Genomic DNA, 54,377 nt, shown 5'->3' with positions numbered 1-54,377 from the left:
CGCACCCCCTCTCGCACAAGGCAAGGAAGCCCTCATGAGCGTCGATACGACCGCGCCGGCGTCTGCTGCTGAGCAGTTCGCGCTGCGTCGGCAGTCACCGATCCAGCGACTGCAGCACGTGCTGCACGCCCACCCCTCGATCAGCCCGCTGCTGGTGCTGATCGTCTCCTTCATCATCTTCACGATCTTGAACCCGCGGTTCGCCGCGCCGGGCACGATCGGCATCATCCTGCAGCAGACAGCTGTCATCGCCGCGCTGGCCATCGGCCAGACGCTGGTCATTCTGACCGCCGGCATCGACCTGTCCGTCGGCGCCGTGGCGATCCTGTCGTCGCTCGTGATGGCCACGCTGTCGGCCCAGAACGGTCTCCCCGGCTGGCTGGCGCTGGTGCTCGGCATCGGGGTCGGTGTCCTCGCGGGTGCCGTCAACGGTCTGCTGGTGACCCGGTTGAAGCTCCCGCCGTTCATCGTCACCCTGGGCACCCTGTCCATCTTCACCGCGATGGCGCTGCTCTACTCCGGTGGGCAGGAGATCGGCCGTCGCGATCTGCCGGCGATCATCAACTGGACGGGCACCCCGATCATCCTCGGCCCGTTCCGCATCACCACCGGGGTCCTGCTGGTGGCTGTCCTGGCCCTGATCGTCGCGTTCTGCCTGTCCCAGACCGCGTGGGGTCGCCACGTCTACGCCGTCGGCAACGACATCGACGCCGCCCGCCTGGTCGGCATCCGCGTCGACCGGGTCCTCCTGTCGGTCTACACCGTCGCCGGACTCCTCTACGGCATCACCGCCTGGATCCAGATCGGCCGGGCCGGCACCGCCTCGGCCAACGCCATCGTGGACGCCAACCTCGACTCCATCACCGCGGTGGTGATCGGCGGCACCAGCCTGTTCGGCGGACGCGGCGCCATCATCGGCACCATCCTCGGCGCGCTGATCGTCGGCTTCTTCCGGATCGGCCTCAGCCTGGCCGGGGTCGACGACCAGTGGCGGGTGCTGGCCACCGGTCTGCTCGTGATCATCGCCGTCTCCATCGACCAGTGGATCCGAAAGGTCAGGTCCTGAACATGAGTGCAACCCCCACCGAGGCCGTGACCGGCATCGGCAACCCGCCGGTGCTCGCCGATCCCTCCCAGACCGTCCTGTCCGCTCGTGCGCTGATCAAGACCTTCGGCAAGGTCATCGGTCTGGACGGAGTCGACCTCGACCTGTTCCCCGGCGAGGTGCTGTCGATCATCGGCGACAACGGCGCCGGCAAGTCCACGTTGATCAAGACCCTGACCGGAGCCCTGATCCCCGACTCCGGTCAGGTGTTCCTCGACGGTCGGCAGGTCAGCTTCAAGACCCCGCAGGACGCCCGGTCGTCGGGCATCGAGACCGTCTACCAGACCCTGGCCGTGGCCCCGGCTCTGGACATCGCGGCCAACATGTTCCTCGGACGGGAGCGTCGTCGGCCGGGCATCCTCGGCTCGGTGTTCCGGATGATGGACAAGGCCGGCATGAAGGACGACGCCGCCACGTCGATGGCCAACCTCGGCATCGCGACGGTGCAGAACATGTCGCAGGCCGTCGAGACCCTGTCCGGCGGCCAACGCCAAGCCGTCGCCGTGGCCCGGGCGGCCACGTTCGCCACCAAGTTCGTGGTGCTGGACGAGCCGACCGCCGCCCTGGGGGTGAAGGAGACCGGGCAGGTGCTGAACCTGATCCAGCAGATCAAGGCCAAGGGCCTGCCGGTGATCCTGATCAGCCACAACATGCCCAACGTGTTCGAGGTGTCCGATCGGATCCACATCGCTCGCCTCGGCGGCTGCGCGGGCGTCATCACCCCGAAGTCCCACACCCCGACCGAGGCGGTGGCGATCATGACCGGCGCCACCACCCTGGCCAGGGGCTGATCACGGTGACCGGTATCCGCAGCCACGTCCTGGTCGGCTACATCCCCACTCCGGAGGGGATCGCGGCCCTCGACTACGCCATCGCGTACGCCGAGCAGAACGAGGCGCGGCTGACAGTGGTCAACACCGCCAAGGACGGCGACTACGCCCACCCGCAGTTCGCCACCGCGGAGGACGTCGACACGATCGACGACCTCCTGGCCACCAGGAAGGTGGAGCACACCATCGTGCGCCCCACCGACGGCAAGCCCGCGGCCGAAGCCATCCTCGACACCGCCGCGGAGGTGGGGGCCGACACGATCGTGATCGGTGTCCGCCGCCGTTCGCCGGTCGGCAAGATGCTGACGGGCAGCACCGCCCAGGCGATCATCCTGCGAGCCGACTGCCCGGTGATCGCGGTCAAGCCGCAACCCTGACCGACCCGCACCCGGGCTCCTGTCGGAGAACCTGACCGCTCGTGGTCAGCCCGACAGGAGTCCGGGTCAGCGCACCGGGTAGTAGCGCCCGAGCGTCTCCGCCTTGAGGTCGGCGTACGAGCCGTCGGAGACGGCTGTCCTGATCCGGTCGACCAGGGCGACGACGAACCGCTCGTTGTGGATGGTGCACAGCGTCGCCGCCAGCATCTCCTTGGCCTTGAACAGGTGGTGCAGGTAGGCCCGCGTGTAGTGCGTGCAGGTGTAGCAGTCGCACTCGGCGTCGATCGGCTCGAAGCACCGTCGTGATCCCGCGGTGTTGACGTTGAAGCGTCCGTCGCGGGTGTAGACGGCCGCGTTCCTGGCCACCCTGGACGGCGACACGCAGTCGAAGGTGTCCGCGCCGTTCTCCACGCAGGTGAACAGGTCGTCGGGCTCGGAGATGCCGAGCATGTGCCGGGGCCTGTCCTCGGGCAGCTCGTCACTCACCCAGCCGGTGATGGTGCCCAGGTTCTGCTTCTCGAGGGCCCCTCCGATGCCGAAACCGTCGAAGGAGTGGCCGTCGATCTCCACGGCGGCCAGATCGCGGGCGGCCCGCCGCCGCAGGTCCTCGTACTGCGCGCCCTGGACCACCCCGAAGAGCGCCTGGTACGGCGCGGTCGCCCGCTCGGCGGTCAGCCGCCGGTGCTCGGCCAGGCAGCGCACCGCCCACGCGTGGGTGCGCTCGACCGAGCTCTCCTGGTAGCCGCGGGTGTTCATCAAGGTGGTCAGCTCGTCGAACGCGAAGATCACGTCCGCCCCGAGCCGGTGCTGCACCTGCATGGACACCTCGGGGGTGAAGCGGTGCCGGCTGCCGTCCAGGTGGGAGGTGAAGGTGACCCCGTCGTCGTCGACCGCAGCCAGCCGGTTCTTTCCGGCCGCCACCACGTCGTCGTCGGCCAGCCCGGCGGTGTCCATCGCCAGCACCTTCTTGAAGCCGACCCCGAGGCTCATCACCTGGAAGCCGCCGCTGTCGGTGTAGGTCGGACCTGGCCAGTTCATGAACCGCCCCAGTCCCCCACCGGCCTCCACGACGTCGGCCCCGGGCTGCAGGTAGAGGTGGTAGGCGTTCGCCAGCACGGCCTGGGCACCCAGCTCGGCCACGGTCTCGGGCAGCACCGTCTTCACCGTCGCCTTCGTCCCGACCACCACGAAAGCCGGTGTGGCGATGGTGCCGTGCGGCGTGGTGATGGTGCCGGTCCGGCCGGCTCCGCCGGCGAGGGTGTCGCCGACCTCGAAGCCGAAACCTGTCCCCGGGGCGGAGGGCGGCGCCGGTGACGGAGAAGCGCCGCTCACGAGGCCGCCGACGGCGTGTCGCCGGTGTGTCGCGGGCTCGAGGTGCGCCTTTCCGTCACGTCGCGCCGCATCAGCCCGTCCGCCCACGCAGCATCAGCCCCGCGCAGGCGACCACGCCGGCCGTCGAGGTCCGCAGGACGTGGGGCGTCAGCAGCGTCGGGCGACCGCCCACCGCCGTCAGGGCGGTCAGCTCGTCCGGCGCGAGGCCGCCTTCCGGTCCGACCACCAGCAGCACCTCGCCTGACTCCGGCAGGCTGACCGAGGCCACGGGTGCGGCGGCGTCCTCGTGCAGCAGCAGGGCGACGTCGGCGGCCGCGATCCGCGTGGCCAGCGTGCGGGTGTCGATCGGCTCGGCCACGGTGGGCACCCACAACCGGCGGGACTGCTTCGCGGCCTCCCGCGCCGAGCTCCGCCAGCGGGCCAGCCCCTTCGTGCCTCGCTCGCCCGACCAGCGCACGATGGACCGGGCGGCCTGCCAGGGCACGATCTCGGTCACGCCGACCTCCGTCAGCAGCTCGACCGCCAGCTCACCGCGGTCCCCCTTGGCCAGCGCCTGGACGACGACGAACCGGACCGCGGGGGCCGGTTCCTCCCGGTGCCCGAGCACCTCGACGGTGATGCTCTGCTTGCCGGTGGCCACCACCGGCCCGGTGACGGCGCGGCCGGCGCCGTCGGCGAGCACCACGGTCTCGCCGAGGCGGATCCGGCGCACGACAGCAGCGTGCCGGCCTTCGGGACCGTCCAGCAGCACGGTCTCCCCCAGCCGCGGCAGCGGGTCGGGCAGTGCGGCGTGGAAGAGCGGTTCGGAGCTCACTGGCCGGCGAACGCGTCCCGCAGCCGACCGAAGAAGCCCTGGTTGTGCTTCTGCACCGAGCCCTCGACCGAGGTCTCCTCGCGCAGCTCCGACAGCTGGCGCAGCAGCTCGCGCTGCTCCTTGTCCAGCTTCGTCGGGGTCTGCACCATCAGCGTCACGCCCATCTGACCCCGCCCGTGCGACCGCAGCCGCGGCACGCCCCGACCGTCGAGAGCGACCCGGGTCCCGGACTGGGTGCCCGGCTGCACGGTGATCGTGGTGACCTTGTCCTCGTCGTCGGCGTCCTCCAGATCGGCCTCGAGGGTCTGCACCCGGATCTCGGTGCCGAGAGCGGCTGCCGTCATCGGGATCCGCAGCACCATCTCCAGGTTGTCACCGTCGCGCTGGAACACCTCGTGCGGAGCGACCTCGAGCTCGACGTACAGGTCACCCGCGGGTCCGCCGCCGGGGCCGACCTCGCCGTGAGCAGCCAGGTGGATGCGGTTGCCCGTGCTCACCCCGGCCGGGATCTTCACGTTGATGGTGCGGTTGGAGCGGACGCGGCCGTCGCCGGAGCACTCCACGCACGGGTTGGGGATCACGGTGCCGTAGCCGCGGCAGGTCGGGCACGGGCTGGTGGTGCGGATGTCACCGATGAAGGAGCGCTGCACGTGGGTCACCTCGCCCTGGCCGTGGCAGGTGGCGCAGGTGACCGGCTTCGAGCCCTCCTGGGCACCGGAGCCGCTGCAGCGGGGACAGAGCATCGCGGTGTCGACGCGCAGCGGCTTGGTGGTGCCGAAGGCGGCCTCGGCCAGCTCCAGCTCCAGCCGGACCAGGGCGTCCTGGCCGCGACGCGTCCGGGACCGGGGACCACGGGCGGTCTGCTGACCGAACATCGCGTCGACCAGGTTGGTGAAGTCGAAGCCTCCGTTCGCGCCGGCGAAGCCACCGTTGAAGCCACCGCCCATCCCGCCACCGAGCGGGTCGCCGCCCCGGTCGTAGAGGTCGCGCTTCTTGGCGTCACCGAGCACCTCGTACGCCTCCGCGACCTTCTTGAACCGCTCACCGGCGTCCGCCTCGGTGGCCACGTCGGGGTGCAGCTTCATCGCCAGCTGGCGGTAGGCCTTCTTGATCTGCTCAGGGCTCGCTTCGCGCGGGACGCCGAGGATCTCGTAGTAGTTGGTGCTCATCGTGTCCAGATTCTTCGGAGGGTTGGATTCTGTGAGAGGTCGATGGGTCAGCCCTCGGCCAGGAAGCGACCGACGTACCGGGCTACCGCCCGTACCGACGCCATCGTCGAGGGGTAGTCCATCCGGGTCGGACCGACGACGCCGAGGGTGGCCCAGCTGTCCAGCGCGGTGCCGTAGCCACTGGCCACCAGCGACGTGGACTGCAGCTCCGCGTACGGGTTCTCGCGGCCGATCCGGACCGTCACGATGTCGGTGGACGTGGCCTCGCCCAGCAGCTTGAGGAGCACGACCTGCTCCTCCAGTGCCTCGAGCACCGGTCGTACGGTGGTCTCGAACTCGTCACCGAACCGGGTGAGGTTGGGCATCCCACCGACCACGACCCGGCTGGAGGCGTCGCTGCCGAGCATGTCCAGCAGGGTCGCGATGCAGCCGCGCCCGATCGAGGAGATCGCGACCGGCAGCTCCGCGAGCAGCTGACCCAGCCTGGCCGCCGCCTGGCTGGAGACCTGCCCCACCGCCGCCGCGTTGAGCAGGGAGCGCACCCGGGTGAGCTCGTCGTCGGTGTGCTCGATCTCGACCACCCGCTGCTCGATGCGTCCGGTGGAGGTGATCAGGATGACCAGCAGCCGCTGGCTGGAGAGGGAGACGAGCTCGACGTGCCGCACCTCGGCGTGGCTGAGCGTCGGGTACTGCACGATCGCCACCTGCTGGGTGACCTGGGCGAGCAGCCGGACCGTCCGGTGCAGGATGTCGTCGAGGTCGACGGCCCCGGACAGGAAGGTGTGGATCGCCCGCTGCTCGGCCGGCGACAGCGGCTTGACCGAGCCGAGCCGGTCGACGAACAGGCGATAGCCCTTGTCGGTCGGGATCCGCCCGGCACTGGTGTGGGGCTGGGTGATGTAGCCCTCCTCCTCCAGCGCCGCCATGTCGTTGCGGACGGTGGCCGGGGAGACGCCGAGGCTGTGCCGCTCGACGAGAGCCTTGGAGCCCACCGGCTCCTGGCTGGAGACGTAGTCGGTCACGATCGCCCGGAGCACCTGCAGCTTGCGGTCGTCCACACCCTCTCCTCTGCTCGTCGTCACTCGCTGCTCCGCCGCGCGCCGAGTGACTCTGCTCTCCCTCGCCGTCCGCGCACGCCGAGCGTGGTTGCTCTCTCGTGGTCCAGACCGAGCCGGGCGCTTCGCTACGCCGTCGCTCGCGACGGGATCTTTGGCACTCTGACAGAGCGAGTGCCAGTCTAGTCACATGACCCAGCGCCCCGGCCCCTTCACTGCCGTGGCCGACCACGTCTACGTCTCGGTCGTGCCCTTCCCCGACGACCAGGGCTCCGGAGCGGTGAACGTCGGCCTGGTGGTCGGGTCCGAGGCGGCACTGCTCGTCGACGCGGGGGCCACCCCGGAGCAGGGTCGGCAGCTCCGCGAGGAGGTCGCGGCCGTGACGGCGCTGCCGGTGACCGCGGTGGTGCTGACCCACGCGCACTTCGACCACGCCTTCGGCGCCGGCGGCATCGACGCGCCAGCCGTGATCGCGCACGAGACCGTCGGCCCCTGGTTGGCCGGACCGGAAGCGGCGGCCGAGGCGGAGCGGGTGGGCGTCGACCAGCTGTCGCTGCCCCGACCCCGTCGCGAGGTGGCAGTGGCGGCCGCCGTCGACCTGGGTGGCGGTGTCCGGGTCGAGGCTGTTCACCTGGGCCGCGGGCACACCGACGGCGACCTCGTCGTCGTGGTCGCCGGGGCGGACGTGGTCTTCGCCGGGGACCTGGTCGAGTCCAGCGGCCCCCCGTCGTACGGGCCCGACTCCTACGCCCACGAGTGGCCGGCGACCCTCGACGGACTGATCGGGCTGACCACCGAGCGGACCGTGATCCTGCCCGGTCACGGCGCGCCGCTGGACCGGGAGGCGGTCTTCGAGCAGCGCGGCCGGGTCGCGGCCGTCTCCGGCGAGATCAGCCGGCTGGCCGGTCTGGGGGTGCGACCCGAGGATGCCGAGGAGCGCGGCACCTGGGCGCTTCCCTTCTCCGCCGTCCGCGAGGGGCTGGCCGCCGGTCTCACCCAGGCGCGCGCCGCGGACCCGCAACGGCGGCTACCGCTCGCCTGATCGGGCACGATGACCCTATGAACGCCTGGATGATCCCGTGAGCGACTGGATGGTCCCGTGAGCGACTGGACGATCCGGTGAGGGACGCGGGGATGGCGCGCCCGGCGACCATCGCCGACGTGGCCGCCCGTGCCGGGGTCTCGCCCGCCACGGTGTCGCGGGTGATGAACGGCACCAGGGCTGTCGACCAGGAGATGACCGAACGCGTCCGGGCCGCCGCGGCGGCGCTCGACTACTCCCCCAGCCCGCTGGCCCGCAGCCTGGTGCTCGGCCGGACCAACACCGTCGCCGTGGTCGTGCCCGACCTCGGCAACCCCACCTTCCACGGCGTGCTCCGTGGCCTCAGTCACGCCGCGGCCCGGAACGGCTACCACGTGCTGGTGGCCGACTCGGCCGAGTCGGTGACCGCCGAGCTGGCCCTGGCGCAGCAGACCCGCCGCCGCTGCGACGGGCTGGTGCTGGTCGCCCCACGGATGCCGGAGACCGACCTGGCCCAGCTGCTGCGGACCCTGCAGCCGATGGTGGTGGTCAACCGGGAGCCGGTCGGCGAGCACGCGTCCCCGGTGGTCACGGCCGACTACCGGCTGGGACTGACGGAGCTGCTGGAGCTGCTGTACGCCGATGGCCACCGGTCGCTCGCGTACCTGGCCGGCGCGCCGCAGAGCGCGTCCAACACCCGCCGGCTGGCGGCACTGGAGGAGTTCGGGGCCACGCACCCGGACCTGGCGGTGGAGATCCGTCCGTGCGGGGTGAACTTCGTCGACGGTCACGACGCGGCCGGGCCGTTGGTCAGGTCGGGCGTCACGGGCGTGCTCGCGTTCAACGACCTGGTGGCCATGGGTCTGGTCAGCGCGCTGGGCGAGGCCGGTGTCGCCGTCCCGGCCGCGATGTCGGTGGTGGGTTTCGACGACATCCCGTTCGCCCGGTACGTCACACCACCGCTGACCACCGCCGCCGTACCGGTGACCGAGCTCGGGGAGCTGGCCTGGCAGGGCATGTGGGACCTGCTGTCCGGGGGGCCGCCCCGACGGACGGTGGTGCTGAGTCCGCAGGTCGTCCGGCGGGGCAGCACCGGACCGGCTGCCCGCTCCCGCCCGGAGACGGCAGACGGCCCCTGACCTGCGGGCGTGGTGCAGGTCAGGGGCCGTCTGGTTCGGGGCCGACTCAGTGACGAGTCGGGGGCCTACTTCCCACCGGTCGTGGCGATGCCCTTGACCAGGAACTTCTGGCCGAACAGGAACACCAGGAACAGCGGGATCAAGGTGATGATCGACATGGCGAACATGGCTCCCCAGTTGCTGCCGCTGGTCGCGTCCAGGAAGGACTTCAAGGCGACCGGGACGGTGTAGGAGTTCGGGTCCGTCAAGTAGATCAGCGGGGTGAAGAAGTCGCTCCAGGTCCAGATGAAGGTGAAGATCGCCGTCGTGGCCAGCGCCGGACCCATCAGCGGGATGAGCACCCGGGAGAAGATCCGCCAGTGACCGCACCCGTCGATCCGGGCCGCTTCGTCCAGCTCCTTCGGGATGCCCCGGATGAACTGGACCATCAAGAAGATGAAGAAGGCGTCCGTGGCCAGGAACTTGGGCAGGATCAGCGGGATGAACGTGTTCACCCAGCCCAGGTTGTTGAACAGGATGTACTGCGGCACGAGGACCACGTGGATCGGCAGCATCACCGTGACCAGCATGATCGAGAACCACAGCGTCTTGAACCGGAACTGCAGGCGGGCGAACGCGTACGCCGCCAGCGAGCAGGCGAACAGGTTGCCGGCCACCGCGCCGATCACCACGATCGCGGAGTTCACGATGTAGTGACCGAACGGCTGGGCGAGAGCGAACCAGCCCTCGGTGTAGTTCTCGATCACCAGGTTGTTCAGCCACAGCCCCGGCGTCCGGAAGATCACCTCGGTGGGGCGGAACGACGACACCAGCAGCCACAGCAGCGGGTAGATCATCACCACGCTGGCAGCGATCAGCAGCGCGTGCTTGACCAGAGACCGGGCCCGGGTGGCTCCGCTGACGGTGTTGGGTGGCGGGTCGGACGGCGGGCCGGCCACAGCGGCCGGCGCGGCCAGGGACTCTTTCAGCTCAGTCATCGTAGAACACCCAATACTTCGAGAGGAAGAAGTTGACCGCGGTCAGCGCTCCGACGATGACCACCAGCAACCACGCCATCGCGGCGGCGTAGCCCATCTGGAACTGTCCGAAGCCACGCTGGTAGAGGTACAGCGTGTAGAACAGCGTCGAGTCCGCCGGACCACCGGTCCCCGCCGAGACCACGAAGGCCTGGGTGAAGGACTGGAACGCCCCGATCAGCTGCAGCACCAGGTTGAAGAAGATGATCGGTGACAGCAGCGGCAGGGTGATCTTGGTGAACTTCGTCCAGGTCGTGGCCCCGTCGACCGAGGCAGCTTCGTAGTACATGCCCGGGATCTGGCGCAGGCCGGCGAGGAAGATCACCATCGGTGAGCCGAAGGTCCACACGTGCAGCAGGATGATCGTCCACAGCGCGTAGCTGGGATCGGAGATCCAGCCGATCTGCGCGTCGAAGCCCAGCAACCGCAGGATCTGGTTGACCAGTCCGTCGGTGCCGAACATCTGACGCCAGAGCAGCGCGATGGCCACCGAGCTGCCGAGCATCGACGGCAGGTAGAACACCGAGCGGTAGATCGGCAGGCCCCGCATGCCCTTGTCCAGCAGCAACGCGATCCCCAACGCGAAGACCAGCTGCAGCGGCACCCCGACGAACACGTAGATGAAGGTGACCTTGAGCGAGTGGTGCAGCCGGTCGTCACCCAGCATCCGGACGTAGTTGTCGATGCCGATCCACTTCGGGGCCTGGATCAGGCTGTACTGGGTGAACGACAGGTAGAGGCTGGCGATCATCGGGCCGATGGTGATCAGGAACAGCCCGATGAACCACGGGATCAAGAACAGGTAGGCCGCCTTGTTGTCCCGGCTCGCCTCCTTGCGACGCTGTGCCTTCTCCTCCGGCGTCTTGGCCTTGTTGACCTTCAGGTGAGAGAGCTCAGATATGGCGCTCATTCATCAGCCCTGCATGTTCGACTTCATCTCGTCCATGAACTTCTGCGCCGCCTCGGCGGTGCTCTGACGACCGAACAGGACCTCGGTCGCGAAGCGCAGCATGACGTCGCCGATCTTGCCGCCGCCGGGCGGCGGTGCGATCGGGGTGTCGGCCAGCTCGGGCTGGATGTCGTTCAGGAACGTCTGGACCGTCTGCTGCACCTTGGAGAGCTTGGGCTTGATGGCGGCCTGCATCTCGCTGTTGGCCGGCATCCCCCGCTCGGCGAGCAGGAGGTTCGCTGCCTCGGGCGAGTTGACCAGCCAGCTGATGAAGGCGACGGCCGCCTCGGGGTTCTTGGTCCGGGCCGAGGCCGACCACAGCATCGACGCCTTGTACCAGGCCTTGCGCTCGGCCGAGTTGCCGGCGATGGTCGGGTAGCGCAGCATCGACAGGTCGGTGCCCGCGGCGGCGGTGATGGCCTCGAGCTGGTTGGAGTTGGACAGCGCGAGGGCCGCGGTGCCGACCACGATCGCGCTCTGGTCGAGGGACTTGGCCGCCTCCTCGGTGATCTGGGAGGGGGTGCCGATGGCGCCGGCCTTCTGGGCCTTGACCAGGTAGTCGAACCAGCCCTGCACGTCGGCGGTCTCGACGCCCATGCCCTCGGGGGTGAACAGCGCCTTGCCCTGCTGGCGGATCCAGGCCTGGAACAGGTTGTCGCTGACCAGTGACTGGAAGCCGAAGGTCAGCTTGGTCTTCTTGGCGACCTCGGCGGAGACGTCGACCAGGGAGTCCCAGGTCCAGCTCTTGTCGTCGGGCACCGCCACGCCCGCCTTCTCGAAGACCTTGGGGTTGGCCAGGACGACGAGGCAGTTGATGCCGGCGTTGATGCCGTTCAGGGTGCCGTCGATCTTGCCCGAGTCGACGGTGCCCTCGATGAACTTCGAGGTGTCCACGCCGGAGAGGTCGAGCAGGGCGCCACGGTTGCCGTACTCGGAGATGTAGGCCATGTCCATCTGGATGATGTCGGGAGCGGTGTTGCCGGCGACCTGGGTGGCCAGTCGGTCCCAGTAGCTGGCCCATTCACCGGGCTGGGGAGAGATCTTCACACCGGGGTTCGCCTTGGTGTAGGCGTCGATCGCCGTGGTGGTGTTCTTGTTGCGGACGTCGTTGCCCCACCAGGTGAAGTTCAGCTCGGCCGAGGACGCATCGCCCCCGCCCCCGCCGCTGTTGCTGGAGCCGGGCGCGCAGCCCACCAGCCCCATCGTGGTTGCTGCGGCGGCCAAGCCCCCGAGCAGGAACTGCCTGCGGTTCACGCCCATTGTCTCTCCCTCATCATTGCGGTGGAAAACGGTTTCTCGCGAAGATACGAGTACCGCAGCTCGGGTGTCAATCCACTTGCCAGCAATTGTCGAGCTGTTGCCCGACGGTGTTCTGGACTGCTACCCGTGGTCCTGGAGACCTCGTGACACGAGACTCTAGGCGAACGAAAGCGATTGCGCAAGCGTTTCCGTAAGTCGTTTCGGCCTTGGTTTCCCCGGTCCGGAATCGGTTTCTCGAACCGGCTTCGACCCGCCGCCGACAGCGGGTCTGTACCGTTGTAGGTGACGGAAGAGGTGCGATGGGCCGAGTCACGGTGAAGACGATCGCGGGGGCGGTCGGGGTGTCGCCGTCGACGGTGTCCAACGCCTACAACCGACCGGACCAGCTGTCGACCGAGCTGCGGGAGAAGATCCTGGCGGTGGCCGCCGAGCTCGGGTACGCGGGCCCCGACGCGGCGGCCCGGATGCTGCGCAGCGGGCGGGCCGAGGCGGTCGGCGTGCTCCTCACCGAGCGCCTCTCCTACGCGTTCTCCGACCCGTACGCCATCGGCTTCCTGACGGCGGTGACCGAGGTGCTGGAGCAGTCCCAGACGTCGTTGGTCCTGATGCCCATCGGCTACGAGGCCCAGCTCGAGACGGGGACCCCGGACGTGACGGCCGTCCGGCAGGCCAACATCGACGCCATGACGGTGCTCTGCATCGGCAACCTGCACCCGGCGACCCAGCTGGCCAAGGCGCGGGGCATCCGGATCGTGGGCACCGACATCGATCCCGATCCGGACTCGACCTGGGTGGCCATCGACGACGTCGAGGCGGGAGCGACGCTCGGACGGCACCTGGCCGGTCTCGGTCACCACCGGGTCGGCGTGATCGCCGACACGGGCTACCCCGCAGGGACGGTCACCACCGGGCTGTCGATCGACGACATCACCTGCACCGACTGCCTCGCCCGGATCCGGGGGCTGGCGAGCACGCTGGACGAACTGGTGATCGTGTCCGGGGGACACAACGCACCGGTCTCCGGGATGGCCGCCGGCGGCGCCCTGCTCGATCTGCCGGACCGGCCGACCGCGATCGTCGGACTGAGCGACGTGGTGGCCCTCGGCGTGCTGGAGGCGATGCGGGACCGTGGCCTGGAGGCGCCCCGTGACGTCTCGGTGTCCGGTTTCGACGACATCGACGCCGCGGCGCAGGCCGGGCTGACGACGGTGCGGCAGCCGATCCTGGAGAAGGGTCGCCGGGTCGGGGAGCTGCTGCTGGATCCCGAGCGGGAGCCACGGCAGGTGCTGCTGCCGATCGAGCTGGTCATCCGGGACAGCACCGGGGCGCCGGCGTCCTGAGCCGTCGAGCTCGGGTCCGGCACGCGGGCGCGGGCGGGCAGGTGGACCTCAGGCGTCGTCGGGCCACGGCGCGCTGAGGTCGGCGGAGATGCCGTCGCACAGCTCGGTCAGACCGACCAGCAGCTCCTCGGCCGACGTGGCGGCGAGCAACCCCACCTGGTCGAGCGGCCCGAGGGGGGCGACGCCCGCCAGCTGCCAGGCGGTGGCCACCGGATCCCCCTGGATGCCGATGTCGGCCGGCCAGGTCAGCTCGGAGAACTCGCTCGAGACGGCCAGACTGCGGCGGACGGCCCGCTCGGCGTTGGCCAGCGGCGCCCGCCACTGCTCGTCCCAGGTCAGCTCCGGCACCGGCGAGACCTCGGCGCGGGGGTGCGGGTCGTCGTCCAACCACTCGTCGATCCGGATCCGCTGCCGCCCCTCGGCCAGCAGCCCGATGAAGCCGTCCTGCGTGCCGAGCGAGGTGATCTCGGCGACCGTACCGAGCCCGAATCGCTTCTCTCCCCCGCCGACCTCCTGCCCGCGCTCGATCAGCACCACCCCGAACTCGGCGGCATCGGACTGCAGCAGCGTGCTGAGCATGACCAGGTAGCGCTGCTCGAACACCCGCAGCCGCAGCGGCATGTGCGGGAACAGCACCGTGCCCAACGGGAACATCGGCAAGATCGCCATGCGCCCATGCAACCCGATCGGCCGGCGGAGCTCCAGCCGGGGTGGCGTCGGATCGACGGACAAGTCCGGGGCCCGCGCGTGCCGTACCGGGATCGAGGACGTCGCCGCGCCTAGTCTGCGACGGTGCCTCCGACCAACAGCACCCCCCAGCCGCCGACCGACCGCTACGCAAGGGACGTGCTGAACAAGGGCTGGCAGCAGCAGGCCAAGAAGGTCGTGCCCGATATCGTGCTCGAGCGCGGGATGGTGCTGGAGGACGCGAGCAGCGGGTTCTGCGGGGCTGTGACCCGCTGGGAGAACGGTCTGGTGGTCCTCGAGGGCCGCGGCGACAAGCGACGCAGCTTCCCGATCGGCCACGGGCTGCTGTTGGAGGGCCGGCCCGTGCTGGTCAAGGTGCCACCCCGCGCCCCGGCGGCGGCCCAGCGCACCCCGGGCCGGACCGCCTCCGGGTCGGTGGCCGGGCCCACCGAGCGGGCCAAGGTGGCGCTGCCGAGCCGCATCTACGTCGAGGGCCGTCACGACGCCGAGCTGGTCGAGAAGATCTGGGGCGACGACCTGCGGCACGTCGGGGTGGTGGTCGAGTTCATGGACGGCATCGACGACCTCTCCGACGTCGTGGCCGAGTTCCGTCCCGAGCGGGGCCGCCGACTCGGTGTGCTGGCCGACCACCTGGTGCCGGGCAGCAAGGAGTCCCGGATCGCGGCCGGGGTGGCCAAGGGTCCGTACGGCTCGTACGTGCTGGTGGCCGGGCACCCCTTCGTGGACGTCTGGCAGGCGGTCAAACCCGCCAAGCTGGGGCTGCAGTCGTGGCCCCACGTGCCGCGTGGCACCGACATCAAGCACGGCACCTGCGCGGCCCTCGGCTGGCCGCACCGGGACCAGGCCGACATCGCCCGCGCCTGGCAGCGGATCCTGGCCACCGTGACCAGCTGGACCGACCTGGAGCGGGGTCTGCTGACCCCGGTCGAGCAGCTGATCGACTTCGTGACCCAGGACCACCTCTCCTAGCCGGTGAGCCGCGACGGACCAGCGGTCAGGTCCTTGCCCATCACCTGGTCTGTCGGCGACTGCTTGCCCAGCCGTTGCCAGCCCCGGTTGGTGTACAGCCGAACGGCCGGTGCCCTGGGGTCATCCGTGGTGCCGAGCAGGGCCCGGCGGTGTGGGAGATCGGACAGCAGGGTGTCGTGCAGCCGCCCGCCGACCCCCTGGCCGCGGACCTCGGCGAGCGCGGCCAGCTCGACGAGCTCGAAGTGCCCGCCGACCCAGTCCGCCACCGTCAGGCCCAGCCGGTCGAGGACCAGATCGGACCAGTACTGACCCCGCTGGCCGGTGTAGCCCCAGCCGAAGCCGACCAGCCGGTCGTCGTCGTGGGCCGTGGCCAGGCGGAAGTCGGCGCGGGCGCGGTGCCGATCCCACACGTCCGTCCGCCAGGCCTCGGCATCGTCCGGCGGACCGAAGACCTCGTTCCACACCTGGAGAACCGCTTCGCGGTGCCGGGCTGCCCCGTCGCCGTCGTGGAGATCGATCCTGATCACGGCGTCATTGTGGAGGATCCGTGACGCGCTGGGAAGTGATCCGGCACCGGCTCAGGCCAGCCAGCGTCGGGCCTCGTCCCACCACCCCAGGCCGAGCATCGACCGGCCGATGATCACCGGCAGGCAGGCCTGCTCTGCCCCGGTCAACGGACGACGAGCCGTGTAGCCGTCCAGGAACGCCGCCTGGGCTTCCGGCGACAGGGGTTTCCAGTCGTGGTACCAGGTGCCGAGCAGGCACACAGCACGGGCCAGGTCGGCCACGGCAGTGTCCAGGCGCGCCTCCTCGAAGTCGAGGAGGCCGGTGATCGTGACGCCGTGGGTCAGGATGTTCGCGCCCCGGTAGTCGGCGTGCACCGGCTGGCGGGGTAGCTCGGGGAGGTCACGCGCCCGCTGCTCGAGCCGGGACCTCAGCTCGGCCGGCGCTCCCGGGACCCCTGGCCCACCGCCGGCCACCGGCCGCGCGTGCTCGAGCCGCGCGGCGTCGGGCCAGTCAGCCACGTGCTCGTGCAGCGACGCCAGCATCTCGCCGGCTGCACGGACCTGCTCGAGATCACCGCCGTCGAGCAGCTCCCCGGACAGCACCGGCTGGATCCCGAGGGATCGACCGTCACGCAGCAGCTGGTGATCGCCGGCGACCGTCGGCAGCGGCGGCGCGACGGGTAGCCCCCTTCCGGACAGCCAACGGACGAGAGCAGCTCGAGCAGCCAACGAGTCGTGCGCCGCAGCGAGCCGACAGACCTTGATCAGCAGCCGTCCGGCGTCGCGTGCCGTCACCCAGAACATCACGTTGTGGGCACTGATCACCATCCGGTCGAGGCTCTCCAGCCCGAGCTCGTAGTCCTCGGCGAGCACCCGAACCGCCCAGTCCGCGGCCGCATCGGCCGACGGGAAGCCGAACCTGCGCCCCAGCTCCACGGCAGCATCCGTGCGCTCCCAGAGCATCTCCGGGCGGGCGGTGATCATGATGCGGGGGCGTCGTGCCGGAACAGGACGGACACCCCGTCACGACGGTGGAGGATGTCTCCCGCTCCGCAGATGTCCACCAGGCCATTGAAGCCCTGAGCACCCTCTCCGTAGCTGTGCGACGCACCGAACGTGAGCCGGATCTTGCTTGTGTGGTTGGGAAATCGGACCTTCCGGTCTTGTTCTCGAACACCTGTTCGACTATGATGAGGGGTATAACTCCGCGGTCCTCTGGCGATCCTGCAGCACCTGTGCTGCAGGCTGCGGTGGACTCGCTCGACGTGGCCGTCGAGCACCTGATCAAGCTGGTCGACGACGGCGCGTTGATCGACCTCGGAGCGTTCGGACTGGTCGACATCCTGCAGGCGCTGGAGCGGGTGCGCAACAAGCTCCCCGTCGTGGACCGGGCGATGATCCAGTACGGCACCGAGCAGGGGGTGCCGGCCGTGCTGTGTGAGCGCACGATGACCCGGGTCCTCACCAACGGCCTCAAGATCTCGGTAGGGGAGGCCTCCCGGCGGGTCCGCGCAGCAGAGCACCTCGCCGACCGCACCAGCATGACCGGCGAGCCGCTGGAACCGGTCCGGCCCCACCTGGCGGCCGCCCAACGGGATGGGCGGGTGAACCCAGAGCAGGTCGCGTTGATCGATTCCGCCCTGCGCAAGGTGAAGCACTGTGAGGCAGCAGCGCTGGAGTCCGGTGAGATGCTGTTGGTCGAGCAGGCGACGCAGCTGGCTACAAGGATCTCGACCTGGTCACCGCGAAGCTGATCGACGCCATCGATCCGGACGGGGTCCTGCCGGCCGACGAGGCCGAGCACAGACTGCGCCGGTTCTTTCATCTCCAGCACCGCAGGGACGGATCTTGGGCCGGGGACTTCCGTCTGACCCCGGACGTTGGTCACAAGCTGGCCGCCCTGCTCGGGCCGCTGACCAAGCCACACAGCACCAGGTTCGAGACCCCAGCCGAGAACCACTCCCCCGACGCCGCCTCCTCGAGCACCACGCACCTCGTGGCGGACGACAGGACTCGTGGACAGCGTCAGCACGACGCCCTGGCGGGGGTGCTCGACGCCGCCCTGCGGGGCAACGACCTGCCCGCTGCCGGAGGCACCCCAACGACGTTGATCATCACCATGCCGTGGGAGGACTTCCTCAGCGACCGCGGCATGGGTGCGTACGACGACGGCTCCCCCGTCTCCGCAAGGACCGCACGACGACTGGCCGACCAGGCCGACATCGCGGTGTGCTTGAAGAACAGTCGCGGCGCCGTCCTCGATCTCTACCGGACTCGGCGGATCGCCTCCCTCGCCCAGACCCTGGCGCTGATCGCCCGCGACGCCGGCTGCAGCTTCCCCGGCTGCGACATGGCGCCCCAGTGGTGCGAGCGGCATCATGTGAACGCCTGGTACGACGGCGGGGACACCAACATCGGCAACCTGACCCTGGTCTGCTCCTACCACCATCACCAGTTCGCCCAGCGCGGCTGGCAGTGCGTGATCAACACCGACGGCCTCCCGGTCTGGATCCCGCCCCCGTGGATCGACCGCCAGCGGCGGCCGATCCTGAACGCCCGGATCACCCTCAACAACTGGGATCCGCAGGACCCGCTCGACGCCCATCCACCTCTGTTCGGTGATGCACCGGATGCCCCCTCACCAGCCGATGGAACAACTGGCTGACCAGGGTCGCAGTCACGTCGGCACCCCTCGCCCGCGACGTAGACCGCCGCAGGAGCCTGCACGGCAGAAGCCGCGCCGACCGCCGACGGCGACACACAGCACGACCACCCGCGAGTGCCACGGATTCCACGAACCGCCAGGCGTACGGCGTCCGGGGCTCGCTCGTGCGGTCAGCGCCGCCTGGGTCAGTCGACGAGCTCGCGCACCACGGCGTCGGCCAGCAGCCGACCGTCGAGCGTCAGTCGCAGCCGGTCCTCAGCCACCGTGAGCAGTGACCGTGCCGCCAGGTCACTCACCCGAGCGCGACCGCGCCCCGACAGCCGGTCCAACGACATGCCCTCGGCGAGACGGATCTCCAGCAGCACCTGCTCCAGCCGACGGTCCTCCGCGGTGAGGATCTCGCGGGCGTACGCCGGGGAGTCACCCGTGGCCAACCGGGCGGCGTACGCGGCGGGGTGCTTGACGTTCCACCAGCGCGTGCCACCGACGTGGCTGTGGGCGCCGGGACCGATCCCCCACCAGTCGTCCCCGCGCCAGTAGCCCAGGTTGTGCCGGCATGCCGCCTCGGGCCGACGAGCCCAGTTGGAGACCTCGTACGCCGAGTAGCCCGCGCTCGACAGCAGCTCCTCGGCCAGCAGGTACTTGTCGGCAAGGTCGTCGTCGTCGGGCAGCGGCAGCTCTCCTCGGCGCACCCGGCCCGCCATCTTCGTGCCGTCCTCGACCACGAGGGCGTACGCGCTGACGTGGTCCGGGCGTGCGCTGAGTGCCGCCTCCAGACTGGTGCGCCAGTCGTCCAGGGACTCCCCCGGCGTGCCGTAGATCAGATCCAGGCTGATCTGCTCGAAGCCGGCGGCGCGAGCCTCGGCCACCGCGGTCAGCGAGCGGCCGGGTGAGTGCACCCGGTCCAGCGTGGCGAGCACGTGCGGGACGGCCGACTGCATGCCGAAGGAGACGCGGGTGAACCCGCCTTCGCGCAGGGCGGCCAGAGACGCCGGCGACACCGACTCGGGGTTGGCCTCGGTGGTGACCTCGGCACCGGCCGTGAGGCCGAACGTGTCCTCGATCCGACCCATCAACCGGACCAGGTCGCCCGCGGCCAGCAGCGTCGGTGTCCCACCGCCGACGAACACCGTCGACACGGGCGGCGCGGCACGGCCGAGCACCCGTTCCGCCAGGTCGATCTCGGTCAGCGCTGCGTCGAGGTAGGCGTCGCCGGTCTCACCGAGATCCAGCGCCGCCGCGCCGGCGGCGCCTCGTAGGAGCTCGGCCGGGGTGTAGGTGTTGAAGTCGCAGTACCCGCAGCGGGTCCGGCAGAACGGCACGTGCACGTACATCCCTAGCGGACGTTCGCCGACCGCCGCCCGGGACGCCGGCGGCAGCGCGCCGTCGGCGGGCACGGGAAGACCGTCGGGCAGAGCAGAGGGCACGATCAGCCAGCGTACCGACCGTCGACGACCTCCCCGTCGGTCCGGCGGCTCAGGGAAGCGGGAACGGCAGCGTCAGCCCGTCGAGCACCCGGCGACAGGAGCACGTGGCGTCGTCGTCGGTCTCAGGGCCGGGCAGCGCCGCCACGGCGTCGGTGAGCAGGTCCTTGAGCCGCCCGATGTTGGCCGCGAACATCTCCAGCACAGCGGCGTGGGTCACCGGTTCGCCGTCGGTCGGGTCACCCGGCACCCCGGCGTCACGGTCGGTGACCAGGGTGACGCAGGTGAAGCAGAGCGCGAGCTCGCGGGCGATCGCCGCTTCCGGCTGCCCGGTCATGCCGACCACCGACCAGCCCTGGGCGGCGTGCCAGACCGACTCCGCCCGGCTGGAGAACCGGGGTCCGTTGATCACCACCAGGGTGCCGCCGTCGACCACGTCGGCACGCGCGCCGACCACCGCCCGGCGACCGCGCGGGCAGTACGGGTCTCCGAACGAGACGTGCACCACCGGTCCGGTCGCGTCGTAGACCGTGTGCGCTCGCCCAGAGGTCCGGTCCACCACCTGGTCCGGGACCACCACGGTCCCCGGACCCAGCTCGGGTCGCAACGAGCCCACCGCCGACGGCGCCAGGACCTGGCGCACCCCGACCGCACGGAGTGCCCACAGGTTGGCCCGGTAGTTCACCCGGTGCGGGGGGAACTGGTGCTCGGTGCCGTGCCGCGGCAGGAAGGCCACCCGCCGTCCGGCCAGCGTGCCGAGCGCCAGGGCGGCACTCGGCGAACCGAACGGGGTGTCCACGGTGACGAGCTCGGGGTCGGTGAGGAAGCGGTAGAAACCGGACCCACCGATGATGCCGATCTCTGCGTCGGCTGTCACCGACCCGACCCCACGACCCGCCGTCGCCGTGCTCATGCCGCTCATCTCAGGGGAGGAGGACGATCTTGCCGCGGGTGTGCCCGGACAGGATCGCCTCGTAACCCTCGGCCGCACGGTCCAGCGGGAACGTCTGGGTCTTGATCACCAGCTGGCTGCTCTCCAGCAGCCGAGCGGCCTCGGTCAGGGCGCCGACCTTGTCCCCGTCGCCGCCGGTGGTGAGCCTGGCCCCTGCCTCCGTCGCGGAGAAGTTGGCGATCGACACGACCTTGGCCGGGTCGTCGACCAGCGCCGTCAGCTCGGCGATCGGGGTCTTGCCGACCGCGTCGAAGACGCCGTCGAACGGTCCGACCCCGGTGGCGGCGACCCGCTCCGCCCACCCCTCGCCGTAGACGACCGGGGTGGCCCGGATCTCGCGCAGGTAGTCCTGGTTGGAGGGGCCGGCGGTCGCGACCACGGTCGCACCGCGCGCGACGGCGATCTGGACGGCCGCCGCCCCGACGCCACCGGAGCCGCCGTCGATCAGGACCGTGGAGCCGGCACCGACACCCAGCAGGTCCAGGGTCCGGATCGCGGTCTCCGACGCCACTCCGGCGGCACCGGCGACGGCCCAGTCCAAAGACGCCGGCTTGGCGACCCAGGCGGTCAGCACCGCGTGCTCGGCCTGGGTCTGCGAGCCGAGCCCGAAGACGTCGTCACCGAGCTGCACGCCGTCGACGCCGTCGCCGAGCTCGTCCACGACGCCCGAGGCGTCGAAGCCGAAGCCGATCGGCTCGGCGAGGGGTGCCCCGCCGGCCAGCGCACCGCCGAGGACCTTGCCGTCGAACGGGTTGATGCTGGCCGCGGAGACCCTGATCCGGATCTCCCCCGGCCCGGCGTGCGGCTCGGGCACGTCCTCGACCCGCAGCTGCTCCGGTCCGCCGTACGCGTGGATCCTGATGGCTCGCATTCCCTACCCCTGTCCTTCGGATGTCTGACGTTCAAACTAGCCTGCCGTCATGGACATTCCTCGTCGGCGGTTCCTCGGCTTGGCCGGGCTGGCCGCAGCCTCGGTCGCAGGGCTCAGCGCCTGCGGCAGCAACACCGGTCGACCCGACCCCGAGGCCTCGGCCTCGGGCGGTGGGACCAAGCCCCAGCTGAGCCAGTGGTACCACGAGTACGGCGAGGACGGCGTCGAGGACGCGGTCAAGCGCTACGCGGCGGCGTACGAGGCGGCCACGGTCACGGTGAAGTGGAACCCGGGCGACTACGACAAGCTCGTCTCCTCCGCCCTGCTGACCGCGAACGTGCCCGACATCTTCGAGTACGGCAACGGCCCCACCCTGGACATGATCAAGGCGGGTCAGGTCGTCGACCTCACCGAGCTGATCGGCGACGCCAAGTCCCAGTTCTCCGCACCCGTGCTGGCCGCCATGACCTGGGAGGACAAGATCTACTCGATCCCCCAGACCACCGACATGCAGATGCTCTACTACCGCAAGTCCGTGCTGGAGAAGGCGGGCGTGCAGCCGCCCACGACCATGGTGGCGCTGACCGACGCTGCCAGCAAGGTCGCCACCGACGACATGGGTGGCTTCTTCGCCGGCAACGACGGCGGCATCGGCGTGCTCAACCAGATGCTGATCTGGGCCGCCGGTCAGGAGCAGATCAACACCGACCAGACCGGCATCGGGTTCGACAACGACGCCGGCTACGGCGCCCTCGCCGCGTTCGCCCAGCTGTACGGGTCGGGTGGGCTGCTGAAGAGCGCGTCGGCCGACTGGTTCGCCGCCGACCCGTTCGTCAACTCCGAGACCGCCATGCAGTGGGGCGGGCTGTGGATGCTGCCCGACATCACCGCCAAGCTGGGGGACGACTTCGGGGTGCTGCCCTTCCCCGCCATCGGGTCGGCCGGGCGGCAGGCCGTGCCGTTCGGGTCGTACGGAGCCGCCGTCACCGCCAAGGGGCGCGATCCCGAGGCGGCGAAGGCCTTCGTGAAGTGGCTGTGGATCGACCAGGAGGAGTTCCAGGTGGACTTCTCGAACTCCTACGGCACCCACATCCCCGCCAAGCCGTCGCTGGTGGCCAAGGCCGACAAGATCGCCTCCGGTCCGGGGGCCGAGGCAGCGGGCTTCGTCGACAAGCTCGGCTTCGCTCCCAACAAGCTGTGGACCCAGGCCATCTCGCAGGCCATGGTCGCCGCGGTGACCAACGTGGCCACCAAGAAGGCCGATCCCGAGACCGAGGTCGGCAAGGTGGCGGCGGTGGCGACGAAGGAGATCGCACGGATCAAGTGAGCGACGAAGGAGATCGCACGGATCACGTGCGCGACGTGGACGTGGAGGCGGGTCACGTGGGCGATCGCCGATGAGCACCAGCGTCGTGCCCACGCGTCCCGTCGGTCACCGGTCGTTCTGGTACGCGATCTTCGTCGGGCCGTTCGTGCTCGGGCTGCTGGTCTTCGTCTACATCCCGGTGCTGTGGAGCGTCTACCTGTCGTTCTTCGACGCCCGCAACACGGTCACGCCGACGGAGTTCGTCGGCCTGGCCAACTACGCCTACCTGCTGCAGGACCAGGCCTTCCTCACCAGCATGGGCACCTTCGTGGTGTTCGCGATCTTCATCGTCCCGCTGACGTTCGCCCTGTCGCTGGCCCTGGCGCTGCTGGTCAACAAGGTCCGGGTGGCCAAGGCGTTCTTCCGGTCCGCCTTCTTCCTGCCCACCGCCTGCTCGTACGTGATCGCGTCGATGATCTGGCGGCTGTCGATCTTCAACGGGGCCCGGTTCGGGCTGGTCAACAACGTCCTCCGGCTGTTCGGCATCCCCCCGGTCAACTGGCTGGGCGGCGAGCACTACCTCTACTGGGTGGTGCTGGTCAGCCTGCGGCTCTGGCTCCAGGTGGGCTTCTACATGATCTTGTTCATCGCCGGGCTGAACCGGATCCCGGAGGACACCTACGCCGCGGCCGCCGTCGACGGGGCGACGGGGTGGCGGGTGCTCCGCTGGATCACCCTCCCCCAGCTCCGCGGCACCTCGGTGGCCGTGCTGCTGCTGCTCCTGATCGGCGCCTTCCAGGCCTTCGACGAGTTCTACAACACCTTGATCTCGGTCGGCACCTACCCGCCGTTCGCCCGACCGCCGCTGGTCTACCTCTATCTGATCTCGCTGGGCCAGGGGTCTCAGGACCTGGGGCTGGGCAGCGCCGGCACGGTCATCCTGACCGCGGTGGTCGCCGTCATCGGGCTGATCCAGATCCGCCTCTTCGGCTTCACGCCCAAGGACGAACGATGACCGGGGTGCCGGCGAAGCAGAAGCGACGGGCGATGAGGGAGGACGGGCGATGAACCGCGAACGACGCGGGGTGAGCGCGGCCCGTTACGTCGTGCTGACGCTGCTGGCGCTGCTGTTCCTGCTGCCCTTCTACGTGCTGCTGCGCAACGCGTTCGCCACCTCTCCCGAGCTGGCCGCCGCACGCTGGGTGTGGGTGCCGGCCGACCCCTCCCTCGACAGCCTGCGGACGCTGTTCGCCAACGACAACGTGCAGCTCGCCCGCAGCCTGCTCAACTCCTTCGTGGTCGCGGTGGTGCAGACTGCGGCCACGGTGCTGATCTCGGCCATGGCGGCGTACGGGCTGGCGCGCATCCCGAGCCGCTGGAGCCGCCCGGTGCTGGTCTTGACCGTGCTCACGTTGATGGTGCCCGCGGCGGTCACCTTCGTGCCCAGCTTCGTGATGGTGTCGAGTCTCGGCTGGATCTCCAGCTACCGCGGTCTGATCATCCCGGTGCTCTTCTCAGCCTTCGCCACCTTCTTGTTCCGTCAGCACTTCGCGGCCTTCCCCAAGGAGCTCGAGGAGGCGGCCGCCCTGGACGGCGCCGGTCTGTGGCGGACGTTCTGGCGGGTGGTGATGCCGAACGCATACGGGATCGCCGCCGCCGTCGGGACGATCACCTTCATCGGTTCCTGGAACGCGTTCCTGTGGCCGCTGCTGATCGGCCAGGACCGGATGTACCGCACGGTCCAGGTCTCGCTCAGCCAGTTCCTCACCTCCCAACGGGTGGACATCCCGCAGCTGTTCATCGGTGCCGCGGTGGCGATCGTGCCGGTGCTCCTCGTCTTCGTCTTCCTGCAGCGCTACCTTGTCCAAGGTGTCGAGTCGTCCGGCATCGACTGACCGGCGGTGGAGGGACGGTGTCGATGATGACCAGCGCCGAGGCGTACGCCGAGCGGCTGTTCGGCGCCAGCCTGAGCACCTACGAGACGTTCAGCACCTACGTCGGACTCACCCTGGGTTGGTTCGCCGCGCTGGCCGACGACGGCCCGGCCACCAGCACCGAGCTCGCCGCCCGCACCGGCACCCAGGAACGCTACTGCCGGGAGTTCTGCGAGTTCCAGGCCAGCCTGGGTGTCCTCACCGTCGACGACGCCTCCGATCCACTCCGCCGGGTGTTCGCCCTGCCGGCGGGACCGGCCGAGGTGCTGCTGGACGTGCAGAGCCTCAACTACCTGGGTCCGCTGACCCGGATGGCCGTGGCCGCGGGTCGGCGGATCGACGACCTGCTGTCGGCGTACCGGGGCGGCGGCGGGGTCTCCTGGGAGGCGTTCGGCGACGACGCCCGGGAGTCCCAGGCCGAGTTGAACCGGCCGTGGTTCACCCGGGCGCTCGGTCCCGCCCTGGCGTCGGTGCCCGACCTGCACGCCGACCTGTCCCGCCCGGGGGCGCGGATCCTCGACCTGGGGTGCGGCGGTGGCTGGTCGACCCTCGCCCTGGCCACGGCCTATCCGGACGCCACCGTGATCGGGATCGACGTCGACGCACCGTCCCTGCAGCTGGCGCGGGCCGCGGCCGCGGCGGCCGGTCTGGGCGACCGCGTCGACTTCGTGCTGACCGGCGGCGAGGACGTGCCGGGACCGGAGCCGTACGACGCGGCGTTCGCCTTCGAGTGCCTGCACGACCTGCCGCGCCCGGTCGAGGTGCTGGCGGCGGTCCGGGCCGCGGTCCGCCCCGGCGGGCCGGTGGTGATCATGGACGAGGCGGTCGCCGACGAGTTCGCGGCGCCGGGCAGCGAGGTGGACCGCTGCATGTACGGGTTCAGCCTGTTCATCTGCCTGCCCGACGGGATGGCCTCGACGCCCTCGGCGGGCACCGGCACGGTGATGCGCCGGCCGGTGCTGACCGACTACGCGATGCGGGCCGGCTTCGCCGAGGTCTCCGTGCTGCCGATCGAGGACTTCAGCTTCTTCCGGTTCTACCGGCTGTCCTGACTCCTACGCGTCCTGACCAGCGACTGTCCGGACCGGCTCGTCCTACTTCTTGTCCGCCTTGGTGGGCTCGGTGGTGGAGAGCGCAGCCACAAAGGCCTCCTGCGGGACCTCGACCCGACCGACCATCTTCATCCGCTTCTTGCCCTCCTTCTGCTTCTCCAGGAGCTTGCGCTTGCGGGTGATGTCACCGCCGTAGCACTTGGCCAGCACGTCCTTGCGGATCGCGCGGATGGTCTCCCGGGCGATCACCCGCGCTCCGATGGCGGCTTGGATGGGCACCTCGAACTGCTGCCGCGGGATCAGCTCCTTGAGCTTGCCGGCCATCAGCAGCCCGTACGCGTACGCCTTGTCCTTGTGCACGACCGCGGAGAAGGCGTCGACCGGCTCCCCCTGCAGCAGGATGTCCACCTTCACCAGGTCGGCCACCTGCTCGCCGTCGGGCTCGTAGTCGAGGCTCGCGTACCCCTTGGTCCGGGACTTCAGGGCGTCGAAGAAGTCGAACACGATCTCGGCCAGCGGCAGCGTGTAGCGGATCTCCACCCGGTCCGCGGACAGGTACTCCATCCCGTGCTGCACCCCGCGTCGGGTCTGACACAGCTCCAGGATGGTGCCGATGTAGTCGGTCGGGGTGAGGATGGTCGCCTTGACCACCGGCTCGTGGACCTCGGCGATCTTGCCGTCGGTCGGGTACTCCGAAGGGTTGGTCACGGTGAGCTCGGCCCCGTTCTCCATCACGACCCGGTAGACCACGCTCGGGGCGGTGGAGATCAGGTCCAGGTTGAACTCGCGCTCCAGCCGCTCCCGGACGATCTCCATGTGCAGCAGGCCGAGGAAGCCGATCCGGAAGCCGAAGCCCAGCGCGCCCGACGTCTCCGGCTCGTAGACCAGGGCCGCGTCGTTGAGCTGCAGCTTGTCCAGCGCCTCGCGCAGCTCGGGGTAGTCGTCGGCGTCCATCGGGTAGAGCCCGGCGTAGACCATCGGGTTGGGATGCCGGTAGCCGCCCAGATCCTGGGTCGCCGGTCGCGCCAGCGAGGTGACGGTGTCGCCGACCCGGGACTGCCGGACGTCCTTGACCCCGGTGATCAGGTAGCCGACCTCGCCGACCCCCAACGAGGGGGACTTGACCGGCTCGGGTGAGATGACGCCGACCTCCAGCGCCTCGTGCGCCGACTTGGTGGACATCATCAGCACCCGCTCGCGGTGCGACAGCTCGCCGTCGACCACCCGGACGTAGGTGACCACGCCGCGGTAGGTGTCGTACACGGAGTCGAAGATGAGGGCGCGCGCCGGGGCGTCGGGATCGCCGACGGGGGCCGGGACCTCGTCGACGATGACGTCCAGCAGCTCGGCCACACCGTCGCCGGTCTTGGCCGACACCCTGAGCACGTCGCCCGGATCGCAGCCGATGATGCCCGCCAGCTCGGCCGCGTACTTGTCGGGCTGCGCGCTCGGCAGGTCGATCTTGTTGAGCACCGGGATGATGTGCAGGTCGGCGTCGATGGCCAGGTAGAGGTTGGCCAGCGTCTGCGCCTCGATCCCCTGCGCGGCGTCGACCAGCAGCACCGCCCCCTCGCAGGCGGCCAAGGAGCGCGACACCTCGTACGTGAAGTCGACGTGCCCGGGGGTGTCGATCATGTTGAGGACGTAGCCGGTCTCGTCCCCCTCGCCGGCGTTCCAGGGCATCCGCACAGCCTGGGACTTGATGGTGATGCCGCGCTCGCGCTCGATGTCCATCCGGTCCAGGTACTGCGCGCGCATCGAGCGGGCGTCCACCACGCCGGTCAGCTGGAGCATCCGGTCGGCCAGCGTCGACTTGCCGTGGTCGATGTGGGCGATGATGCAGAAGTTGCGGATGATCGCCGGGTCGGTCCGTCCGGGCTGAGGTGCGGCGGTACGGCCGCGGCCGGGCGTGGGCGAGGTCACGAGCAGGTCTCCAAGAGGCAGGCGGGGTCGAGCGGACCCGAGTGGGTCGGACGCCCATCATCCCACCCCGCCCGCACCGATCCGAACTCCTGTCGAGCCGGCCACGCCAGGGGCGGGAGCCCGACAGGAGTCCGGGATGGTGGTCGCTACTGCGCCGGGAGGACGTGGTCCTTGAGCTTGTCGGTGCTCAGGCAGAGCGAGCAGACGACGTCGTCGTGGGTGGCGCAGGCCACCATGTCGGGGCGCTCGAACTCCTGCCGGCAGACGTGGCACGTCAGCACGGCGTCGGAGGGGTTGCCGAACTCGTCGTACATCGGCAGGTCGATGCCGTCGTCGGTCCGGCGCAGGTAGTAGCGGCCCTTGGTGGCGAACGCCAGGACCGGCGGAAGCACCAGGGCGAGACCGATGGCCACCAGCGGTGAGTACGGCTGGATGGCCGACCCGAGCAGGCCGAAGAAGGCGGCGATGGACACCCCCGCCGAGATCAGCATCGAACCGAAGCCGACCGGGTTGATGGCGTACAGCATCCCGCGGCGGAACTCCGGCCGGATGGGCGAGAGCTTGAAGAGCAGCTTGTTGAAGGTGATGTCGGAGGCGACCACCACGATCCAGGCCATGCCGCAGTTGGCGTAGAAGCCGAGGATCGTGTTGAGGAAGTCGAACATGTTCGCTTCCATCAGGATCAGCGCGATCAACAGGTTGAAGGCCAGGAAGACGATCCGGCCGGGGTAGCGCTTGGTGACCCGGGTGAACGAGTTCGTCCAGGCCAGCGAGCCGGAGTACGCGTTGGTGACGTTGATCTTGACCTGGCTGATGACGACCAGGATGACCGCGAGGGCGAGCGCCACACCGACCGGCATGATGTCGCGGTAGATCTCCAGGAACTGGTGCACCGGCTGGTTCGCGATCGCGGCCCCGTCGGCCACGTTGGCGATGATGTAGACCGCCAGGAACAGACCGATGACCTGCTTGATGGCGCCGAAGACGACCCAGCCCGGACCCGCCATGATCATGGCCGTCCACCAGCGGCGGCTGTTCTCCGGCGTGCGGGGCGGCATGAACCGCAGGTAGTCGATCTGCTCGGCGATCTGGGCGATCAGCGAGAGGCAGACGCCGGCGGCGAGCATGATCGAGCCGAGGTTGGTTGCGCCGTTGCCGTTCTCACCCTGGTAGGTGAAGAAGGTGTCGACCGTCTCCGGGTGGCTGACCAGCAGGTAGACGAACGGGATCACCATCAGCACCAGCCACAGCGGCGTGGTCCACAGCTGGAGCTTGGAGAGCACCTTCATCCCGTAGATGACCAGCGGGAAGATGATGATCGTCGAGGCCGCGTAGCCGAGCCAGAGCGGGACCCCCAGACCCAGGTAGAGACCCTGGGCCATGATCGAGCCCTCGAGCGCGAAGAAGATGAACGTGAACGTCGCGAAGATGACGTTCGTGACCACCGAGCCGTAGTAGCCGAAGCCGCTCCCCCGGGTGATCAGGTCGAGGTCCAGGTTGTAGCGGGCGGCGTAGTAGGCCAGAGGGAAGGAGGTCAGGAAGACGACCACCGCGAAGATGGCGATGCCCCACAGGGCGTTCGTGGTGCCGTAGGCGATGCCGATGTTGGCGCCGATGGCGAAGTCGGCGAGGTAGGCGATGCCGCCCAGGGCCGAGATGGCCACCACGCCGGGGGTCCAGCGGCGGTAGTGCCGAGGCGCGAACCGGAGCGTGTAGTCCTCCAGCGTCTCCTTGGTGGCGTCCTTGCCGACCAGGACGTGGTGCTCGTGGGCGGCTTCGGGTCCATCGGTGATCACGCTCTTGATGAGCGCACCGTCCGCAGTGGCGTCGGTCATGGCAGACTCCTTCGGGTCGCGCGCAGGGGCTGGCGCAGCAGTCGCCGTCATCCTCGACAAGCCCGGTCTCCGTCCGGTGTCGGATTCGTTCCAGTCGCGTTTCAGTGTTCTCTCACCGATTTCTCAGTGTGCGGAGCGAGAGATTTGGGGCGGCGGGAGCCGACTGCTAATGTTGGCGGTCGCGCCCGCTCGCGGACGCACCCGACCAGCTCACACGAGAGATCTTCAGAGGCTTACCCCGTGGCGAATATCAAGTCCCAGATCAAGCGGATCAAGACCAACGAGAAGGCGCGTCAGCGCAACAAGGCGGTCAAGTCTGCCCTGCGTACGCACACTCGTCGGTTCCGCGAGGCCGCTGCGGCCGGCGAGGCCGAGAAGGCTGTCGAGTACGCCAAGGCCGCGAACCGCGCGCTGGACAAGGCCGCTTCCAAGGGCGTCATCCACAAGAACCAGGCGGCGAACCGCAAGTCGGCCATCGCCGCCCAGGCTGCCGCGCTGGGCTGACCCGCCCGCTGCAGCCTCGACTGCCGCGGTGCGACCCGCCGCTCGAGTCCGTATCGACGTCCCGATCACCACTGGTGATCGGGACGTTGTGCGTTGGGAGTAGTCGGGCGCCCTGGTAAATCGGTCGAGCAGGGGTTACATCGGTCGAGCAGAGGGCCACCCCGGATACCGCCGCGAAGCCACCCACGGCCGTCCGACGCGTGCTCAGCAGCCGACCAGTGAGCGAGAGCCCGCAGGATCAGCGGAGCGAGGCGACGGCCGGTGTCCTCAGCTGCGCCGGTTGCCGGCGACGGAGAGGACGAGCTGCTCGAGCGCGAACTCGGCGTCGTCGGCGGCGCCCTTGACCTGGGCGTCGGCAACCGCGACGGCCTGCAGTGCGTTGGCCAGACCGCGCTGGTCCCAGCCTCGGGCCTGGGCCCGCATCGACTTGAGCTTCCAGGGTGGGACCCCCACCTCGCGGGCGAGGTCGCTTTCGCGGAGCCCGGCGGGCGCCCCGATCAGGCGGCCGAGCCCGCGCACGCCGGACGCGAACGCGCTGGTGACCAGGACCGGCGCCACCCCCGTCGACAGAGCCCAGCGCAGCTGCTCCATCGCCATCCCGGTGCGACCGGAGAGCGTGGCGTCGGCGACGGCGAAGCTGGTCACCTCGGCCCGGCCGCCGAAGTAGCGCCGCACCTGGGTCGCGGTGATCGCCTGGGTCTCGCTGTCCGCGAGGAGCTGGGAGACGGCGGCCGCCAAGGCCCTCAGGTCGTGCCCGACCGCCTCGACCAGCAGCGTCGGGGCCTCACTGTCGGCGGACCCGCCCAGCCGCCGGGCTTCCCGGGAGACGAACTGAGGCAGCTCCCAGGCCTTGACCGTCGGGCACTCGACCACCTCGGCCTTCGCCGCCTTGACGGCGTCCACCAGCTTCTTGTTGCGAGCGGCACCGTTGTGCACCAGCACGAGGGCGAGATCGGCGTCGACCCCTCGGGCCAGGTCGCCGACCTGACCCACCAGGTCGCTCGACAAGTCGGCGAGGTCGTCCAGCACCACGGCTCGTCGGGTGGAGAACAGCGACGGGCTGGTCAGCTCGACGAGTCGACCCGGATCGAGCTGGGCCGCGGACACCTGGTCGACCTCGACGGTCGGCTCGGCCGCTCGGGCGCGGTCGAGAACCTGAGCGATCGCCCGCTCCGCGAGCAGCCGCTCCGGCCCGGTCACCAGGGTCGCGACACCGTACGTCGACGTCGACGCGTGCGTTCGCTTCGAGCTGGCCACGGGCTCAGCATGCCAGTCGGTCACGACACTGCGGCGTTCGCTCGCGCCTCCGCGCAAACGACTGACCCAGTTGCTATACATGGCCCAGGTTTCGACTCCGAAAGGGCCGCCGTGTCCGCCGTGACTTCCCCCATGGACAGGCACCCCGCATGACGACCGACGCTTCCGTGGACCAGCCGTTCACCGGCCAGACCCGCGAGCTGAACCGTCTCGTACGGGTGCAACCAGGCACAGTCCTGGTCATCTTCCCTCCTGGCGAGCGCCCGAAGGTGCGCCACCCCGGTGAGACCGTGCTGCCGACCTGGAACCCGTTCCAGTACGCCTCGCTCGCGCTTCCGGTGACCACCGGACTGGTGCCGTTGACCATGGTGGTCAGCGACCTGACCACGTTGGACAACCAGTCGATCGCGCAGGTGACGCTCAAGGTCACGGTCCAGCTGCTCGACACCGGCGACTTCGCCGCCGTCGCCGACCTGGCCGCGGAGTTCGGAGACACCTTCGGCGCGTACCTGATGCAGGAGCTGCAGGCCAAGATCGAGAGCACCGTCCGGGGCGCGTTCCGGATGAACCGGGTGGCCGATCTCCGCCGGCACACGGTGGCCGCCGTGCTGGAGGAGCGCTGGGTCCCCACCTCGTTCGCCAACGGCACGCTGGTGCGTCGGGGGCTGACCGTGGTCGACGTGGCCTGGCCGGAGCCGACCGCTGTCGCACCGATCGAGCCGTCGGGGGCGACCTCGAGCCACCGCTCCTCGAGTGACCGGCCTGCTCAGCCGCGACCGACCACTGACCACCGCTCCCCGTCCGCGACCCAGCTCGAGCTGTCGCTGGACGCTCGGTTACGCCGGGTGTGGTGGTCGGGGTCGATGGTGCCGGTGCTCGGCATCGCCGGCGCGATGGTGGGCGCTGAGGCCACCGTCGTCGCGGTCTGCAGCGGACCGCCCGGGGACTACGACCTGCCCCGCCTCCAGGGAGCCTTCTCCGAGCTCTACGGTCAGCGCACCACCTGCCTCGTGGTCAGCGACGCCGAGGACTACGAGACCCTCGTGAGCAGCTGGCTGGAGCAGGTCGACGAGGACAACGTCAACCTGCGCTCGGTCGAGTCGCTGCGGGACGGCGACCTGCTGCGGATCAGGCTGGATCGCCCCCTGGCCAGTCCCGAGCAGGCCCATCCCGGCCGGCCGAGTCTGAACGGCTCGGAGGTCGAGGCCCTGAGACGGCTGCTCCCCCACCGCCACATCGAGTTCACCACCGACTGATGAGCAGCACCCTCAGCTTCGATGCCCAGGACCTGCCCGACGTCGAGTACGCCGGGCCGCCGCCCCAGGGCAGCCGCAAGCAGCGTGATCCACGCACCGCGCTGCAGTGGGCCCAGCTGCCGATGATCATCGCGGTGGCCGTGAACGCCGTCTTCCTGGTCGCCCACTGGGTGCCGGAGTTCGGCCGCTTCCCCGGCCACGCCTGGTTGTTCGACCAGCTCGGTCCCCTGGCGTCCACCGCCCTGACCAGCCAGGGCCAACCGGTCGCCGACGTCCAGGTCGGTCGTGGGTCGCTGATCCCGACCTTCCTGCTGCTGGCCTCGCTGCCGTTGCCCGCGCTCTTTCGCGCCCGCCAGTGGCAGCTGCGGCTGGTGGTCCCGGCGCTGCTCGGCTACCTCGGGGCCATGGGCACCGTGGTCACGTTGCTCGGTCTGCTGGCTCGCGGGCAGTTCCTCGGGTCGTTCGTCGGCCTGGCGCTGATGGCTGCCTGGGTGGCGGCCGTCGGCGTGACCGTCTACCGACTCATCTGGGCGCCGACCGACGCCCTTCCTCGACGCTCCACCCGGGTGCTCTGGCTGGTCGTGCTGGTGGCCCTGCTGCACCCGCTGGCGATCGCGCTGGGGCGTGCGCTCTTCGCCCCCGAGCTCCGCGACGCCGCGGCCGAGCTGCTGGCCAGCGGACAGGACTCGCTGCAGTACGCCGCGCTCATCACCCCGGCCAACATCGCCGTCTACCTCAGTGGTGTGGCTGTGGTGCTCGTCGGCTGGGCCTGGTACATGCTCGTCCCGCCGTGGCAGCCGGTCCGTACGCCCTGGGTCCGACCGGCGACCGGCGACCGGCGACCGGGTGCGCTCGGCCCCCGCCTGCTCATCCTCGGGATCAGCGTCGCGGTCCTGGCCGTGACCGGAGCCGTCGCGTCGTCCGCCGGACAGGCCCGTGCGCAGCAGATCGCGCTCGGGAGCCCCGCCGGCGATCTCGCCCTGACCTGTGCGTCCTGGACGCAGCAACCGGAGAAGCTGGCCGCGCGGACCGTCGCGCTGTCCGGCTCCGGTTGCAACACGGTGACCGCGTTCAACGGCTACGCCCAGACGGCCCAGCACCAGCTGGCGGAGCAGATCTCGCCGGTGCGCGCCGAGACGCCCGACGGTGTCTCGATCAAGGGTCGTGTCGTGGCCGCCCAGTACGGACCCGTGGTGGTCGTGGCCAGCCACGACGGCGCCGGTTTCGGCAGCGCCCCCGATCAGCTGCAGGGCATCCGGGTGGCCGACGGCGAGCGGGTCTGGACGTTCCGGTGCGACGACGACGGCGACCTGAAGCTCAGGTTCGCCGGAGCCGATGCCGGCGACGACCCGACCGCCGGACGGGTGACCGAGTTCGTCGAGCAGCCGTCGGTGGTCACCCAGTGCAGCAACACCACCGTGAGCCTGAACCCGCAGACGGGCAAGAAGCTCGGCTGACCGCTGCGTCCGCCGGCGGGGGCGGCGCCTGACCGCTGAACCGGGCGGCGACGCCTGACCGCTGAACCGGGCGGCGACGCCTGACCGCTGAACCGGGCGGCGGCGCCCGACCGCTGGCGGCGGCCGACGGCTGATCCCGCCGCGGAGTCGGGTGTCACCCCCGCTCAGCGCTGGGTGACGGCGGCGAGCCGCCCGTCGCGGTCGGTGATCGCGATGCTGCCCTGCTGGTCGGTGCGCAGCACGGTCATGCCCAGGTGCGTTGCGAGGCGCAGCGTGCTGGGGGCCGGATGGCCGTAGGAGTTGCCCTCCCCGGCGCTGGCCACGGCGATCCGGGCACCGGTCGCCGCGAAGAACGCAGGATCTTGTCGACGCGAACCGTGGTGCGGGATCTTCAACAGGTCCGCCGACAGATCGGCACCGGTGGCCAGGATCCGGGCCTGCCCGTCGGGTTCGACGTCACCGGTGAGCAGCACCGTCAGATCGTCGACCCCGACGCGCAGCACCAGACTCGCGTCGTTCTCGGCGCCGGACTCGGCCGATTCCCCCGCGTCCGCCGAGCGGCCCCCGGCACCACCCCCAGCCGCACCACGGGGCAGACCCACCGGTCCCAGCACCTGCCACCACACCCCTCCCACCCGCCCGGTCTCCCCGACCGGAGGCGAACGCACCACCGCCCCCGACGCCCGCGCCAGCGCTGCCACCTCGGCGGCCTCCGCCGACGGCGACGCGTACGGACTCACCCACACCTGGCCGACCGGCAACCGACCCAGCACCCCGGACAGCCCGTCGACGTGATCGGCGTGGAAGTGCGTCAGCACCACCACCGGCACCGACCTGATCCGCAACCCGGCCAGGCACCGCCGGATCGCCACCGGGTCCGGACCCACGTCGACCACCACCGCCTGTCCCGGGCCGGCCCGCAGCACCAGGCCGTCACCCTGACCGACCGCGCACGCCACCACGCGCCACTCCCGCGGCGGCCACCCCGGCTGAACCGGCCCGGTCAGCATCCCCGCCGCCATCAGCACCGACCCGGCCAGCGCCCACCAGCGATGACGGGCCAGGACACGCACCGAGACACCGGCCGCCAGCGCCACCACCCCGAGGACCCCCAACGCCACCGGGGTCGCGGGCCACTGCCACGACGAGCCCGGCAGGGCGGCACCGACCTGGGCCACCCAGATGATCACCTGCGCGCACCACGACGCACACCACCCCGCCGCCGCGGCCGGCCAGGGACTCACCAACGACAGACCCGCCGCCGCGAACCCCAGCACGGTCGCCGGCCCCACGAACGGGCCCGCCAGCGCGTTGGCCAGCAGCCCGGAGACGCTCACCGCTCCCGACAACGCCGCCACCACCGGCAACGTGGCCAGGTGCGCCGCCAACGGCACCGCCACCGCCTCCGCCACCGGACGCGGCAACCACACCGCCACCGCCACCCAGGACGACGCCCACCAGACGATCCCCGCGCTGGCCAGCACCGACAGCGCGAACCCCACCGATCTCGCCAGGAAGGGATCCAGCATCACCAGCACCAGCACCGCCACACTCAGCTGCCGCAACCCCTTGCGGCCACCCCCGGCCCCCAAGGCCGCCAGTGCCACCAACCCCATGGCCGCCGCCCGCAGGACGCTCGGCTCGGTCCGGCACAAGGCGACGAACACCACCACCCCGCCCAGGCCGACCCCCCGCAGCCACCACCCCCGCACCCCCGACCACTTCGCCGCGAACAGCAGGAACGCCAGCAGCAGCGTCAGGTTCGCGCCCGAGACGGCGGTCAGATGGGTCAGCCCGGTGGCCTGGAAGCTCCGCTGCAGGTCGTCGGTCATGGCCGAGGTGTCGCCGAGGACGAGCGCCGGGACGAGCGCCCGGGGTTCCGGCGGGCGGTGCGCGACGGCGGTCCGCAGCCCCTCGCGGACGCGCTCCACCACCAGCAGCGAACGGCTCGGCGGTGCCCGGACGTCGGCACCCTGGCGGACCCGCAGGACGGCGGCGATGTCCGATCCCCGGTCCACCGTCTCCAACCGTCCGGTGACGCGGACGCTGCTGCCGACCAGCACCCGCCGCCAGGACTCGACCGCCTGATCGCCGCCGATGACGAGCAGCACCGGGGACCGCACGGCCCAGGTCCGCCCGCGCCCGCTGATCGTCTCCACCCGCACGCGGACTGTCGCGTACCCGCCGAACTGGCCGGTCCGGACCTGCGGGTCGCTTCGCACCAGGACGTCGGCAGCGACCACGGCGCGGGATCTGGCCAGGTCCGCCACCGGCCCGTGGGTCACCCCCTGCGCCACCAGGCCACCCACGACGACGCTGCCGAGCAGGGCCAGGGCGGCAGCGGCCACGACCACGAGGCGACGCCGGCGGGCGATCCCGGCTGCTGCCGACGACACCACCAGCACGACCACGACCGTCGTCACCGACCACCGGTCCGGACCGGTCAGCCCGGTGCCCAGCCACGCCCCGGCCCACCCCGCTGCCGCCACCGGCACCAGTCGGACGTCGTGATCCGGTCGCGGTCTCGAACCGCGGCCGGACACCTCCTCCTCCGACTCCGCGTCCGTCGCCGGCGACCCGGCGCCGCTCACACCCGGCACAGCGGTGCGAGCTTCGCGTACGTCTTGGGCCCGACGCCGTCGATCTCCTGCAGCTCCTCGATCCGGCTGAAGCGGCCGTTCTCGGTGCGCCAGGCCACGATCTTGCCCGCCATCACCGGCCCGACGCCGGGCAGCTCCTCCAGCTCCGCCGGTGAGGCGCTGTTCAGGTTCACCGGCTGTCCCGACCCACCCCCGCCCGACCCACCCCCGCCCGCCCCATTTCCGCTCGACCCACCCCCGCTCGCGGAGCCGTCCCGCACCTCCCCCGCCGGCTTGTTCTTGGTGCCCACGACGATCTGCTGCCCGTCGGTGACCGCTTGGGCCAGGTTGAGCTCACCCGGGTCGGCCTTGCCGGTGAGCCCGCCGGCGGCGTCGATGGCGTCCTGGACCCGGTCCCCGCTCCGGAGGTCGACCAGACCGGGTCGGCGTACCGCGCCCAGCACGTGCACCACCACCCCGGCGGTCGACGCGATCGCGCTGGGACCGGACGTCTCCGCCGGTCCAGCCGGGGCGGCGGGGGATCCGCCGACGGGGGGCGTTCCGGGGCCGGTGGCCGGCGGTGGGGTGACGGCCACCGCCACCGGGCGAGCCCGCAGGACCGCCCAGCCGGCCACCAGGATGGCGAGCACGATGATCACCGCCACCACCAGCAGGTGGGGGCGACGGAATCCGGTCAGCGCACCGAGCAACCCCGGACCGGGCAGCCCGGCACCGGTCGGGGGAAGCTCGGCGACACGTGGTCGTCGGCCGCTCGCCCGGACCGGGTCGGTGGGCCTGGACCGGGCGCCGGTCGGTGGCGGTGAGCCGGCCGCTCGCGGCCCCGACCGAGCTCCCGGAAGGGGCTCCGGCTGGCCCCGGTCGACCCGATGGCTCGGCGGGCGGCTCGCACCAGCCTGACCGCTCGTCGCGCTCCCGGGGTCGGTCCCGCCCGGTGATGTCGCGGACCGGTGGTCGGGCCCGTTCTCCTGCAGCAGCCACTGCAGCCGCTGCTCCACCAGGCGCGCGGTCTCCGGGTCGATCCGATCTCGGCGGGGCATGTCCAGAACCTAAGGACGGTGCCCCGTTGTCGTACGGGGTCGCCGGCAGGCTGTGGACACCGCTCGAGGTCGCGATCCTCCTGTGGACAACCGGACCGGTCGCGCGCGGACGGGCCTCAGTCGAGGGGCGAGACCACCACTCCCACCGTGCCCGGACCGCAGTGCACTCCGAGCACGGCACTGATCTCGGACACCGTGACCGAGACGCCCCCGGCGTCGCGGCCCCGGAGCGTACGGGCCAGCCGGTCGGCGGCCGACCGGTTGTCCAGGTGCACCACAGCCACGTCGGCTCCGCCCGTCGAGCCCGTCAGTGCCTCGAGAGCCAGCTCCTCCAGACGCGCCAGAGCTCGCGACATCGTCCGCACCCGCTCGTACGGGGTGATCCGACCGTCGGTGACCGTGAGCAACGGCTTGACCGCCAGGGCCGATCCGAGCAGGGCCTGGGCGGCGCCGATCCGCCCACCACGGCGCAGGTACTCCAGGCTCTCCACGCAGAAGTACGTCGACGCGCCGGCCGCGCGTCGCCGAGCGATCCCGGCCACCTCCTCGGCCCCGGCCCCGTACCGGGCCGCCGAGGCCGCCGCGAGAGCGGCGAACCCACAGGCCGCAGCCACCGTCCGGCTGTCCACCACCGTCACCGGGATCGACGCCGACCGGGCGGCCAGCTCGGCCGCGTCGACAGTGCTGGAGATCGCCCCGCTGAGGTGCACCGAGACGATCGACGTGGCGCCGCGCTCCGCCGCCGCCGCGTACGCCAGGTCGAAGGCCTCCGGGGACGGGCGCGAGGTCGACACGGTCCGTCCCTCCCGGAGGGCGGCGGCCACCGCGCCGGGCGACAACGTTCCGGCGCTCGGACGAAAGGACTCCGGGCGGCTCGTACCGTCCACGATGACCTGCAGCGGGACGACGACCACGCCGGCCCGATCCGCCACGTCGGGGGCCAGGGACGACGTAGAGTCGGTCACCACCGCGACGCCGGACATGGCGCCACCCTAGGCGAACGGACTCCCCTGGGCGGTACGGGAACCGAGGAGCATCTGCATGACCGTCCGGACCCGACGTGTCTGGCGCGTCTCCACCGGGACCCTGGCAGCGGTCTGGATCTTCGTCGCCGCCGCCGGTGTGGGAGTGCCGGCGCTCGCGGTGCTCACCTACCTCCGCTCGGGGGATCTGCTGATCGCGGTCTTCCTCGCCGTGCTGGCCGCGGCAGCTGTGGTCTACGGCTGGCGGTTCGGTCTGCACCCTCGGCTGATCGCCGGGCCGGACGGGGTCGAGGTGGTCAACCCCGGTCGGCGGACCCATCTCGACTGGGACGACCTCACGGTGATCGCCCCCGGGGAGAACGGTCTGGTCCTGGGTACGGAGGTCGCGCGGACCGAGGCCTGGTGCGTGCAGAAGTCGCGCTCGGCCACCACGAAGGGGCGCAGCACCCGAGCGGACCGGGTCGTCGCCGAGCTGGAGGACCTGCAGGACCGGTTCGATCCGCCGCTGGAGGACGACCAGACCGGCATCCGCCTCCGGCGGGCGCGGCAGGCCGATCTCGAGCTGCTGACGGCCATCGAGCGGGCCGCGAGCGAGGCCGGACTAGGTCACGTCTTCGACGCGGCGGAGCATCCTTACCCCACCGCCGAGGTCCGCCGGCGCTGGCGACGACTCCTCCGCGACCGCCAGGTGCAGCTGCGAGTGCTGGAGGAACACGCCATGCCGGTCGGGCTGGTCGCCTGGGACAGCCGCGGGCAGCTGCGCCACCTGGCCGTCTCCCCCCGGTACGCCCGCCAGGGGCACGGCTCGCTGCTGCTGCAGTACGCGACCGAGGAGCTGATGGCCACCGGCACCCGGGAGCTGTCGCTGTGGGTGCTGGAGGACAACCTCCAGGCGCGCGGCTTCTACCGCTCCCGTGGGTGGCGGGACACCGACGAGCGGTCCGACAGCGAGTACCCCCCGCACCCGGTGGAGCTGAAGATGGTGCGCACCAACCCGGCGGCCCCCCGTCGGCGCGCCTGATGGGATCGGTCGACGACGCCTGGGACACCCGCCGGCACGTCCGGGCGGGGCAGGGGTGGCTGGTCAGTCTCGGACTGCTGAGTCTGGTGCCGGCCCTCGTGGCCACGGCCCTGCGGATCGTGCCGCCCACCGACGACGGCCCCGCTCTGCTGGCGTCGTTCATCCCGTACGGGCTCGTGTTGTGGGTGCCGGCGCTGCTGCTGCTCGGCGTCGCCGCGCTCCGAGCCAGGCGCAGCGCGGCTTTCGCCCGCGTCAGTCTGGTGATGCTCACGCTGGTCGTCCTGGTCGGGCTGCTCGCCGCGCTCGCCTGGCAGGGACCTGCATGGGTCCCGAACGACCGGCCGGTCGCCACGGATCCGCTGACCGTGGTCAGCCTCAACGTCCGCGCCGGCGCCGCCGATCCCGCGATCGTCGCCGAAGCCGCTCGGGGCGCCGACGTCGTGGCCTTCGTCGAGGCCAGCCCCAGCTGGGTCGAGGCCCTGCCCGCGGCGTTCCGCGAGGAGCTGCCGTACGGGGTCGGCGCACCGCTGCAGTTCGACAGCGGGTCGGTGATCTTCTCCCGCTACCCCATCACGTCGTCCGAGGCCCTGCCGGCCAGCTCCTTCCAGCAGTGGTCCGCGGTGGTCGACACGCCCCAGCTCGGGCCGCTCCGGGTGGTCGCGGTCCATCCGTGCAACCCGTTCTGTGGACCGGGACTGTGGTCGACCGAGCACACCGAGCTGCGGCAGTACGTCGCCCGGCTGGACGACACCCCGACGGTCGTGGCCGGCGACTTCAACGCCGTGGACGACCACGGACCCATGCGGGACCTGTACGCCGACGGGTGGCGCAGTGCCGCGGACCTGGCCGGCTCGGGTTTCGTCCGCACCTACCCGGCCGACCGGCGCTTCCCGCCGCTGATCGGCATCGACCACGTCCTGGTCGACGCGCCGCTGACCGCCACGTCGCTCCAGACCTTCGAGGTCCCCGGCACCGACCACCTCGGCCTCCGCGCCGTCCTCGCCGGCACCGCTCCCCCCACCCGCTGACGCCCCCTTTCGCATGCCCACGCCCCGCCTGCAGAGGGGGCGTCAGACTGCAAAAGGGGGCGTCAGCAGGTTCTTGGACCGGTGTTTGCTCAATCAGCGCCCGTCACGACGAGCGCCAGCGAGGAGCGACACCCGTCGCGAGCGGCCGCGCAGCGGAGCGCCCGGTCCTGTCTGGACTGAGAAGCGCGCAGACAGCGCTTCACCGTCTGCGCGCGCCGAGGGAAGTCAGGACCACTCGGCGAGCAGCGGAGCAGCGAGTGACGACCAACACAGCGAGTGACGACTAGCGAGGCACGATGCTGACCAGCTTGGGCGCCCGCACGATCACCTTGGCGATCTCCCGGCCGGCCAGGCTGCGCACCACGGCCTCCTCGGCCAGCGCCTGGTCCCGCAGCTCGTCCTCGGTGATGTCCGGGGACACCTCCAGCCGGGCGCGGACCTTGCCCTGCACCTGGACGACGCAGGTCACGGTCTCGGTGACCAGCAGCGCCGGGTCGAACCGCGGCCAGGTCGCCTTGGCCACGGACGGCGCGTGGCCCAGGGCCTCCCACATCTCCTCCGCGATGTACGGGGCGATCAGGCTCAGCACCACCGTGACGATCTCGGCGGTCTCGCGGACGGCCGGGTCCGCCGGACCGGCACCGGCGTCGGCCACCTTCCGGGCGGCGTTCACCAGCTCCATCACCCGGGCGACCACCACGTTGAACCGCTGCCCGGCCATGCAGTCGTCGATGTCGGCCAGCAGCCGGTGGGTGGTCTGCCGTAGGCCCGCGTCCCCGGTGGCGGGATCGACTCCGGGTGCGCTGGACACGTCGTGCGCCAGGCGGTGGGCCCGCTGCAGGAACTTCGCCGACCCGCCCGGCGACATGTCGGCCCAGTCGATGTCCTCCTCGGGCGGACCGGCGAACACCACCGTCAGGCGAACCGCGTCGACGCCGTACGCGTCGATCTGCTCGCCCAGGTCCACGCCGTTGCCCAGGGACTTGCTCATCGACTTGCCCTGGTTGATCACCTGGCCCTGGTTCAGCAGCCGCTGCATCGGCTCGTCGAAGTCGACCAGCCCCATGTCGTGCAGGACCTTGGTGAAGAACCGCATGTACAGCAGGTGCAGGATCGCGTGCTCGACCCCGCCGACGTACTGCGCGACCGGCATCCACCGGCGGACGTCGTCGGGGTCGAACGGTCCCTCGACGTCGCCGGGAGAGCAGTAGCGGAAAAAGTACCAGGACGAGTCGACGAAGGTGTCCATCGTGTCGGTGTCCCGCTGGGCCGGGCCGCCGCAGGAGGGGCAGTCGACGTTCACCCAGTCGGTCGCGCTCGCCAGCGGCGACACGCCCTTGGGCGCCAGCGCGGCACCGCTCAGCTCCGGCAGGGTCACCGGCAGCTGGTCGTCGGGCACCGCCACCTCACCGCAGTCCGGGCAGTGGATGATCGGGATCGGACAGCCCCAGTAGCGCTGGCGGCTCAGCAGCCAGTCGCGCAGCCGGAAGGTGACAGCACCCTTGCCGACCCCGGCCTCCTCCAGCTGGCCGACGATCGTCGACACCCCGGCGGCCTTGTCGGTCAGCCCGTCCAGGGGACCCGAGTTGACGTACGTGCCGTCACCCGGCGTCGCGACACCCGAGGTGGCCGGGTCCGGCTGGCCGGTGGAGATGACCTCGATCACCGGCAGGTCGTAGGTGCGGGCGAAGTCCAGGTCGCGCTGGTCGTGAGCCGGCACGGCCATCACCGCGCCGGTCCCGTAGTCGGCCAGCACGTAGTCGGCGGCGTAGACCGGGATCCGCTCGTTGTTGACCGGGTTGGTCGCGTGGACGCCCAGGAACACCCCGGTCTTGGGGCGGTCGGTGGCCTGCCGCTCGATCTCGGTGGCCAGCTTCACCTGGTCCAGGTAGGCCTCGAACTCCGCACGGCGGTCGTCGGCGACGATCTGCGCGGCCAGCTCACCCTCGGGGGCCACCACGAAGAAGGTGGCGCCGTACAGGGTGTCGGGGCGGGTGGTGAACACGGTCACGGGGTCGGCGTGGCCGTCGATCTCGAAGTCCACGTAGGCGCCCTCGGACCGACCGATCCAGTTGCGCTGCATGGCCAGCACCCGCTCGGGCCAGCCGCCCTCCAGGTCGGCCATGTCGTCCAGCAGGCGCTGGGCGTACTCGGTGGTCTTGAAGTACCACTGGGTCAGTCGCCGCTTGGTGACGATGGCGCCGCAGCGCTCGCAGGCACCGTTGACCACCTGCTCGTTCGCCAGCACGGTCTGGTCGTGGGGGCACCAGTTGACGTACGACGCCTTGCGGTGGGCCAGGCCGCGCTCGCGGAACCGCAGGAACAGCCACTGGGTCCAGCGGTAGTACTCGGGGTCGGAGGTGTGCAGCCGCCGGCTCCAGTCGAAGCTCAGACCGTAGCGCCGGAAGGACGTGGCCTGGGTCTCGATGTTGGCGTAGGTCCACTCGGCGGGATGCGTGTTGTTCTTGATCGCGGCGTTCTCGGCGGGCAGCCCGAAGGAGTCCCAGCCGATCGGGTGCAGCACGTCGTAGCCCTGCAGCTTCAGGTGCCGGGCCACGATGTCGCCCATCACGAACGCCTCCGCGTGGCCCATGTGCAGGTCGCCGGAGGGGTACGGGAACATGTCCAGCACGTAGCGCCGCTCAGCCGAGCCGTCGTCGGCCGGGACGAAGGTCTGGTCCGCCGCCCAGAACGCCTGCCAGCGCTGCTGCGCCGCCGCGGGGTCGTACCGGTGCTCCGCATCGCCGTCGTAGCGGTGCTCAGCCTCCGTCGGGTCGTCGACGGTCGGCGCACTCTGCTCAGTCATGTCTCTCCTCGGTCGTCGTGCTCCTGGTCGCCCGGGGTCGCCGGGCATGAAAAAGCCCCTGCGGCCGATCTCGGCACGAGGGGCTGCCGCGCAGACCTGGTGGTCGCGCGGCTAGGTAAGGAGCACTCGGCGATGCATGAGTCCAGCCTAGCGCAGCAGGTCCGTCAGGATCCCGTCGTTTCGGCGTTCGCTGCGTCTTCGGTGGGAGTTCATCACCGTTCTCGGTGACGAACTCCCACTCAAGACCCGGGTGCGGCTCAGTAGACCGTGTAGCCGCCGTCCATCACCAGGACTGACCCGGTCATGAAGGCCGAGGCGTCCGAGGCCAGGAACACCACCGCCGGGGCGAGCTCCTCCGGCAGCGCGAACCGCTGCTGGGGGGCGTCGTCGATCCAGCGGGCCTTGAACTCGGGCTGGTCGACCGGCGCCATCTCCGTCTTCACGTAGCCCGGGGCGAGCGCGTTGACTCGGATGTCGTACGGCGCCCACTCCGCGGCCAGCGACTTGGTCAGCTGGTGCACCGCGGCCTTGGAGGCGTTGTAGGCCGGTTGCCACTGCGGCCGGTTGACGATCAGCGCGGAGATGGAGCCGATGTTGACGATGGAGCCACCGCCGGCGGTGCGGAAGTGCCGGGCGGCCGCCCGGGACACCTGCCAGAGCGCCTTGACGTTGAGGTCGAAGACGTCGTCCCACTCGCTGTCGGGCACGTCCAGCGCCGGCCGGTGGTAGCAGATGCCCGCGTTGTTGACCACGATGTCCAGTCCGCCCAGGGCGTCGACGGCGTGCTGCACCACGGTGTCGGCGGAGGCAGTGATGTCGCCGGCCAGGGCCACGGTCGGCAGACCCAGGTCGGCCAGCCGCTGCTGGGCCTCGGCGTTGGCCGAGGCGTTCCGGGAGGCGAAGGCCACCGAGGCGCCGGCTTCGGCTAGCCCCTGGGTCAGGGCGTACCCGATCCCCCGGTTGCCTCCGGTCACCAGGGCCTTCTTGCCGGTCAGCGCGAACGTGTCGAGAACGGGTCGGGTCATGGGTCATAGGGTGCCAGCCATGCGGCAGTGGAGCGAGGAGGACCTGCGCCGGGGCACCCTGCGTCGCCAGTTCCCCGCTCCCTTGGACGGCTCGGCGCCGGCCACCCGCGAGACGGTGCTGACCGTCGTCGACCGGATCGCCCCGATCCAGTCCCAGGCCCCCCGGGCCCCGTTCGCGACCATCGCGGCGCGCCTGCCCGGGGCCGCGTACGCCGATCTGGTGGCCCTGTTCGAGAGCCACGACCTGGTCAAGGCCAGCACCCTGCGAGGCACCGTCTTCACCAGCGGCCGGGAGCAGTTCGGGTGGAGTGAGCGGATCGCCCGGGAGGGGCGGGTCGCGTTCCTGGCCACCCAGACCAAGGTGCCTCCGGATCACGTCCGGGCGCTGCTCGCCGCGGTGGAGGACGCGGCGACCGACTGGCGGCCCTGGGACGACCTGCTCGACCACGCCCGCGGGCTGATGGCGGCCGGACCGCCCGAGCTCGCCGGGCGCGCCGACCAGGTGCGCTTCCTGCTCTGGGGGCAGGCCGGGCTGCTCCGCCGACCGCCGGACAGCGCCTGGCACAAGCGCACCGACGTGTGGCGTCGCTCCGCCGCGCGCGCCCTGCCCGAGCTCCCGGCGTACGGCTTCGACGAGGCCGTGCTGGCCATGGTCGAGCGGCACCTGCGGGCGTACGGGCCGGTCACCGTCGACGACGTCTGCTTCTACCTCGGCATCCGCAAGACGCCGCTGCGGCGGGCCCTGACCGCCCTCGGCGACCGGGTGATCACCGGCGTCGGACCGGACGGCCGGCCGATGCTCGACCTGGACGACGAGCATGCCGCCCGCACCGGGGCACCGGAGGCCGCGAGCGGGGTGCACCTGCTGGCGGAGTTCGACGGGCTGCTGCTCGGCTACGCGAAGGCGGGGCGGTTGCGCTTCCTCGACGCCGCGCAGCTGGGGCGGGTGTGGAGCGCGAAGAACGCCATCTGCGCGCCGATGGTGCTGAGCGAGGGCAGGATCGTCGGTCGCTGGACGACTGTCGGCACGGGCCGCCGGGTCCGGCTGGACGTGACCATGCTCCCGCCGCACCGCCCCGTGGCCGACGCCGCTCTGGCCCCCGCCGCCCGGGCCCTGGAGGCCGCATTGGATCTCGAGGTGCGCGACGTGAGGGTAACGGCCTGGCCCGACCAGGCAGACTCGAGCCGTGGAGCATGACGGCAACGGCTGGGTGAGCTGCGACCTCGGACACCGGCACTGGGGGCGGCACGGGGCCGCCGGGCTGCTGATCGCGGACCTGGGACGTGGCGACGACCCGTGGATCCTGCTGCAGCACCGGGCGGCGTGGACAGCCAGCGGGAACACCTGGGGCATCCCAGGTGGCGCCCGCGACTCCCACGAGTCGTCCGCCGAGGGCGCGTTGCGCGAGGCGGGCGAGGAGACCGGCATCGGCGCGGACGACGTCCGGATCGGCGGCGAGCTGGTCGACGACCACGGCCGGTGGGCGTACGTCACCGTGCTGGCGACCCTGGTCGGCCCGGTGGTCCTGGTCCCGCAGGAGGAGTCGGCCGAGCTCCGCTGGGTGCCCGCCACGCGGGTGACCGAGCTCGATCTGCACCCCGGCTTCGCGGCGACCTGGCCGGTGCTGCGAGAGCGACTCGTCGACGGCGGCTGAGGTTCGAGCAGGAGGTTCGGGCACCTTCCCGGTCACAGAAGCGTGTCCCGATCTCCTTCTCGGCCGACCGCACCGGGACGCCGCACCGGGACCCCCCGGCCCACCGCGACGGGGTTCAACCGACGTGAGTGCTCGATCCCTCGCCGGGGCCCGCCTCAGGACCAGCCGTCCGGCGGCGCTCTCGTCGCCCGCGCACGAGCTCGGTCTCCAGCGCGTCCAGCGGCTGCTGCCACGGATCGGCGAACTGGTCGAACCAGGTCACCGCCTCCCCCATCCGGTCTCGGTCGATCCGGTACAGCCGGGACGTGCCGACCGCCCGGACGGTCACCAGACCGCTCTCCCGGAGCACCTTCAGGTGCTGCGACGTGGCGGGTTGGGAGAGCCCGAGCTCGTCGGCCAGACCGGCCGCGACCGCACCGGCCGACACCTCGCCCGGCCCCAGCAGCTCCAGGATCCGGCGGCGTACGGGCTCGCCCAGCACGTCGAGCACGTGCATCCTCAGGCCGGCTCGCCGGGTTCGCCGGACTCGCCCCGGTAGAACGCGCCGGTGGCGGCACCCGCCTCACGCGCGGTCTCCGGATCAGCGCCGGCCTCGATGTCGGCCTGCGCCCAGCCGTCCGCGCAGCCGGTCGAGAACGCCTTGCCCTCCTGCGAGAGCGACCAGGCCTCCGCCTGGGCCGGGTCCACGTCCGGCGCCCCGGCGAGGTGCTGACCGAGACCGAGCAGGGACAGGTCCCAGCCGACCCCGGTGGCCCCCGGACCGAACTGGCGCCAGAAGTCGTTGTCGGTGTGCTGGGTGTGGCGCAGCTCGAGGAGGGTGCCGTCGGCGACCTCGGTGAGCTCGACCGCCAACCAGCTGACCGCTCCCATGAACTCCCAGGTCATCGCGAACCGGTGCGGCGGCTCACAGCTCTGGATCTCACCGCCCGCATTCCCCTCGACCTGGTAGCGACCTCCCCGCTCGAGGTCGCCCGTGACCGGGGCGAACCACCGCGGCAGCCGCTCGACGGAGGTCAGCGCGTCCCACAGGTCGGCGATGTCGGCGCGGTAGGAGCGACGTGCGGTGACGACGCGGGCCGGGAGGCCGTCGACCTCGGTCGGGACGACGCGACGGTCGGTGGCCCGGACGAGCGCGATCGGGTCGGTGGTGGTGTCCATGACCCTGACTCTATTGGCGGTCGCTTATATAAGTCAATACCGATAATACGGCGCGATCACTGCGCGGCTTCGCGCGCCTCCCAGGCGGAGCGCACCATGTCGTCGACGGTGTGCCGCATCTGCCAGTCGAGGTCCCGGGCGGCGAGGCGGCCCTCGGCGACGATGACGGCCGGGTCGCCGGGACGGCGGTCCTTCACCTCGGGGGTGAACTCGATGCCGGTCACCCGCGCGACCGCCTCCATGATCTGTCGCACCGACAGCCCGTCACCGCTCCCGAGGTTGTAGACCGGCTCCAGCGCCGTCCCGGCCTCGAGTGCCTTGGCCGCCGCCAGGTGCGAGGTCGCCAGATCGGCCACGTGGACGTAGTCGCGGACGCAGGTGCCGTCGGGGGTGGCGTAGTCGCCGCCGTTGATGAACGGGGTCTTCCCCGCCACCAGGGCGTCGAACACGATCGGGAACAGGTTGTGCGGGCTGGTGTCACGCAGCTCCGGGGTGCCCGAGCCGACCACGTTGAAGTAGCGCAGCGACGTGTGGGCCAGCGTGGTCGCCTTGGCCTGGTCGCGGAGCAGCCACTCCCCGATCAGCTTCGACTCCCCGTACGGGGACTCGGGCCGGGTCGGGCTGTCCTCGGTGACCAGGTCGGTGTCGGGGGTCCCGTACACCGCGGCGCTGGAGGAGAACACCATCCGCTCGACCCCGTGGGCCGCCATCGACTCCAGCAGCACCACCGTGCCGGTGACGTTCTGGGTGTAGGTGTGCAGCGGGCGGCTGACCGAGACCCCGGCGTACTTGAAGCCGGCCAGGTGCACCACGCCGCTGACCCCGCCGGCCAGGGCCTCGTCCACCGCGGCGCGGTCGACCAGGGAGCCGTCCACGAACGGGACGTCCTCGGGCACGAACGCGCGATGCCCGCTGGACAGGTCGTCCAGCACCACGCAGTCGATGCCCTCGTCCCGGAACGCCCGCACCACGTGCGAGCCGATGTAGCCGGCCCCGCCGGTCACCAACCACGTCATGCTCGAGACCCTAGCGATCGGGTGAGCCGGATCACCTGACGGGTCCGCTGAGGACGACCTCTCCGTAGTACCGCGTCCGTCGAAACTCGGCTGTCACAGGACAGCAACATCTGTGACGCGCTCGTAACCTGACGCGTCTTCCGCGCAACACGCGTCGACCAGAGTGCTCCCTAACCTCGCACGTCCACCGGATCCAGCCGTGCCGGGGTTTCGTCCCAGTCCAGTCTCCTTCACCGAAAGAAGAAGCATGACTCCACTCGAACTGAATTCAGGCGACACCGCCTGGATGCTGACATCGGCGGCCCTCGTGCTCCTGATGACACCGGGCCTGGCGCTCTTCTACGGCGGCATGGTCCGCGCCAAGAGCGTCCTCAACATGATGATGATGAGCTTCGGCGCGCTCGCCCTCATCTCCGTCCTCTGGGTGCTGTACGGCTACTCGATGGCCTTCGGCAACGACGTGGGCTTCGGCCTGCTCGGCAACCCGACCGAGTTCCTCGGACTCAAGGGCCTGATGGAGGACACCGACGCCACCTACCCGGCGATGGCCTTCGTCGCCTTCCAGGCCGTGTTCGCCATCATCACCGTGGCCCTGATCTCCGGCGCCATCGCCGACCGCGCGAAGTTCAGCACCTGGCTGATCTTCTCCGGCATCTGGGCCACCGTGGTCTACTTCCCGATCGCCCACTGGGTGTTCGACTTCACCCTCACTGACGACAACGACGTGGTCACCCACGTCGGCGGTTGGATCGCCAACAACCTCAAGGCGCTCGACTTCGCCGGCGGCACCGCGGTCCACATCAACGCCGGTGCGGCGGGTCTCGCCCTCGCCCTGGTGCTGGGTAAGCGGATCGGGTGGAAGAAGGACCCGATGCGTCCGCACAACCTGACGCTGGTCATGCTCGGCGCCGGCCTGCTGTGGTTCGGCTGGTTCGGCTTCAACGCCGGTTCCGCGGTCTCGGCGGGCAACACCGCCGCCGTGGCCTTCGTCAACACCCTGGTCGCCACCGGCGCGGCGTCGCTGGCCTGGCTGCTGACGGAGAAGATCCGGGACGGGCACGCCACCTCCTTGGGTGCGGCCTCCGGTGTCGTCGCCGGTCTGGTGGCCATCACGCCGGCCGCCAACTCGGTCAGCCCGATCGGCTCGATCATCCTCGGTGCCGTGGCCGGTGTGCTCTGCGCCCTGGCCGTCGGCCTGAAGTACAAGCTCGGCTACGACGACTCCCTCGACGTGGTCGGCGTGCACCTGGTGGGTGGCCTCTGGGGCACCATCTCCATCGGCTTCCTGGCGACGGCCGCGGCGCCCGCGGGTGTCGACGGCCTCTTCTACGGCGGCGGTGTCGACCAGCTGTGGCGCCAGGCCGTGGGTGCGTTCAGCGTGCTCATCGTGTCGTTCGTGCTGACGTACCTGATCGGACTGCTGCTGGAGAAGACCATCGGCTTCCGGATCAGCCGCGAGGAGGAGCTCGAGGGCATCGACAGCGTCGAGCACGCCGAGACCGGTTACGACCTCAACCCGCTCGGCTCGATCGGCCGCGGAGCCACCTTCGGCAGCAGCCACCGCGTCGACGAGGATGAGCCCAGCAACTCAGACCAGGAGGTGACGGCATGAAGCTCGTGACTGCGATCATCAAGCCCCACATGCTCGACGAAGTGAAGACGGCCCTCGAGTCCTTCGGGGTCGAGGGGATGACGGTCAGCGAAGCCCAGGGCTTCGGCCGTCAGCGGGGCCACACCGAGGTCTACCGCGGTGCCGAGTACACCGTGGACCTGGTCCCGAAGGTGAGGCTTGAGGTGCTCGTGGACGACGAGGATGCCAAGGACATCATCGACGTCCTGGTCAAGAGCGCACGGACCGGCCGCATCGGTGACGGCAAGGTCTGGTCCGTACCCGTGGACGACATCGTCCGCGTGCGTACGGGAGAGCGCGGGCTGGACGCGCTCTGAAGCGTGACCTGACCTCTGAGCGCCTCAACGTCGCGATCCGGTCCACGTGGTCTTCCACCTCTGGGCCGGATCGTCGGCGTTTGATGACCGATCGCATCGAGGAAGCGCTGGTCGAGCTGTACGCCGCCGCCGGTGGTCCGGCCTCCGGGGTCGCGCTGGCCGCGGTCGGCAGCCTGGCCCGGCGCGAGCTCGGCCCCCGGTCCGACATCGACCTGGTGCTGCTGCACGACGGCAAGGACCAGGACCGGATCAACACGCTGGCCGAGGGCCTGTGGTATCCGCTGTGGGACAGCTCGGTCCGGCTGGACCACTCCGTCCGCACCCCGGCCGAGTGCGCCGACGTGGCGGGACGCGAGCTGAGTGCGGGGGTCGGCCTGCTCGATCTCCGGGTCGTCGTGGGCGACGACGAGCTGGTCCGCGGAGCGCGGACCGCGCTGTTGTCGGCCTGGCGGGCCAACGCTCGCAAGCGGCTCCCCGAGCTGCTGGCGGCGCTGGAGGAGCGGCACGAGTCGTTCGGTGACGCCGCCTACCTGCTGGAGCCCGACCTCAAGGAGGCCCGCGGCGGCTTCCGGGACATGATCATGCTGCGCGCGCTGGCCGCCACCTGGCTGACGGACCGCCCGCACTCCGGGGTCAAGGACCCGTACGAGCGGTTGCTCGACGTCCGCGACGCCCTCCACCTCAGCTCGGGCCGCACCATGGACCGGCTGCTGGCCACCGAGGTCGACGACGTGGCCACCCGGCTCGGCTACACCGACGCCGACGACCTCCGGCGCGCCGTGAGCATGGCGGCCCGCCGGATCGGCCACGCCGTCGACCTGACCAGCCGGGCCGCGCGCCAGGTGCTGCCGGTCCGGCGCAAGCTCTCGTTCGTGCGGCGGGAGCGACGACCCGAGTACACCCAGGCCCCCCACGGTCTGATCGTGCACCAGGGCGAGGTCGGCCTGGACCGGCTGACCAGCCCCACCACTCCCCTGCTCGACCTCCGCGCGGCCGCCCTGGCCGCTCAGCGTGGGCTCGTCCTGTCCCCGGTCACCGCCGACAACCTCGGCGAGCACGCGCCGCCGCTGCCGACCCCGTGGCCCGAGGAGGCGCGGGTCCCGCTGTTCGAGCTGCTGTCGAGCGGTTCGGCCCTGCTGCCGGTCTGGGAGTCGCTCGACCTCGCCGGCTGCATCATCCGCTGGTTCCCCGCCTGGCAGGGCATCTCCGCCCGACCTCAGCACAACCCGGTGCACCGCCACACCGTGGACCGGCACTCGGTGCAGTGCGTGGCCGAGGTGCAGCGCCACCTGACCCAGGTCGAGCGACCCGACCTGCTGCTGCTCGCCTGTCTGCTGCACGACATCGGCAAGCTCCCGGGGGCGGGAGCGGCTCACCCGGTCGTCGGTGCGCCGGTCGCGCGGCGGATCGCCACGGACGTCGGACTGCCCGACGCGGACGCGGAGCTGGTCGAGCGGCTGGTCCGTGAGCACCTCACCCTGGCCGATCTGGCCACCCGCCGGGACCACGGCGACCCGGCCACCGTCGACGCGCTGGTGGCCGCGGTGGACGGACGGCTGGAGACGCTGCAGATGCTGCGGTACCTGACCGAGGCCGACGCCAAGGCGGCCGGTCCGGCCGCCTGGTCGCCGTGGCGGGCGCAGCTGGTGAACGCGCTCGCCGACAGCGTGGAGTCGCTGCTGGTCGGCGAGGCACCGGACCTGCCGGTCAACGACCTGGTCGATCTCGGCCTGGCCCGGTCGGTGCGCCTGGACGGTCGGCCGCGGGTGCTGGTCGAATCCAAGCCGGGTGGCATGCAGCTGGTGATCGCGGCCAGCGACCGGCTCGGGCTGTTCTCGGACACGGCCGGGCTGCTGGCTTCCCACTCGGTGTCGGTGCGTTCCGCGGCCCTGCACACCGTCGACGGGGTGGCGGTCAACACCTGGCGGGTCGACAAGCAGAGCCCTTCCGACCTCCCCGACCAGGCCCTGCTGGTGCAGGAGCTGGACCGGCTCGAGGACGGCGACTCCTCGATGCTGCGGATGGTGCGCAAGCGGGAGGCGCGGACGGCGCAGCGCACCGACCTGGCCCCGCCGTTCGTCGAGGTGGTGCCCGGAGCCAGCGCCACCGCCGCCGTGGTCGAGGTCCGCACCGGCGATCGCAGCGGGTTGCTGTACGCCTACGGTCGCGGTCTCAGCGACCGACGGCTCTCGGTCCGGTCGGCTCACGTCGGCACCCTGGCCGGTCAGGCGATCGGCACCTTCTACGTGACCGAGGCCGACGGGTCGCTCCCCTCGACGGAGCGCACGGCTGAGGCCGTCCGCGTCCTCCGTGACGCCGCCGCCGGGAACGAGATCGCCAGCGACCAGGCCTAGGCCCTCGTGGGTGGGTCGGACGCGCAGCCCCCGTACGTGACTCCGCGGCGGGACCAGGTCGCGTGAACCGGCACCGGTGCGCCGTCCGTGACTCCGCGGCGAGATCCGGCCGCATGAACCGCCACCGGTGCACCGTGCGTGACTCCGCGGCGAGATCCGGCTGCGCGAACCGCCACCGGTGCGCCGTACGTGACTCCGCGGCGCGATCCTGCCCCGCGCGAACCGCCACCGGTGCACCGTGCGTGACTCCGCGGCGCGATCCGGTCGCGCGAACCGGCACGGATACGCCGTACGTGACTCCGCGGCGAGATCCGGCCGCGCGAACCGCCACCGCACCGTTGCTGACTCCGCGGCGGCATCCGGGCGCGCGAACCGCCACCGGCGCGCCGTTCGTGACTCGACGGCGCGATCCGGTCGCGCGAACCGGCACGGATGCGCCGTACGTGACTCCGCGGCGAGATCCGGCCGCGCGAACCGCCACAGATGCACCGTGCGTGACTCCGCGGCGGGATCAGGCCACCTGGACCGCCGCGGGCGCGGGCCCCTGGGTTCTCCGGGACCGGCGGGGGGGCGACAGGACCCGACTCGCTGGACTCAGACCCGCTGGACTCAGACCCGCTGGACTCAGACTCGCGGAGTCAGGCCAACGGAGTCAGACGCGGCTGGCGGCCCGGGTCTGGATCAGGGCGTCCACCTCGTCGGCTGTCGGCGGCTGGGCGCCCCGGCGGGAGCAGACGATCGAGGCGGCCGCGGCGCCCCGCAGCAGGGAGGACTCCAGGTCCAGCTGCCGACCGACGTGTCCGTCGAGGAAACCGGCCATGAAGGTGTCCCCCGCCCCCACGGTGTCGACCACCTGGGTCGGGAAGCCCTTCACTGCGGTGCGGTGTCCCTCGGGGTCGACCGCCACCGCGCCACCGGGCCCGAGGGTCACCACGCCGAGGCCGATGCCGTACTGGGCGACCCAGTCGGCGAGCACGTCCACCGGGTCGCTGCCGGGGGCCTCCACCTGGGCCAGGAACTCCACGTCCTCGTCGCTGGCCTTGAGGATGCCCTTGTGCTGACCGACCACCCGCAGCCAGGGCCGGACCTTCGCCCAGTACTCCTCGGGGTCGGTGATCACCGTGGGGCGGACGTTGATGTCGTACGAGATGCCGGACTTCAGGCCGTGCGACCAGTCCAGGAGCACGTCGCTGCCCGGGCTGACGACGCAGGCCAGCGAGGCGATGTGCAGCCAGTCGCCGTGCCCGAGGGTCGGCAGGTCCGCCTCCTGCCAGCCGAAGTTGGCGGTGTCGGAGAAGTGGAAGGTGTAGCTGGCCTTGCCCTCGTCGTCCAGGCTGACCACCGCCAGCGAGGTGGCCTGCGACGACTCGGTCGCCAGGTCCAGCGCCACCCCGGCCGCCTCGATGTGCCCGCGCAGCTGCGCGCCGAAGGCGTCCCGCGACAGCCGGCCCAGGAAGTGCACGTCCGCGCCGAGGTCGCCGAGGGCCACTGCGCTGTTCATCGGGCCCCCGGCCGACATGGCCGACCACGACGAGCTGAGGAAGCCGCCGGAATGGTCGTCGACCTGGATGAGGTCGATCAGGGTCTCGCCGCACACAACGAACCGGGTTGTCATGGGGGCCAACCTAACGGAGTCGTCGACCGCCCGGCCAGGCGCTGTCACCTCTCCACCCGGCCGACCTGCCCGACCGGTCGGCTGGGTGGTCGGGTCCAGAGGAGGA

General features: G+C 70.9%; 48 protein-coding genes. 23 read left to right on the top strand and 25 right to left on the bottom strand.

The window, feature by feature from the left end; all coding sequences use genetic code 11:
* Positions 1-34: 34 nt before the first annotated feature.
* The 3 genes from ABD714_RS04100 to ABD714_RS04090 are packed head-to-tail and all read left to right on the top strand — an operon-like array spanning position 35 to position 2,312.
* On the top strand, positions 35-1,066 hold the full coding sequence (locus ABD714_RS04100; RefSeq protein ID WP_344810992.1) for an ABC transporter permease: 1,032 nt from the start codon (positions 35-37) through the stop codon (positions 1,064-1,066).
* A 2-nt stretch (positions 1,067-1,068) separates the two neighbouring features.
* The gene (locus ABD714_RS04095; protein ID WP_344810991.1) at positions 1,069-1,896 is read left to right on the top strand and encodes an ATP-binding cassette domain-containing protein; all 828 of its coding nucleotides are present in this window, start codon (positions 1,069-1,071) and stop codon (positions 1,894-1,896) included.
* Positions 1,897-1,901: 5 nt separating this feature from the next.
* Positions 1,902-2,312 carry a universal stress protein gene (locus tag ABD714_RS04090; RefSeq protein ID WP_344810990.1) on the top strand — a complete coding sequence of 137 codons (411 nt, stop codon included), beginning with the start codon at positions 1,902-1,904 and terminating at the stop codon, positions 2,310-2,312.
* Between the two features lie 66 nt (positions 2,313-2,378).
* Here the strand turns inward: ABD714_RS04090 and tgt are convergent, their stop codons facing one another.
* From tgt to hrcA, 4 genes are all read right to left on the bottom strand, one after another.
* The gene (gene tgt / locus ABD714_RS04085) at positions 2,379-3,644 is read right to left on the bottom strand and encodes a tRNA guanosine(34) transglycosylase Tgt (RefSeq protein ID WP_344810989.1); all 1,266 of its coding nucleotides are present in this window, start codon (positions 3,642-3,644) and stop codon (positions 2,379-2,381) included.
* A gap of 70 nt (positions 3,645-3,714) precedes the next feature.
* Entirely contained in the window at positions 3,715-4,458 is a 744-nt protein-coding gene (locus ABD714_RS04080) for a 16S rRNA (uracil(1498)-N(3))-methyltransferase (RefSeq protein WP_344810988.1), read from the bottom strand.
* Positions 4,455-5,627 carry a molecular chaperone DnaJ gene (gene dnaJ, locus ABD714_RS04075; RefSeq protein ID WP_344810987.1) on the bottom strand — a complete coding sequence of 391 codons (1,173 nt, stop codon included), beginning with the start codon at positions 5,625-5,627 and terminating at the stop codon, positions 4,455-4,457. The genes ABD714_RS04080 and dnaJ overlap by 4 nt, the downstream gene beginning before the upstream one ends.
* 47 nt (positions 5,628-5,674) lie before the next feature.
* Positions 5,675-6,685, bottom strand: a complete 1,011-nt coding sequence (gene hrcA / locus ABD714_RS04070; protein ID WP_344810986.1) for a heat-inducible transcriptional repressor HrcA — start codon at positions 6,683-6,685, stop codon at positions 5,675-5,677.
* Between the two features lie 187 nt (positions 6,686-6,872).
* Here hrcA and ABD714_RS04065 point away from each other — a divergent pair, with 187 nt between their 5' ends.
* Both ABD714_RS04065 and ABD714_RS04060 read left to right on the top strand, forming a co-directional pair.
* A complete protein-coding gene (locus ABD714_RS04065; protein WP_344810985.1) occupies positions 6,873-7,724 on the top strand; it encodes an MBL fold metallo-hydrolase in 852 nt (283 codons plus the stop codon).
* 92 nt (positions 7,725-7,816) lie between these two features.
* A complete protein-coding gene (locus tag ABD714_RS04060) occupies positions 7,817-8,842 on the top strand; it encodes a LacI family DNA-binding transcriptional regulator (protein ID WP_344810984.1) in 1,026 nt (341 codons plus the stop codon).
* Between the two features lie 65 nt (positions 8,843-8,907).
* Here ABD714_RS04060 and ABD714_RS04055 read toward each other — a convergent pair whose 3' ends face one another.
* Genes ABD714_RS04055 through ABD714_RS04045 form a run of 3 tightly spaced genes read right to left on the bottom strand, consistent with a single transcriptional unit; the run spans position 8,908 to position 12,061 of the window.
* On the bottom strand, positions 8,908-9,819 hold the full coding sequence (locus ABD714_RS04055; RefSeq protein ID WP_344810983.1) for a carbohydrate ABC transporter permease: 912 nt from the start codon (positions 9,817-9,819) through the stop codon (positions 8,908-8,910).
* Complete coding sequence (locus tag ABD714_RS04050; RefSeq protein ID WP_344810982.1) at positions 9,812-10,768, bottom strand: carbohydrate ABC transporter permease; 957 nt, start codon at positions 10,766-10,768, stop codon at positions 9,812-9,814. Before ABD714_RS04050 ends, ABD714_RS04055 begins: the two co-directional genes overlap by 8 nt.
* Positions 10,769-10,771: 3 nt before the next feature.
* Positions 10,772-12,061, bottom strand: a complete 1,290-nt coding sequence (locus ABD714_RS04045; protein WP_344810981.1) for an ABC transporter substrate-binding protein — start codon at positions 12,059-12,061, stop codon at positions 10,772-10,774.
* 305 nt (positions 12,062-12,366) lie between these two features.
* Between ABD714_RS04045 and ABD714_RS04040 the strand changes: the two genes are divergently transcribed.
* Entirely contained in the window at positions 12,367-13,407 is a 1,041-nt protein-coding gene (locus ABD714_RS04040) for a LacI family DNA-binding transcriptional regulator (RefSeq protein WP_344810980.1), read from the top strand.
* A gap of 48 nt (positions 13,408-13,455) precedes the next feature.
* Here ABD714_RS04040 and ABD714_RS04035 read toward each other — a convergent pair whose 3' ends face one another.
* Entirely contained in the window at positions 13,456-14,076 is a 621-nt protein-coding gene (locus ABD714_RS04035; RefSeq protein ID WP_344810979.1) for an LON peptidase substrate-binding domain-containing protein, read from the bottom strand.
* Between the two features lie 123 nt (positions 14,077-14,199).
* Here ABD714_RS04035 and ABD714_RS04030 point away from each other — a divergent pair, with 123 nt between their 5' ends.
* Positions 14,200-15,084 (top strand): DUF3097 domain-containing protein, encoded by an 885-nt coding sequence (locus tag ABD714_RS04030; RefSeq protein ID WP_344810978.1) that lies wholly within the window; start codon positions 14,200-14,202, stop codon positions 15,082-15,084.
* Here the strand turns inward: ABD714_RS04030 and ABD714_RS04025 are convergent.
* Positions 15,081-15,611 (bottom strand): GNAT family N-acetyltransferase, encoded by a 531-nt coding sequence (locus ABD714_RS04025; protein ID WP_344810977.1) that lies wholly within the window; start codon positions 15,609-15,611, stop codon positions 15,081-15,083. The two genes, ABD714_RS04030 and ABD714_RS04025, sit on opposite strands and share 4 nt — an antisense overlap.
* A 51-nt stretch (positions 15,612-15,662) precedes the next feature.
* Positions 15,663-16,574, bottom strand: coding sequence for a phosphotransferase (locus ABD714_RS04020; RefSeq protein WP_344810976.1), 912 nt, complete (start codon positions 16,572-16,574; stop codon positions 15,663-15,665).
* 251 nt (positions 16,575-16,825) lie between these two features.
* Here ABD714_RS04020 and ABD714_RS04015 point away from each other — a divergent pair, with 251 nt between their 5' ends.
* The gene (locus ABD714_RS04015) at positions 16,826-17,344 is read left to right on the top strand and encodes a DUF222 domain-containing protein (RefSeq protein ID WP_344810975.1); all 519 of its coding nucleotides are present in this window, start codon (positions 16,826-16,828) and stop codon (positions 17,342-17,344) included.
* Entirely contained in the window at positions 17,326-18,255 is a 930-nt protein-coding gene (locus ABD714_RS04010; protein ID WP_344811275.1) for an HNH endonuclease signature motif containing protein, read from the top strand. The genes ABD714_RS04015 and ABD714_RS04010 overlap by 19 nt, the downstream gene beginning before the upstream one ends.
* Before the next feature lie 185 nt (positions 18,256-18,440).
* Here the strand turns inward: ABD714_RS04010 and hemW are convergent, their stop codons facing one another.
* From hemW to ABD714_RS03995, 3 genes are read right to left on the bottom strand one after another with little or no spacing between them, the layout of a single operon-like run.
* Positions 18,441-19,682, bottom strand: a complete 1,242-nt coding sequence (gene hemW, locus ABD714_RS04005) for a radical SAM family heme chaperone HemW (protein WP_344810974.1) — start codon at positions 19,680-19,682, stop codon at positions 18,441-18,443.
* Positions 19,683-19,731: 49 nt separating this feature from the next.
* The gene (locus ABD714_RS04000; RefSeq protein WP_344810973.1) at positions 19,732-20,592 is read right to left on the bottom strand and encodes an S-methyl-5'-thioadenosine phosphorylase; all 861 of its coding nucleotides are present in this window, start codon (positions 20,590-20,592) and stop codon (positions 19,732-19,734) included.
* A gap of 10 nt (positions 20,593-20,602) precedes the next feature.
* On the bottom strand, positions 20,603-21,502 hold the full coding sequence (locus ABD714_RS03995; RefSeq protein ID WP_344810972.1) for an NADP-dependent oxidoreductase: 900 nt from the start codon (positions 21,500-21,502) through the stop codon (positions 20,603-20,605).
* A gap of 49 nt (positions 21,503-21,551) precedes the next feature.
* Here ABD714_RS03995 and ABD714_RS03990 point away from each other — a divergent pair, with 49 nt between their 5' ends.
* The 4 genes from ABD714_RS03990 (at position 21,552) to ABD714_RS03975 (ending at position 25,794) form a co-directional block, all read left to right on the top strand.
* Positions 21,552-22,829: an ABC transporter substrate-binding protein gene (locus tag ABD714_RS03990; protein WP_344810971.1), complete on the top strand. Its 1,278-nt coding sequence runs from the start codon at positions 21,552-21,554 to the stop codon at positions 22,827-22,829.
* Between the two features lie 70 nt (positions 22,830-22,899).
* Positions 22,900-23,823, top strand: coding sequence for a carbohydrate ABC transporter permease (locus ABD714_RS03985; RefSeq protein ID WP_344810970.1), 924 nt, complete (start codon positions 22,900-22,902; stop codon positions 23,821-23,823).
* Between the two features lie 49 nt (positions 23,824-23,872).
* Positions 23,873-24,703 (top strand): carbohydrate ABC transporter permease, encoded by an 831-nt coding sequence (locus tag ABD714_RS03980; RefSeq protein ID WP_344810969.1) that lies wholly within the window; start codon positions 23,873-23,875, stop codon positions 24,701-24,703.
* Positions 24,704-24,729: 26 nt separating this feature from the next.
* A complete protein-coding gene (locus ABD714_RS03975; RefSeq protein ID WP_344810968.1) occupies positions 24,730-25,794 on the top strand; it encodes a class I SAM-dependent methyltransferase in 1,065 nt (354 codons plus the stop codon).
* 42 nt (positions 25,795-25,836) lie between these two features.
* Here ABD714_RS03975 and lepA read toward each other — a convergent pair whose 3' ends face one another.
* On the bottom strand, positions 25,837-27,717 hold the full coding sequence (lepA, locus tag ABD714_RS03970) for a translation elongation factor 4 (protein ID WP_344810967.1): 1,881 nt from the start codon (positions 27,715-27,717) through the stop codon (positions 25,837-25,839).
* Positions 27,718-27,863: 146 nt separating this feature from the next.
* Complete coding sequence (locus tag ABD714_RS03965) at positions 27,864-29,552, bottom strand: purine-cytosine permease family protein (RefSeq protein WP_344810966.1); 1,689 nt, start codon at positions 29,550-29,552, stop codon at positions 27,864-27,866.
* A gap of 240 nt (positions 29,553-29,792) precedes the next feature.
* Here ABD714_RS03965 and rpsT point away from each other — a divergent pair, with 240 nt between their 5' ends.
* Positions 29,793-30,056, top strand: a complete 264-nt coding sequence (rpsT, locus tag ABD714_RS03960; RefSeq protein WP_344810965.1) for a 30S ribosomal protein S20 — start codon at positions 29,793-29,795, stop codon at positions 30,054-30,056.
* A 267-nt stretch (positions 30,057-30,323) separates the two neighbouring features.
* Here rpsT and holA read toward each other — a convergent pair whose 3' ends face one another.
* Positions 30,324-31,313, bottom strand: coding sequence for a DNA polymerase III subunit delta (gene holA, locus ABD714_RS03955; RefSeq protein ID WP_344810964.1), 990 nt, complete (start codon positions 31,311-31,313; stop codon positions 30,324-30,326).
* 149 nt (positions 31,314-31,462) lie between these two features.
* Here holA and ABD714_RS03950 point away from each other — a divergent pair, with 149 nt between their 5' ends.
* Positions 31,463-32,569, top strand: coding sequence for an SPFH domain-containing protein (locus tag ABD714_RS03950; RefSeq protein ID WP_344810963.1), 1,107 nt, complete (start codon positions 31,463-31,465; stop codon positions 32,567-32,569).
* Entirely contained in the window at positions 32,569-34,026 is a 1,458-nt protein-coding gene (locus tag ABD714_RS03945) for a hypothetical protein (protein WP_344810962.1), read from the top strand. The genes ABD714_RS03950 and ABD714_RS03945 overlap by 1 nt, the downstream gene beginning before the upstream one ends.
* 164 nt (positions 34,027-34,190) lie before the next feature.
* Here the strand turns inward: ABD714_RS03945 and ABD714_RS03940 are convergent, their stop codons facing one another.
* The 3 genes from ABD714_RS03940 to ABD714_RS03930 form a co-directional block, all read right to left on the bottom strand.
* Positions 34,191-36,521: a ComEC/Rec2 family competence protein gene (locus ABD714_RS03940; protein WP_344810961.1), complete on the bottom strand. Its 2,331-nt coding sequence runs from the start codon at positions 36,519-36,521 to the stop codon at positions 34,191-34,193.
* A 92-nt stretch (positions 36,522-36,613) separates the two neighbouring features.
* Entirely contained in the window at positions 36,614-37,663 is a 1,050-nt protein-coding gene (locus tag ABD714_RS03935; RefSeq protein ID WP_344810960.1) for a helix-hairpin-helix domain-containing protein, read from the bottom strand.
* A 116-nt stretch (positions 37,664-37,779) separates the two neighbouring features.
* Positions 37,780-38,646 carry a DegV family protein gene (locus tag ABD714_RS03930; protein WP_344810959.1) on the bottom strand — a complete coding sequence of 289 codons (867 nt, stop codon included), beginning with the start codon at positions 38,644-38,646 and terminating at the stop codon, positions 37,780-37,782.
* Positions 38,647-38,704: 58 nt separating this feature from the next.
* Here ABD714_RS03930 and ABD714_RS03925 point away from each other — a divergent pair, with 58 nt between their 5' ends.
* Positions 38,705-39,667, top strand: a complete 963-nt coding sequence (locus ABD714_RS03925) for a GNAT family N-acetyltransferase (RefSeq protein WP_344810958.1) — start codon at positions 38,705-38,707, stop codon at positions 39,665-39,667.
* Positions 39,667-40,695 carry an endonuclease/exonuclease/phosphatase family protein gene (locus tag ABD714_RS03920; protein WP_344810957.1) on the top strand — a complete coding sequence of 343 codons (1,029 nt, stop codon included), beginning with the start codon at positions 39,667-39,669 and terminating at the stop codon, positions 40,693-40,695. Before ABD714_RS03925 ends, ABD714_RS03920 begins: the two co-directional genes overlap by 1 nt.
* A 283-nt stretch (positions 40,696-40,978) precedes the next feature.
* Here ABD714_RS03920 and leuS read toward each other — a convergent pair whose 3' ends face one another.
* Together leuS and ABD714_RS03910 are read right to left on the bottom strand one after the other, a co-directional pair.
* Positions 40,979-43,501, bottom strand: coding sequence for a leucine--tRNA ligase (gene leuS, locus ABD714_RS03915; RefSeq protein WP_344810956.1), 2,523 nt, complete (start codon positions 43,499-43,501; stop codon positions 40,979-40,981).
* A 257-nt stretch (positions 43,502-43,758) separates the two neighbouring features.
* Positions 43,759-44,526: an SDR family NAD(P)-dependent oxidoreductase gene (locus ABD714_RS03910; protein WP_344810955.1), complete on the bottom strand. Its 768-nt coding sequence runs from the start codon at positions 44,524-44,526 to the stop codon at positions 43,759-43,761.
* 19 nt (positions 44,527-44,545) lie between these two features.
* Here ABD714_RS03910 and ABD714_RS03905 point away from each other — a divergent pair, with 19 nt between their 5' ends.
* Positions 44,546-45,724, top strand: a complete 1,179-nt coding sequence (locus ABD714_RS03905; protein WP_344810954.1) for a DNA glycosylase AlkZ-like family protein — start codon at positions 44,546-44,548, stop codon at positions 45,722-45,724.
* Entirely contained in the window at positions 45,714-46,181 is a 468-nt protein-coding gene (locus ABD714_RS03900) for an NUDIX hydrolase (protein WP_344810953.1), read from the top strand. The genes ABD714_RS03905 and ABD714_RS03900 overlap by 11 nt, the downstream gene beginning before the upstream one ends.
* Before the next feature lie 115 nt (positions 46,182-46,296).
* Here ABD714_RS03900 and ABD714_RS03895 read toward each other — a convergent pair whose 3' ends face one another.
* From ABD714_RS03895 to galE, 3 genes are read right to left on the bottom strand one after another with little or no spacing between them, the layout of a single operon-like run.
* Complete coding sequence (locus ABD714_RS03895) at positions 46,297-46,677, bottom strand: ArsR/SmtB family transcription factor (protein ID WP_344810952.1); 381 nt, start codon at positions 46,675-46,677, stop codon at positions 46,297-46,299.
* A gap of 2 nt (positions 46,678-46,679) precedes the next feature.
* Positions 46,680-47,339: an SRPBCC family protein gene (locus tag ABD714_RS03890; RefSeq protein ID WP_344810951.1), complete on the bottom strand. Its 660-nt coding sequence runs from the start codon at positions 47,337-47,339 to the stop codon at positions 46,680-46,682.
* A gap of 56 nt (positions 47,340-47,395) precedes the next feature.
* Positions 47,396-48,355 (bottom strand): UDP-glucose 4-epimerase GalE, encoded by a 960-nt coding sequence (gene galE, locus ABD714_RS03885; protein WP_344810950.1) that lies wholly within the window; start codon positions 48,353-48,355, stop codon positions 47,396-47,398.
* Between the two features lie 247 nt (positions 48,356-48,602).
* On the opposite strand from galE, the gene ABD714_RS03880 reads away from it, so the two are divergent.
* From ABD714_RS03880 to ABD714_RS03870, 3 genes are read left to right on the top strand one after another with little or no spacing between them, the layout of a single operon-like run.
* Positions 48,603-49,967 (top strand): ammonium transporter, encoded by a 1,365-nt coding sequence (locus tag ABD714_RS03880; RefSeq protein ID WP_344810949.1) that lies wholly within the window; start codon positions 48,603-48,605, stop codon positions 49,965-49,967.
* On the top strand, positions 49,964-50,302 hold the full coding sequence (locus tag ABD714_RS03875) for a P-II family nitrogen regulator (RefSeq protein ID WP_344810948.1): 339 nt from the start codon (positions 49,964-49,966) through the stop codon (positions 50,300-50,302). Before ABD714_RS03880 ends, ABD714_RS03875 begins: the two co-directional genes overlap by 4 nt.
* Positions 50,236-52,656 carry a [protein-PII] uridylyltransferase gene (locus ABD714_RS03870; RefSeq protein WP_344811274.1) on the top strand — a complete coding sequence of 807 codons (2,421 nt, stop codon included), beginning with the start codon at positions 50,236-50,238 and terminating at the stop codon, positions 52,654-52,656. The genes ABD714_RS03875 and ABD714_RS03870 overlap by 67 nt, the downstream gene beginning before the upstream one ends.
* A gap of 652 nt (positions 52,657-53,308) precedes the next feature.
* Here the strand turns inward: ABD714_RS03870 and ABD714_RS03865 are convergent.
* Positions 53,309-54,271, bottom strand: coding sequence for a carbohydrate kinase family protein (locus ABD714_RS03865; protein ID WP_344810947.1), 963 nt, complete (start codon positions 54,269-54,271; stop codon positions 53,309-53,311).
* Between the last annotated feature and the right edge of the window lie 106 nt (positions 54,272-54,377).

The organism is Microlunatus aurantiacus (assembly GCF_039536605.1).
GTDB lineage: Bacteria > Actinomycetota > Actinomycetes > Propionibacteriales > Propionibacteriaceae > Microlunatus > Microlunatus aurantiacus.
The sequence above is the reverse complement of the archived record's forward strand: the minus strand, read 5'-3'. Positions and strand labels throughout refer to the sequence as shown.

Excerpts from the sequence above, each read along its gene's own strand:
- ABD714_RS04100 (WP_344810992.1), top strand. The coding sequence starts at position 35 with ATGAGCGTCGATACGACCGCGCCGGCGTCTGCTGCTGAGCAGTTCGCG.
- ABD714_RS04095 (WP_344810991.1), top strand. The coding sequence starts at position 1,069 with ATGAGTGCAACCCCCACCGAGGCCGTGACCGGCATCGGCAACCCGCCG.
- dnaJ (WP_344810987.1), bottom strand. The coding sequence starts at position 5,627 with ATGAGCACCAACTACTACGAGATCCTCGGCGTCCCGCGCGAAGCGAGC.
- ABD714_RS04065 (WP_344810985.1), top strand. The coding sequence starts at position 6,873 with ATGACCCAGCGCCCCGGCCCCTTCACTGCCGTGGCCGACCACGTCTAC.
- ABD714_RS04060 (WP_344810984.1), top strand. The coding sequence starts at position 7,817 with ATGGCGCGCCCGGCGACCATCGCCGACGTGGCCGCCCGTGCCGGGGTC.
- ABD714_RS04055 (WP_344810983.1), bottom strand. The coding sequence starts at position 9,819 with ATGACTGAGCTGAAAGAGTCCCTGGCCGCGCCGGCCGCTGTGGCCGGC.
- ABD714_RS04050 (WP_344810982.1), bottom strand. The coding sequence starts at position 10,768 with ATGAGCGCCATATCTGAGCTCTCTCACCTGAAGGTCAACAAGGCCAAG.
- ABD714_RS04040 (WP_344810980.1), top strand. The coding sequence starts at position 12,367 with ATGGGCCGAGTCACGGTGAAGACGATCGCGGGGGCGGTCGGGGTGTCG.
- ABD714_RS04035 (WP_344810979.1), bottom strand. The coding sequence starts at position 14,076 with ATGGCGATCTTGCCGATGTTCCCGTTGGGCACGGTGCTGTTCCCGCAC.
- ABD714_RS04020 (WP_344810976.1), bottom strand. The coding sequence starts at position 16,574 with ATGATCACCGCCCGCCCGGAGATGCTCTGGGAGCGCACGGATGCTGCC.
- ABD714_RS04000 (WP_344810973.1), bottom strand. The coding sequence starts at position 20,592 with ATGAGCACGGCGACGGCGGGTCGTGGGGTCGGGTCGGTGACAGCCGAC.
- ABD714_RS03995 (WP_344810972.1), bottom strand. The coding sequence starts at position 21,502 with ATGCGAGCCATCAGGATCCACGCGTACGGCGGACCGGAGCAGCTGCGG.
- ABD714_RS03990 (WP_344810971.1), top strand. The coding sequence starts at position 21,552 with ATGGACATTCCTCGTCGGCGGTTCCTCGGCTTGGCCGGGCTGGCCGCA.
- ABD714_RS03985 (WP_344810970.1), top strand. The coding sequence starts at position 22,900 with ATGAGCACCAGCGTCGTGCCCACGCGTCCCGTCGGTCACCGGTCGTTC.
- ABD714_RS03980 (WP_344810969.1), top strand. The coding sequence starts at position 23,873 with ATGAACCGCGAACGACGCGGGGTGAGCGCGGCCCGTTACGTCGTGCTG.
- ABD714_RS03975 (WP_344810968.1), top strand. The coding sequence starts at position 24,730 with ATGACCAGCGCCGAGGCGTACGCCGAGCGGCTGTTCGGCGCCAGCCTG.
- ABD714_RS03965 (WP_344810966.1), bottom strand. The coding sequence starts at position 29,552 with ATGACCGACGCCACTGCGGACGGTGCGCTCATCAAGAGCGTGATCACC.
- ABD714_RS03950 (WP_344810963.1), top strand. The coding sequence starts at position 31,463 with ATGACGACCGACGCTTCCGTGGACCAGCCGTTCACCGGCCAGACCCGC.
- ABD714_RS03945 (WP_344810962.1), top strand. The coding sequence starts at position 32,569 with ATGAGCAGCACCCTCAGCTTCGATGCCCAGGACCTGCCCGACGTCGAG.
- ABD714_RS03935 (WP_344810960.1), bottom strand. The coding sequence starts at position 37,663 with ATGCCCCGCCGAGATCGGATCGACCCGGAGACCGCGCGCCTGGTGGAG.
- ABD714_RS03930 (WP_344810959.1), bottom strand. The coding sequence starts at position 38,646 with ATGTCCGGCGTCGCGGTGGTGACCGACTCTACGTCGTCCCTGGCCCCC.
- ABD714_RS03925 (WP_344810958.1), top strand. The coding sequence starts at position 38,705 with ATGACCGTCCGGACCCGACGTGTCTGGCGCGTCTCCACCGGGACCCTG.
- ABD714_RS03920 (WP_344810957.1), top strand. The coding sequence starts at position 39,667 with ATGGGATCGGTCGACGACGCCTGGGACACCCGCCGGCACGTCCGGGCG.
- leuS (WP_344810956.1), bottom strand. The coding sequence starts at position 43,501 with ATGACTGAGCAGAGTGCGCCGACCGTCGACGACCCGACGGAGGCTGAG.
- ABD714_RS03910 (WP_344810955.1), bottom strand. The coding sequence starts at position 44,526 with ATGACCCGACCCGTTCTCGACACGTTCGCGCTGACCGGCAAGAAGGCC.
- ABD714_RS03905 (WP_344810954.1), top strand. The coding sequence starts at position 44,546 with ATGCGGCAGTGGAGCGAGGAGGACCTGCGCCGGGGCACCCTGCGTCGC.
- ABD714_RS03895 (WP_344810952.1), bottom strand. The coding sequence starts at position 46,677 with ATGCACGTGCTCGACGTGCTGGGCGAGCCCGTACGCCGCCGGATCCTG.
- ABD714_RS03890 (WP_344810951.1), bottom strand. The coding sequence starts at position 47,339 with ATGGACACCACCACCGACCCGATCGCGCTCGTCCGGGCCACCGACCGT.
- galE (WP_344810950.1), bottom strand. The coding sequence starts at position 48,355 with ATGACGTGGTTGGTGACCGGCGGGGCCGGCTACATCGGCTCGCACGTG.
- ABD714_RS03880 (WP_344810949.1), top strand. The coding sequence starts at position 48,603 with ATGACTCCACTCGAACTGAATTCAGGCGACACCGCCTGGATGCTGACA.
- ABD714_RS03875 (WP_344810948.1), top strand. The coding sequence starts at position 49,964 with ATGAAGCTCGTGACTGCGATCATCAAGCCCCACATGCTCGACGAAGTG.
- ABD714_RS03865 (WP_344810947.1), bottom strand. The coding sequence starts at position 54,271 with ATGACAACCCGGTTCGTTGTGTGCGGCGAGACCCTGATCGACCTCATC.